Genomic DNA, 57468 nt, shown 5'->3' with positions numbered 1-57468 from the left:
GGCCTGGAGCAGATTCGGGAATCCGAGGCACGGCGTAGTGCCACTCGAGTTTCTCTGCCTGAAGTGGCCGGGGCCATTCGTCGCGAAACCGTGGTTCCGGTAGCGCATCTCGATTTTCGTGGTGGCACCGTCTTCGAACTCGAGGACCTCGCGAGTGGCTTGAGTCCCATGCTGGGGCAGAGGGTCACCGTGGGCGAACTGATCGAGGCCGTGGAGGAAATCACCCGTCGTTATCAGGAGGCCGGTTACCCGCTCTCCTACGCTTATCTCCCCGATAACAATTTCCGTAATGGCGTGGTGACCGTGGTGGTTGTCGAGGGCTATATCGCCCGTACCGAGCTCGATATCGACAAGGCCTCGGTGGCGAGTCGCGTGCGGCGCCTCGCCGCACGGATCGTCGATGAGCGCCCCCTGACTCGGGCCACTTTCGAACGCTATACCGCCCTGATGGAGCGGATACCGGGAGCACAACTGGCAATCAATGCGCCGGTGCCTCGTACCCCCAGTGGCGGTACCACCTTACGGGTAGAAGAGCGCACCATGCGCTCTCTGGATGGCGGCTTTTCCCTGCAAGGGGGCGATGAGGACGATGTCCAGCTGTTGGCCAACCTGACACTGCAGTCCAATACGCGCCATGCCGAACGCCTCTCCCTGGCGGCCCTCGTTCCCATCGATACCGACGATGAATTTTACGCCGCCGAGTACCAGCAGGAGTTGGGCGTCGAGGGGCTACGCCTCTCCCTGGCGGCTAGCCGCTTCGAGACCGATGAGTCCACCGGTACCAGCTTGCTGGGTAATCAACTGGCCCGGGAAGAGAAGGTTACCGAGCGCTATCGCGCCGGACTCGACTATCCGCTCCATCTCTCACGGCGCTTCTCCTGGTTCGTGGGTGGCCAGCTGGATCACCACCATCAACGCACACTCTTCGTCGAGCAGGGGCTGGCCCTGCTGGAGCAGCGCCTGAATTTCTCGGCCTTCGAGCTCAATACACGACTGCGCCGTGCCAGCGAGGAGCGCATCCTCGAGTGGCGGGGAGACCTGCGCCAAGGCGTCGACCTGGGCGCTAACCGCAACCGCTTGAGCAGCGCAACCGGCTCGATCAATCAGCCGGAAGACCTGCACTTCACCCGCCTGGGGAGCGAGGCGCGCTGGGTGGAGCAACTGGCATCGCGCTGGCGCCTGACCAGCCGCATCGCCGGCTTCTGGTCGGATGACACCCTGCCCTCACCGGAACAGGGCAACTATGGTGGCAGTCGCTTCGGTCGCGGCTATGGCGATAGCCAGGCGGAGGGTGACTACGGGGTGGCCGGCGAGATCGAGTTGCGCTATCTGCAGCCGGTGGAAAGCGACTGGGTCAGCTCGGTGGAGCCCTATCTGCTGGTCGATGGGGCCCGTACGCGTTTCAACGAACGCGATACCGAGCACGAGATCGCCTCGGCGGTGGCCGGCGTCGAGTTAAGCCGGGGCAGTCTCTACCGCCTGGGCGTCGAGTATGCCCAGCCTATCGGCGACCGGGACCTGGATAGCGACAGTCGTGACGGGCGCATCAATGCCCGCATCAGCTGGAACCTGGGCGGCTAGTCACCACGCGGCCTGGATCGCCCCGCGAGAGTTGACACTTCGTTACTGGCTGGATTAGCGAAGTTTCAATAAGCCAACCACCCTAAGGTGGTCGAGGCGTAGGTAATAGTCCCGATTACGAGGGACCTTGGTTAACGCAGGGAGTGATAACCATGAAAAAAGTGATCGAAAAAACCACCGCACTGTCGCAGCGTGGCGCCGTGGCCATGCGGATCAACCATCCCATATTTCGCAAGCAGCAAGGGGCCAGCGCCATCGAGTATGTGGTAATTGCGGCCGTGATCGCCTTGGCGGTATTTGTGGCTTCGGAAGCGGGAATTGCCGATGCCTTCTCTGGTTTTTTTGATAGAGTGACTGATGCCATTACCGAATCGACTGATGGTGGAACTTAATTTCCCATGAGCGTTTTATTTATTTAAACACTCAAGGAATGAGATTATGTCCCCCAATCTGCTTAAGGGGATCGCCGCCGTACTGGTGGTGATTGCCATCGGCCTGGCCTTTGCCGGTTGGCAGCTGACCCGTGATCTGCCGCCGGCCATGGAACCGGCCCCGGTGACGGAGTCGTCCTCAACCGAGGCATCTCCCCCCGGTTTTCCCGTACTGACCGCCGCCGAGCCGCTCGCTATCGGCACCCGCCTCGAGGCACGCCCCGAGGCGGGGACTCCTCTACTGCGTACCGTCGACTACCCGGTCGCGGTGGCGGAAAGCTTCGCCGAAATCGCCGAGGTGGAAGGGCGGGTGCTGACGCGTCCCCTGGCGCCCGGCGATATCCTGCGCCCCGAGCATTTTGCCTTGGGTGGCTTGCTCGCCGAGGCGGTGCCACCCGGCAAGCGTGCCCTGGCGGTCAGCATCGACGAGGTGATCGGCGGGGGCGGCTTTATCGCCCCGGGGGATCGGGTCGATGTCTTCTACTATGCCCAGGGCAACGACCCAGCGCGTACCCAACTGGCGCGGCGACTCTTCCGTGACGTGGAGGTGCTGAGCTTCGGCGCCGACCTGCGAGGGGCGCCTGCCGACGGCGAGCAGCCGGCCCAGCGCAGCGGTCGCACCGCGGTGCTGGCCCTCGACGAAGCCCAGGCGCCGCGGCTGTTGCTGGCGGAGACCACCGGGCGCCTGCGCCTTGCGGTGATCGGCGCCAGCGAGCGTGCCGAGGGCCTGGCCGCGCCCCAGGAGAACGACTTGACTGCCTTGCCCGGCCTGCGGCGTGCCGCCTTGAATGGTGGTGACGTCGCCAACGGTCATGGCACGGATGATGGCGACGGCCTGGGCCCCGCCGTGCTCTTCGAGGAGCTCACCCGGATTTCTGCCCTAGAATCTCGCCCGCCGTCGGCTGCCTCTCCGGCACCGCGGCTCACGTCGAATGCTTCCTCCTCGCGTCGGGTGGTCCAGCACGTGGGGGGGGAGGTACGTGTCGTCGAAGTGCCCGGCGACTGACCTTTCAAGATGATGGTTTCGGCATGGTTTCATGCCTAAAGGATATCAATGCATGGCTAGATCGACGGCATCTCGGTGGCTCATCCGTCTGGTTTTCCTGGTGCTGACCCTGGGGGCTGCCCCGCTCGTTCAGGCCGATATCACCCCGCCCAGCGATCGCATTATCGACGTGATAGTCGGCGATCAGCAGCGCCTGCGTTTGCCTCGAGCGGTCGAGCGTACCGCCATCGGCTCGGGCGAGATCGCCAATGCGCAGTTGGTCAGTGACAGCGAGCTACTGATTACCGGGCTTGGCGTGGGTGCCACCTCGCTGCGGGTTTGGTTCGAGGGAGCGGGGGAGCCGCGCCTCTATCGACTCGAGGTGGCGCCCAGCGGCTCCCTGGGCCTGGAGGGGGAGTATCGGCTTAGCCAGGCCTCCGGGGTGCCGCGGATGATCGGCGACACGGCGTCTCTGGAGCGCCACGACCAGGCACGACAACGCTTCGAGGATCAGCCGCTGGTGGATGCCAGTCGCCAGGTGGGCCCCTTGCAGGTGCAGGCGGATATCCGGGTGATCGAAGTTAACCGCCGCCGCCTGGAGTCCGTGGGCTTCTTCCTGGGGCGTGACAACGGGGGAAACACCCAGTTTGCCGTCGGCAACACCGGCAGTGGTGCCGCCTTCCTCAATGACGGCAGCCTGGTGCCACCGCTCTCTGAGGGATTCTCGATTATCGGCGGCAACGCCAGCCGCGGTTATCTGGGAGCCATCAGCGCCCTGCGCAACAATGGCTTCGCCTATACCCTGGCCGAACCCAGCCTGGTGACCCTCTCCGGGCAGAGCGCCACCTTCCTGGCCGGCGGTGAGTTTCCTTTCCCGGCACGCAGCAGTGACGGCGAAATTACCGTGGAGTTCAAGGAGTTCGGGATCCGCCTGCAACTGACCCCCACGGTGCTCGACGAGAACCGCATCATGCTCAAGGTGGCCCCCGAGGTCAGCGAGCTCGACTTTACCCGCAGCATCCAGTCGGGAGGTGTCCAGGTGCCGGCCCTCAACGTGCGGCGTACCGATACCACCATTCAGCTCGGCAATGGCGAGAGCTTTATCATCAGCGGCTTGGTCAGCAACAATACCCTGCAGAATGTCGACAAGATTCCCGGGCTCGGCGACCTGCCGGTACTGGGGGCCTTCTTCCGCTCGACCCGCTTCGAGCGTGACGAGAAGGAGCTGATCATGATCGTCACTCCGCACCTGGTGTCCCCCATGGCGGCGGGCACCACCTTCGACGAGCTGCCGGGGGATACCCTGCGTCGCTACGACCCGACCTTCCTCGAGCTGCTCTTCGATCCCCAGGATGCCCGTGCCATCGAGCGCCTGGGTGAGGTCGGCTTCTCACGCTAAGGAGGTGCCGCGATGCCCTTGAAACAATTCCAGCGCGGGCGCGGTGAGGCCAAGCGAACCCTGGTGGATGCGGACGATCCGGCCCTGAAGAATGACCTGCATCGGGCGGTGATCGAGCGTCTCGAGGACGAGAATGGCCTGCTGGACGATGATCCCACGGTGATGCTGATGCGGGTCGAGGGTTTGGTTCGCGAGTACCTGGATGCCCGCCACCTGGCCCTGCTGCCCCAGGCCCTGGAGCCGCTGACGCGTGAGGTGCTGCACGAGCTCACCGGCTTCGGTCCGCTGCAGCCGCTGCTTCGCGACGATAGCATCTCCGATATCCTGATCAACGGGCCGCGGCGAATCTTCGTCGAGCGCGACGGCATCCTCAGCCGGGTGCCGGAGCGCTTCCTCAACGACGCCCATATCCTGCGGGTGGTGCGGCGCATGCTGGCTCCCCTGGGGCGCCGCCTGGACGAGTCGAGCCCCATGGTGGATGCCCGCCTGCCGGATGGCTCCCGGGTCAATGTGATCATTCCGCCTCTGGCCCTCGATGGGCCCTGTGTGTCGATCCGCAAGTTCCGGTGCGAGGCCCTGACGGCGGAGGACCTGATCGAAAGCGATGCCCTGACCGCACCCCTGATGCGGCTGTTGCAACAGGCCGTGGGTGAGCGGCGAAATATCCTGATCAGCGGGGCCACCGGCTCCGGCAAGACCACCCTGCTGAATATCCTCAGTCGCGAGATTCCCCCTCAGGAGCGGGTGGTGACCATCGAGGATGCCGCCGAGCTTCAACTGGGCAATAGCCATGTGGTACGCCTCGAGACCCGGGCCCCCAATAGCGAAGGGGAGGGCGAGGTTGGCGCCCGGCAGTTGGTCAAGAATGCCCTGCGCATGCGGCCCGACCGGGTGATCCTGGGGGAGAGCCGCGGCGACGAGGCCCTGGACATGCTGCAGGCCATGAATACCGGTCACCTGGGCTCCATGAGCACGGTGCACGCCAACTCCGCCCGGGACGCCCTGGTGCGTCTGCAGATGATGGTGCGCCTGGCGGGCTTCGAGGGCACCGATGGCCTGGTCAATCAGATCATCGCTACGGCCCTGGACCTGGTGATCCATATCACCCGTGATGCCGATGGGCATCGTCATGTGGTGGAAGTGCAGCAGGTGCAGGGACTCAAGGCGGGACAGGTGCTGCTCAAGCGACTCTATCACCGCGAGGATCGCCAACTGGGCAGGGAGATCGACTGGCGCAAGCGTATCGAGGAGCCGGCATGACTCCCTGGCAGCTATGGCTGGTTACCCTGGCGCTATTGTTGGTGGCCGCCGGGCTGCTATGGAAGAGCGCCCAACACCAGAGTGAACGGGCCCTGGGTGGCGATACCCTGACCGCCCATCGTAAGCGTTTACCCCGCGACTCGCTTCAGGAGGTGGTGTTGGACTATCTGCTCGCGGCGGGTATTCATCTGGGAGGGCGGGGCTTGCTCCTGCTCGGCGGGCTGCTGCTGGTCATGATACTCGGCACCCTGCTGATGTTCGGCAACCGCCTGGGAGCGCTGTTGGTGCTGGGTGGCCTGGTGGCGATCAACGTCGGGCTCGGCCTGCGCGCCCAGCACCTGCGCCAGAAGATTCGTGATCAGTTGCCCAACTTCATGGAGCAGGTGGTGCGCGAGATCGGCGTAGGCGCCACCCTGGAGATCGCCTTTCGCCGCAATGTGGAGCGCGTGCCCTTGCCGCTGCGTGATGCCCTGAGCCGTATCGCCATACGCCGGGAGCTCGGCATGGAGCTCCACGAAGGCCTGCGGCGCGAGGCACAACTGCTGAAGATCCATGAGTTCGACCTGCTCGCCGCGGCGGTGGAGGTCAATCAGGTGCATGGCGGCAGCCTCAAGGAGATTCTCGGCAGCTTCGTGGAGCTGCTGCGTCAGCAGGAGCGCGGCCGCCGCGAGCTCAAGGCCCTGACCGGAGAGACCCGGGTAACGGCGGTGGTGCTGGCCGGGATGCCGCTGGCCCTGGCGGGCTTTATGGTTATCAATAATCCGGAGTTTCTGGCCCCCATGCTGGAGAGCCCGAGCGGCAAGCTGGCCCTCTGGGTGGCCCTGGGGCTGGAACTGGGGGGATGCTTTGCCCTCTGGCGGATGCTGCGCTCCGTTTAGGCAGGGATAACGGCGTCGTCCGGATGGCGTTCGGCGAGCCCCGAGAATTGCCAGGCATGGGCTTCGTCGTCACTTCGCAAGCAGGGATGAGAGTCAATGGCGATATTGCTGATATTAGGGGCCTTTTCGTTGCTGCTGGCGGCCTGGGCCTGCTGGCTGGCGGGTCGCCGTGAGGCGATGCAGCGCGTCCGCGTCCCGGCCGATCAGGGTAGCTGGCCGGGCCAGTCGCCAGAGCTCGAGCTGGTCCCGGGTGAGTCGGGACAAGCCGCCATGCAGCGCCATCATGCCTATCTGGAGTCGCGCCTGCTGGGCGGCGGGCGTAGCCTGTGGCGCCGTCAGGCCAGCCGTCGTCCCTGGCTGGCCGAGCTGGCATTGCTGCTGCGACAGGCGGGCTTTATCGGTACCCGGGCCCAGGTGCAGGTGGTCGGGTCGGTGCTGCTGGTGGCCCTCGGCGCGGTGGCCTGCGGGATCCTCTTCGGTTGGCAGCAGGGACAGGCCTGGCCCCGCGCCATACTGGGTGGCCTGGCCTTCGGGCTCTTGGTCGGCGTGTTGGGCTGGTGGTGGATCAAAAGATGCCGCGCCCGGCGCACCGCTCGCCTGGACGAGGAGGTGGAAATGGTGGTGCAGGTCACGCGGATGCTCTGGGATGCCGGCATGACCCTGGAGGGGGTGCTGCGCAGCTTGATCATCAACCTGGCGCCGGTGGCCCCGGAGTCGGTACGCGAGCTGCGCCTGGCACTACACCGTATCGAGGCCGGCCAGGCTCGGGAAGAGGTCCTGGAGGGGCTGGCCGAGATACAGCGCTGCGAGGGGCTTCAGGACCTGCTCAAGCTGCTGGCTCAGGTATCCGCGTCCGGGGGCGGGGCGCGACAGTCGCTGGTGACCCTGAGTGACCTGATTCGAGACCGCCGTCGTACCCGTATTCAGGAAATGGTGACCAAGATGTCCGGGAAGATGTCGCTGGTGATGATGCTGTTTCTCTTTCCGGCCCTGCTGATCGTGTTGGCCGGGCCGGCGGTGATCAATCTGGGAGGGCTCTTCGATGCCCTGGGGAACTGAGATGTTGCCGCGACGCTGGCGCACCACGCTCTCGCTCCTGGCCCTGGTGGGCCTGCTCGGCGGATGCACCACTACCACGACCCTGGTGTCCGGGGCCCTGGCGCCGGAGGAGGCGGATCGACAGGCCCGCGGGGCCTGCGGCGAGCGCTATGACGGCGAGGTGGGCGTGCAGCTGGCGATGATCGGCCAGCAGCTCGATGACGACCGTCCCCGGGCCGCCCTGGCCTACCTGGATACCTTCGGCTTCGACTATCCGCAGGCTAAGCTGCTGCGGGCCGAGGCCCTGCGGCGGATCGATCGGCGTGCCCTGGCGGACCGAGTCTACCTGGAGCTCCGCGACACCTGCCTGGCGGCCGATGCCTACCGCGGACTGGCCCTCAATGCGGCACACCGCGGCGCCCTCGACGAGGCCCTGGTGTTGATGCAGTCGGCCCGGGATCGGCGTCCCGCGGATGCCCGGATCCGCAACGACCTCGGTTATCTGCTGCTGCTGGGGCAGGATCATCGCGAGGCTCGCCAGCAGTTCCTGACGGCCCTGGAGCTCGACGAGGGGCAGCGTAACGCGGCCTCCAATCTGGTGCTTAGTCTGATGCAGGAGGGACGCCAGGGCGAGGCCGAGCGCATGGCGCGTCGCTATGGGGTAGATGACACCCTCCTGGCGCAGCTGCGTCGGCTGGAAACCAACAACTAACGGATCGATACCGGAGCCCGCAAGGGGGTAGTCATATGAAAGGATTCACTCAGATCACCGCTTCCTGCCTGCTGGTGCTTGGCACGGGCCTGAGTGGCTCGGCACTGGCCCAGGGGGTTACGGCCTCGTCGCAGGCCGGGGCCACCATCCACAACAGTGAAACGGCGCCGCGGGTCACCGCCGGGAGTCACTCCGTGCGGGAGCTGCTGGCCCTGCAGCGCCACGGTCAAGCGGCCTCGCCTCATCGTCAGCATGTCTCCGGCGAGGTGCAGGCGCGCATCTACCGGCGCTACCTGGAGAGCTTTGGCCACCCGATTCCCGAGCGCTATATCGACACCGACTTCTCCGGCGAGTAGGGAGAGCGAGCATGGCTACTGATCGCTGGGAAGCGTGCCCCCGCCGCCAGCGAGGGGCCATTGGCCTGATGGCCGCTCTGGTCATGGTGCTTCTCGTTGCCTGCATCGTGGTGGCCCTGGATACCGGGCGCCTCTATATGCAGAAGCAGAATCTGCAGCGTGTAGTGGATATGGCGGCTCTGGATACCGTGGCTGGGGCAAACCTGATGGATGGCACTGCATCGGCCGAGCTCCAGAACCTCGCCGAAGAGAGTGCCGCTCTCAATGATTTCTCTGTTGCCCCAGGGGAGCGCGAGATCGAAACTGCTCAGGGGAAGATCGAGATCCTTAATGGCGTGAATCACTTCTCGGATGATGGACGTGGCCCAGCCGTGCAGGTTTTGGCGAGGCATAGAGTGCCCGCTAGCCTGGTGGCTAATTTGGCGGCCTTAATGCCTGGTACCGAGGTCGAGTCATATGTATGGCTTGAAGCCGAGGCCGTAGCTCAGCAATCTGGCGTGGTGGCGTTCTCGGCGGGAACCTCCCTGCTAACCGCCGACCTTAGTGGTTCTCCCTTGTTAGGGCCGGTCTTGCAAGGCTTGCTGGGGAGCGACGTCGATATCTCGGCGGTCAGCTTTACCGGCCTGGCCAACCTTGGAGTTAGCCTCTTGGATCTTATCCAGGCCTCTGCGAATGTGGGGACAATGGACGAGCTTCTCGACTTGCCCATTGGGATTGGGGGGAATGATGGCTTGGCGAGCCTGGCGATTTCCGCACTGGAGGCGGGGGCTGCCGGCGGGCAGGTGTTGACGGCGAGCAGTCGCGAGGCGTTAGAGGCCTTGACCCTGGTCAGCCTGGGGGACATTCGGTTGGGTGAGATTCTCGCGGTCAACACGCCGGAGGGGGAGCGAGCCAACGCGCTGGGGGCCCTGATTTCCGTGGGCGATCTGCTCAATTCGGCCATTTTCCTCGCCAACCGAGACAGTGCGGTCTCGATTCCTGATCTCGAGGTCAGCCTTGGTAGAGTGGTCGTGGCGGACATCGCTCTGGACATTATTCAACCTCCTCAGATTGCCATCGGGCCGCCGGGCTGTATCGATGGGCATTTACCGCCATGCTCGATCGCCGATGCCGATGGCCGCTACTGGCAGACCCAGGCCACGCCGGCGCAACTGGAGCTGGATTTGGCCTTGGCGCTCGATCTGATCGGACTGGCCCGTTTGTCACTCGATCTCGACCTGAGTGGGGCCAATGGTGTCGCTGGAATAGAGCGAGTAGAACGTCTGATCGATAAAGGGTATCGCCTTGAGGTAGGCGCGATGACTTCCCCCCTGGATATCGCCGCCGCTATCGATTTAAGCTTGCTGCCTGGGTTCGAGGGGCTGCTCTCGTTGAGCGTGGAGACTGAGGAGGGAACCGCAAGCGGGGCCGTGGCGGCGGGGTATGTCAGCGACAGCGTCGAGTGGCCCGGGATGGCCGATGGCTCGGCCAGTACCACTCTCACCTCCGGCCTTGATGGCGTGGCCGATTTTCTGGAGACGTTACTCACTGGCTTGAATGTCTCGATCAGCCTAGGGCCGGACGCCGAGCAAGAACAATCCTGCAGTGGTTTCCTCGGTTGCCTGATTGGCGGGATCACCGATCTGCTGTCTCCTGTCCTCGATGCGGTCAATGATCTGCTCGATTTCGTGGTCGATGACCTGCTCGACTTGGCCAGTAGTCTGGGGACGATACTGGCGGGTCTGACATCGGAGGTATTGTCGCCTTTGATCGAACCGCTCTTGGAAGGCCTGGGTATCGGCGTGGCCGAGATCGAGGTTCATATTATCGAAGTCGAGGTCGGTGGTGCGGAGTTAGCGCTATGACAACTCTTATCCGTGAGAGAAGGCAAAGTGGTGCCGTGGCCATCGAGTTTGTGATTTTCTTCCCGCTGTTTTTGGTGATTTTCTATGGCATCGTCAGTTATTCGGTGATTTTTGCCGCGCAGCAAACCCTCCACTCGCTGAGCTCAGAAGCGACCCGGGCGGCCGTGGCCGTCTATCGTGATGATCCCGAGTCGTCATTGTCGGAGATCGAAACGGCGCTGGCTGGCGTGATCCAACAGCGGGTCGATGACTCCTGGATAAGCGGATGGTTGAGCGGCTGTGGTCGGGAAAGCTTTTTCAACTACACACGAGGCGGCGCAGGAGGGCGGGATCATCTCGAAGTCTGCTTTCGGGTGGGCGTGGGGACAGGGGAGGCATTAGCGTTGCCTAAGCTGTCATTGCTGGGATTCTCGATTCCCAGTGACGACCTGACCGAGCTGACTTCCACCTCGAGTATTCGCCTATGACATTAGGGCGCCTGCTGTTTTTGCTAGGCCTATGGTGCCTCTTGGGGTGGGGGGCGCCGGCCCTGGCCATCGATCGACCCGAGACCTTGATCATCGCTCCGGGCAGTCCCGGCCAGCCTCAGGATGCCGCCCTGGTACGGGCGCTGACCGAGGCGATAGAGGCGCGTGGGCAGCGGGCCGAGGTGGCCTATCTGCGCCACCAGCAGGGGCAGGGGTTGCCGGGACAGCAGGCCCTGGCCCTCGCGATCTCGGCATCGCGCATCGTGCTGCTGCACGAACCGGCCCTGCGTTTCTATCGCCAGCAGGCCCAGGCGCTGGGCAGCCGGGACCTGGTGGCCTATGGGATCTTCGGGCGCGATCAGCGCGACTGGCTCGCCGCGCGAGGAATCGCCTTGATCGACCTGGCGCCCGTGCTGCGCCGCAGCCTGGCATGGGTGATGCACCGCGAGGCCACGCTGCCGGTGTTGTGGAGCGTCGGCGAGGCCCAGGAGTCGCGGCTGGCACCCTACCTGGCGGAGGCCGCCGAGTTCGCCGGGCGTCGATTGCGCTGGGAGCGGTTGAGCCGCGACCCCTTGCCCCGGTCCGAGCGTCGCCTGGCGTCCGGTGAAGTCAGGCGCGACCAGGGCTTCCTGGTTGCGCCGCCGACGCCCCAGGCACGTCGCCAGGCCGAGGCGCTGCGCCGCCTGGGATGGCGGCTCTGGTGCCTGGATCCGGCCTGGCTGCCGGAGGGGTGCCTGGGGGGCATTATCGCCGACGAGACGGCGGTGGCCGCACAGCTGCTGGATGCCCTCGACGGCGTTTCGAGCCAGGACGGTGATGGGGTGGTGGCCGCGGCCGCGGCCGCCGCACCACGCCTTCACTACGCCGAGCGCTCCGGCTCGGGGGGCCAGGATGTCACTCTCTTCGGTCTCGACGAGGCGCAGGCCGAGCGTCAGCGGCGCGGCGGTTGGTTGGTAGCGGTCGCCGTCGGTGCCGGCGTGTTGGCGCTCCTCTTGCTGCTGCTGGCCGGTTGGGCGGAGGTGCGTCGACGCCAGCGTCGGCGCCTGTTGCAACTGGATGAGCGCACGCGACTTCCCGAGTGGCCGGCCCTCGAGGCGCGCATGAGCCGCTACCTGCAGCAGGCCTACCCCTTCCAGCTCTGCTGGATCGGTTTCGACCGCCTGGCGGCCCTCGAGGCCTCGGGGGAAGCCGAGCCGGCGAGTCGCCTGCTGCCCGCCATGGCGCAGCGCCTGCGAAAACTGGTGGGCAGTCAGGCCTATCTGGCGCGCCTCGATGAGGGAGCCTTCGCGGTCATGGGTTGCTTCCCCGATGAGCCCCAGGCACGGCTATTCATGGAGCGCCTGCAACGCGGCCTGGAGGACAGTATCGAGCTGGGCGGCGAGCGTCAGTGGCTGTTGCCGCGGCTGGGGGTGGCGGTGAGCGAGGGAGATAGCCCCCGCGCCCTGCTGCTGGCGGCCAGAAACGCGGCGGATCAGGTGCCCGACGACGGCGCCCGACGCCCGGCCTGGTTTCGTCCCGGGGACGTGGACCGGCCCAGCCAGCAGGCGGCGCTGCTGGAGGAGTTCCGACGCGGGGCCGTGCCGCCGGCGGAGCAGTTGCGTGTTCTGGTCAACCCGCTCTACCGGCTTTCCAGCCGCCAGCTGGCGGGCGGCACTTTCCGGCTGGAGTGGCAGCACCCCCGGTGGGGGAGGATGACTCCTACTACCTGGCGGCCCCTGGCGCGACTCAGCCAGCAGATCCTCGGCCTGGAGCGCTACCTAATCAGCGTCGGTTTGCGACAGTTGAGCCAGCAGGCCCTGCCACCGGGGCTGAGCTGGTGTTTCCCCCTCGCCGCCGAGCACCTGGAGTCGCCGATGTTCAGTGACTGGTTGGAGGCGCGCTGCGAGGAGCAGGGCGTACCGCCGGGGCGTATCGAGCTGTGCTTGGATGGCCTTGCCCTGCCGCCGGGCGAGACGGCCTGGAGGAACCTCAAGCGCCTGCGCGAGCTGGGCGTGGGGTTGTCCGTGGAAGGGGAGGCCCGGGGGCCAGAACTCCAGGCGCTGCTGCGCCTACCGCTGAGCGTGCTACGGCTGCCCGGGGAGATGATCCGGACCCTGCCCGGCGACCAGCGGGCGCTGCTGCTGCTCAAGGGCATTCGTGACACGGCGGTGATGCTGGGGGTGCGGATTCTCGTCACCGAGCTCGATGACGAGGAGCGATTGAGTTGCCTACGCGGCCTGGGCTACCAGTGGGGAAGCGGGCCCTTGCTGGGCCCGCCCGACTCCCTGGCGTCGCTGCTGCAACGCCAGGGCGCAGGTGTCAGCGATACGCCACCTCGATGACCCCATAGATCCCTTCCACCGGGGCGGGATCCGCTTGCGGTGCCCGGGGTGCCTCCTCGGCCTCGCGCAGCACCGTCACTGGCTGACCGCTGGGGGACTCCACCGCCTGACGCAGTTGCGCATAGTCGATCGGCGGCTCCTCATCGCCGAAGGCGCGGCTCAATATCTCCAGGGCATTGAGGACTGGCTCGAAGCTCGCTTCGTTCTCCTCCAGGGCCGGGTAGGCCTGCACCATCAGGGTGTCGCCGTCCCAGCCCGCCTTGAAGGGCTGATCGATGATATTGACCCGGGTACCGTTGGGCACGCGCTCGTAGAGGCTCTCGATGTCCTCCGGGAACATGCGGATGCAGCCGCGACTCACCCGCATGCCGACGCCGTCGGGACGGTTGGTGCCGTGAATCAGGTAGCTGGGCAGCCCCAGCAGGATGGCATGACGCCCCAGGGGGTTGTCGGGCCCCGGGGGCACGATGGCCGGCGGCGGCTCGCCGCGGGCCGCGGCCTCCTCGCGCATCGACTGGGGCGGTGCCCAGGCCGGGTCCTTGACCTTGACGGTGGTGCGGGTCACGCCCACCGGGGTGGCGAAACCGTCGCGCCCCACGCTGATGGGATAGGTCTCCACGCGGCTTGGATCCTCGGCGGGGAAGTAGTAGAGGCGCAGCTCCGAGAGGTTGATGATGATCCCCTCCCGCGGGGCATCCGGCAGGATGAACTGGGAAGGCAGCACCACCTCGGTGCCCTCGCCGGGATACCACAGGCTGACGTCGGGATTGGCGCGACGGATCTCCTCGAAGCCGAGGTTATGGCGCCGGGCGATATCCAGCAGGGTATCCTCCTCGGCGGCGTCGATGGTGCGCACCGCGCCGATCACGTCGCCCTCCTCGGGCAGCGCATAATGGCCGCGGGGCAATTCCTGCGCCCAAGCGAGCGCGGGTAGCAGGGCCAGGGTAAGCGGGGCCAGGCCCCGGGTTAGCACTTTCATGGTCGATTTCCTATAAGTTACCCGGGCGGCCCTCCTGGCCGCCGCGAAATCATCGTCTAGGCTGCCTGGGTCTTGCGATTCAGGGTTTCCAGCAGCCGTTCCAGCGCCGCGAAACGCGACGCCTCGTCCTCCATGGCCGCCTCGAAGCGCAGGGTGTCGGCGCCCTCCAGGCGATAGTGGCGCGGCTCCTTCTGGATCAGCCCCACCAGGGTCATGGGGTCGACCCGGGTGGTGGCGGCGAAGATCACCCGGCCACGCGCCGCGCCCGCCTCCAGGCGGCGAATACCCAGGCGCTCGGCCCGCTGACGCAATCGCGTCTGGCGCAGCAGGGTCTTGAGCGGTGCCGGCAGCAGGCCGAAGCGGTCGATCAGCTCCACCTGCAGCTCCTTGAGCTCGGCGTCGTCCGCGGCGCTGGCGATGCGTTTATACATGATCAGCCGCTGCTGCACATCCGGCATGTAATCCTCGGGGATCAAGGCGGGTAGGTTGAGGCTGACCTCCACCCCGTCGTCCAGCGGCGTCTCGATATTGGGTGTCTGGCCCGACTTGATCGCCTTCACCGCCCGGTCGAGCATCTGCATATAGAGACTATAGCCGATGGTCTCCATCTGACCGCTCTGCTCGTCGCCGAGCAGTTCGCCGGCGCCGCGGATCTCCATGTCATGGCTGGCCAGGGTGAAGCCGGCCCCCAGGTCCTCGGCGGCGCCGATCGCCTCCAGGCGCTTGAGGGCATCGCGGGTCATCGCCTTGGGCGGCGGGGTCAGCAGGTAGGCGTAGGCCTGGTGGTGGCTGCGTCCGACCCGACCGCGCAGCTGGTGCAGCTGGGCCAGGCCGAACTTGTCGGCGCGCTCGATGATGATGGTATTGGCGCTGGGTACGTCGATGCCGGTCTCGATGATGGTGGAACAGACCAGCACATTGAAGCGCTTGTGATAGAAGTCCGACATCACCCGCTCCAGGGAGCGCTCCGGCAGCTGGCCGTGGGCCACCGCCACCCGCGCCTCCGGGACCAGCTCGCGGACTTTCTCGGCGGCGGCCTCGATGGTCTTGACCTCGTTGTGCAGGAAGTAGGCCTGGCCGCCGCGCAGGATCTCCCGCAGCAGCGCCTCCTTGATCACCGGCTCGTTGCGGTTCTGTACGAAGGTCTTCACCGACAGGCGCCGCGCCGGCGGGGTGGCGATGATCGACAGGTCGCGGATCCCGCTCATCGCCATGTTCAGGGTGCGCGGAATCGGCGTGGCGGTCAGGGTGAGGATATCCACCTCGGCGCGCAGGCTCTTGAGGCGCTCCTTCTGGGCGACCCCGAAGCGGTGCTCCTCGTCGATGATCAGTAGGCCCATCTTGGGCAGTTTCATCGACTTGCCGAGCAGCTTGTGGGTGCCGATGACGATATCGGCACGGCCCTCCTGGATGCGCTCCAGGGTCTCGGCCTGTCCCTTGCCGCCGGTGAAGCGCGAGATCAACTCCACTTGCACCGCGGTATCGGCGAAACGGTCGCGGAAATTCTCGTAGTGCTGCTGGGCCAGCAGGGTGGTGGGCACCAGTACCACCACCTGGCGTTCGGAATGCACCGCCAGGAAGGCGGCGCGCATGGCCACCTCGGTCTTGCCGAAGCCCACGTCGCCGCACACCACCCGATCCATGGGCTTGGGCGAGGTCATGTCGCGGATCACCGCCTGAATCGCCTCGCGCTGGTCCGGGGTCTCCTCGAAGGGAAAGCTGGCGGCGAAGCGCTGGTACTCCTCGACGGGGAGTTCGCAGGCGAAGCCTTCCCGGGCCTCGCGGCGGGCATAGACATCGAGCAGCTCGGCGGCGGTGTCGCGGATCTTCTCGGCGGCCTTGCGCCGCGCCTTCTCCCACTGCTCGGAGCCCAGGCGGTGCAGCGGGGCGCCCTCGTCGCTGGCGCCGGCGTAGCGGGCGATCAGGTGCAGGCTATCCACCGGCACATAGAGCCGGGCGCCGTCGGCATACTCCAGGGCCAGGAACTCCGCGGCCTGGCCGCCGGCCTCCAGGGTCTCGAGCCCCAGGTAGCGCCCCACGCCATGGGTCTGATGGACCACCGGGGCGCCGGGCTTGAGCTCCGCCAGGTGGCGTACCGCCAGCTCCCCCGCATCGGTGGCCTTCTCGCGGCGCCGGCTCTGGCGTACCACCTCGCCGAACAGCTCGCTCTCGGTCAGTACGGCGATGCCCTCGTCGAGCCACAGGCCGCTGGCCAGGCCCCCCTCGGTGATCGCCAGGCGGGTCTCGGCGGCGAGGAAGGCCGGCCAGCCGTCCAGGTGGGGCAGCGTCAGGTGCAGCGGGGCGAGCAGCTCCTCCAGGGCCTCGCGGCGACCCCGGGACTCCGCCACCAGCAGCACCCGGGCCGCGGCGGCGTCGTCGAGGAAGGCCTCGAGGGCCGCCAGGGGGCGCTGGGCGCGGTTATCGATGGCCACCGTGGGCGGCGTGCGGGTGGCGGGTCGACGGGCATGGGGGTGGTCGTCGTCTTCGACCAGGGCGACCCGGGGGCGCGCCTTGATGGCGGCGAACAGCTCGGCCACCGGGATAAAGGCGCGATGCGGCGGCAGCAGGGGGCGGCTGGAGTCGACGCCGAGGTTTTCGAAGCGACTCTCGATGGCCGCCCAGTGATGCTCCGCGGCCTCATGGACCCTGGGCAGCAGGGCCACGCGGGTGCCCTCGTGCAGATGATCGAAGAGGCTCGCCGTTTCCTCGAAGAACAGCGGCAGGTACTGCTCCAGGCCGGGGGAGGGGATGCCCTTGAGGGCATCCACATAGAGCGGGCACTGGCGCGGGTCGACGTCGAAGAGGGTCTCGAAGCCCTCCCGGAAGCAGGCGATGGCGCCGCGGGTCAGGGAGTACTCGTGAGCCGGCAGCAGCTCCACGGCATCGACCTTGTCCTGGCTGCGCTGGGTATCCGGGTCGAAGTGGCGCAGGCTATCGATCTCGTCATCGAAGAGGTCGATGCGCAGCGGCAGATCGGAGCCCATGGGGAAGAGGTCGATCAGGGCGCCGCGCAGGGCATACTCGCCCGGCTCGTAGACGGTCTCCACCGCCCGGTAGCCGGCCCGCGCCAGGGTCTCCCGGAAGCCCTCGCGATCGAGGCGCTGGCCCACCGCCAGGCTCAACACTCGCCCCGCCACATAGTCGGTGGGGGGCAGGCGCTGCATTAGGGTATTGACCGGCACCACCACGATGCCTCGCTCGACCTGCTGCAGCCGGCGCAGGGTGCGCAGTCGCGCCGAGACGATGTCCTGGTGGGGCGAGAAGGCATCGTAGGGGAGGATCTCCCAGTCCGGGAAGGGCAGGACCGGCACCTCGGCGAAGAAGCGCAGCTCCTCTTCCAGGCGCTGGGCGTCGGCGGTATCGGCGGTGACCACCAGCAGGGGGGCGGCATCGGCCAGTCGCGCCAGGGCCAGGGCTTGGGCGCTGCCCTGGGGGGCGCCCCAGTAGAGGGTGTCGCGGGTGCCGTCGGGGTGCGGAGGAGCGAGGGGCGAGAAGTGGGACATGGGTCGAGTCGAATCCGGTCGGTGTAGCGCGTCATCGGCCTGGACGCAGGAGGTAGGCCCATATCGCGTTTGTAGTCAAGGGGCCGTTTCTGTAATTGACCTACAACGGGTGCGACCATCCAGCAATTGCTGCATCGCCGTTGGCCCGGGATAATAACAAAAGTTTATGGCACGTGATGCGTGCCAGGTTCGCACCGCGCCGGTATCCCGGCGACGCTGCCGACGACCCCTAGCCGTAACCAAGAGAGGCCCCCGTGACTCAGCAAAAGCTCGACACCGTCTTTGAGGAATGGCAGAGCAACGAAGCCCTTGCCGAGGAAATGATTCCCCTGCTGGGCAAGCTCTATCGCCAGTACAACATCGTCTCCTCGCTGTTCGGGCGCTCGCTGATCAACCAGAGCGTGATTCGCATCCTCAAGGATCATCGCTTCGTCAAGAAGGTCGAGGGCACCGAGCTCAGCGTCCAGGATACCTATCCGTTGGTCAAGGCCATGGTCGACCTTAACCTGGGCCCGGCCCACGTGGATGTCGGCAAGCTGGCGGTGGCCTTCAAGCACTCCGGCGAGAGCGATGTGGTGGCCTTCCTCAAGCGTGAACTCGCCGAGATCGTCGACGGCCATGGCGGCAACGGCAGCACCGGCGAGCCCAAGGACGTGGTGCTCTACGGCTTCGGGCGCATCGGTCGCCTGCTGGCGCGCATCCTGATCGAGAAGGCCGGCGGCGGCAACATGCTGCGCCTGCGTGCCATCGTGGTGCGTGGCCGCGGCGATATCGCCAAGGACCTGGAGAAGCGCGCCAGCCTGCTGCGTCGTGACTCCGTGCACGGGCCCTTCTCCGGGACCCTGAGCGTCGATGAAGAGGCTCGCACCATCACCGCCAACGGCAATGTCATCAAGGTGATCTACGCCGACTCGCCCAGCGAGATCGACTACACCGCCTATGGCATCGATAACGCCATCGTGGTCGACAACACCGGCATCTGGCGTGACGAGGATGGCCTGAGCCAGCACCTGGCCTGCAAGGGTGCCGCCAAGGCGCTGCTCACCGCCCCGGGCAAGGGCGATATCAAGAACGTGGTGTATGGGGTCAACCACGGCGATATCACCGCCGATGACCGCATCGTCTCCGCCGCTTCCTGTACCACCAATGCCATCGTGCCGGTGCTCAAGGCCCTCAACGACCACTACGGCGTCGAGCATGGTCACGTCGAGACCGTGCACGCCTACACCAACGATCAGAACCTGATCGACAACTACCACAAGGGCGATCGTCGCGGGCGCAGCGCGCCGCTCAACATGGTGCTCACCGAGACTGGCGCCGCCAAGGCGGTGGCCAAGGCGCTGCCGGAACTGGCCGGCAAGCTGACCGGTAACGCCATTCGCGTGCCGACCCCCAATGTCTCCATGGCGATTCTCAACCTGCGCCTGAACCAGGCCACCGATGCCGCGGCTCTCAACGACTACCTGCGTCGCATGGCCCTGCATTCACCGATGCAGAAGCAGATCGACTACGTCGACTCCGCCGAGGTGGTCTCCTCCGACTTCGTCGGTAACCGCCACGCCGGTATCGTCGACGCCAAGGCGACCATCGTCGACGGCAATAACGCCGTGGTCTACGCCTGGTATGACAACGAGTTCGGCTACAGCTGCCAGGTGGTGCGTATCCTGCAGCACATGTCCAACGTCAGCTTCCTGGCCTTCCCCAAGGAGCGCGACTGAACACCAGATGACCGGGTCGCGGCAGGCGTGATGCCTGCTGCGACCAAGGTCGCATGCCTCGACCGCCCCGCCCGGGGCGGTCGCTTCTCCCGCCGCACCGCCTCCATCACGCCGACCCGATGGCGCCTATTTGCGACTTAGGCCATGTGGCCTTTCGTCGCGTATCTCTTTATAATGCTCGCGTTTTTGGGACGGCCTGCCACGTTCGGGCCGAACTGCTAACCTTCTGATAAGAAAGAAAATCGTAAGCCGTGGCTAGAACCGGGTGGGGCACAATGCCAGGCTATCCGGTGTCGTGCGCGTCTGCCGAACCCCTTTCTTGAACATCAGATCCGAAACTGGGCGAGACTATGATCGAAGTCAAACGAGGCCTGGATCTCCCCATCACGGGGGCGCCCGAGCAGCGCATCGAAGATGCGCGCCCGGTACGTCACGTGGCTGTCCTGGGTACCGACTACGTTGGCATGAAGCCGACCATGGAGGTCCGGGAGGGGGACAGAGTCAAGCTGGGCCAGCTGCTCTTTACCGACAAGAAGATCGACGGCATTCGCTTTACCGCGCCGGCGGCCGGTGAGGTGGTTGCCATCAATCGCGGCGAGAAGCGGCGCCTGCTGTCGGTGGTGATCAAGGTCGACGAGGGCAGCGAAGAATCCGAAACCTTTACCGCGCACGGGGCCGATGCCCTGGAGCGGCTGGATCGCCAGGCGGTCGTGGAGCAGCTCAATGGCGCCGGCCTGTGGACGGCGCTGCGCACCCGGCCCTTCTCGCGGACGCCGGCCCTCGACGCGACCCCCGCGGATATCTTCGTCACCGCCATCGATACCCATCCGCTGAGTGCGGATCCGGCGCTGATTATCAATGAGCAGCCGGAGGCCTTCGAGCAGGGCCTCAGGGTGCTGACGCGGCTGACCGAAGGCAAGGTCTACCTGTGCACCGCCCCCGATGCCCAGGTGCCCGGCGGCGATGTCGACGGCGTGCGGGTGGAGAGCTTCCGTGGCCCCCATCCGGCGGGCCTGGTCGGGACCCATATCCATTACCTGTCGCCGGTGGGTCTGCACAAGCAGGTCTGGCATATCGGCTATCAGGACGTCATCGCCTTCGGCAAGCTGTTCGTGGAAGGCAAGCTCGACACCGCTCGGGTCGTCGCCGTGGCGGGCCCCCGCGCCGAGAATCCACGCCTGCTGCGCACCCGGGTCGGGGCCAGCACCGAGGAACTTCTCGCCGGTGAAGTTATCGATGCCGATAGCACCCGCGTGATCTCCGGTTCGGTGTTCTCCGGCTTCACCGCCGAGGGCAAGTTGCGTTATCTGGGGCGTTTCCACCACCAGGTCAGCCTCCTCGAGGAGGGCAACAAGCGCGCCTTCATGGGCTGGATGTCGCCGGGGGCCAACCGCCACTCGGTGATGGGCATCTATGTGTCCAAGATCCTGGGACTCAAGGACTATGCGCCGACCACCTCCACCAACGGTTCCGAGCGGGCCATGGTGCCGGTGGGTGCCTACGAGCAGGTGATGCCGCTGGATATCCTGCCCACGCAACTGCTGCGCACGCTGATCGTCGGCGATATCGAAGTCGGCATGCAGCTGGGTTGTCTGGAGCTGGACGAAGAGGACCTGGCCCTGTGCACCTATGTGTGCCCGGGCAAGTACGAGTACGGTCCCATCCTGCGCGATAACCTCACCACGATCGAGAAAGAGGCTTGATGATGGGTATCCGACAGACACTCGATAACCTCGAGCCGCACTTCCACAAGGGCGGCAAGTACGAGAAGTACTATCCGCTCTTCGAAGCGGTGGACACCATCTTCTACTCCCCGCCCAGCGTGGCCAAGACCACCGCTCATGTGCGCGACGGCATCGACCTCAAGCGCATCATGATCACCGTCTGGCTGTGTACCTTCCCGGCCATGTTCTTCGGCATGTGGTCGGCGGGCTGGCAGGCCAACCTGGCCATCGCCGACGGCTATGCCTCCATGGGCGGCTGGCGCGAGGCCATCCTGATGACCCTGGCCGGCGGTCACGATGCCAGCAGCTGGTGGTCCAACCTGGTGCTCGGGGCGACCTACTTCCTGCCCATCTACCTGGTGAACTTCGCGGTGGGCGGCTTCTGGGAAGTGCTCTTCGCCATCAAGCGCGGCCACGAGGTCAACGAGGGCTTCTTCGTCACCTCGGTGCTCTTCGCCCTGATCCTGCCGGCCACCATCCCGCTGTGGCAGGTGGCGCTCGGCATCACCTTCGGCGTGGTGATCGGCAAGGAGATCTTCGGTGGCACCGGCAAGAACTTCCTCAACCCGGCGCTGACCGGCCGTGCCTTCCTCTACTTCGCCTACCCGGCGCAGATCTCCGGTGACGCGGTATGGGTGGCGGCCGATGGCTTCACCGGCGCGACCGCGCTGTCCATCGCCTTCCAGGATGGCATGGCGGCCCTGTCCAGCCAGTACAGCTGGTGGGATGCCTTTATCGGCTTTATTCCCGGCTCGGTGGGTGAGGTCTCGACCCTGGCCATCCTGATCGGCGCGGCGGTGCTGCTGTGGACCAAGATCGCCTCCTGGCGGATAATGCTCGGGGTCTTCCTCGGCATGGTAGCGACCAGCGCGCTCTTCAACCTGATCGGCTCCGACACCAACCCCATGTTCGCCATGCCCTGGTACTGGCACCTGGTGGTGGGCGGCTTCGCCTTCGGCATGGTGTTCATGGCCACCGATCCGGTGTCCGCCTCCATGACCAATCAGGGGCGCCTGCTGTTCGGCGCGCTGATCGGCGTGATGACCGTGCTGATCCGCGTGGTCAACCCGGCCTTCCCCGAGGGCATCATGCTGGCGATCCTCTTCGCCAACCTGTTCGCCCCGCTGATCGACCATTTCTTTGTCCAGGCCAATATCAAGCGTCGTCTTAAGCGCACCGGCGCCACGGCCGAGGAGACTGCCTGATGGCACAAGGTAACAATTCCATCAAGAAGATCCTGGGCGTGGCCTTCGCCCTCTGCATCGTCTGCTCGGTGATCGTCTCCACCGCGGCGGTGGCCCTGCGTCCTCAGCAGCAGCTCAACCAGGAGCTGGATCGCAAGACCAACATCCTCAACGTGGCCAATCTCTACGAGCCCGGCATGGATGTGGAGGCGGCCTTCGGCGAGGTCACCCCGCGGGTCGTCGACCTGCGCAGCGGCGATTACTCGCCGACCCACGACCCGGCGACCTACGACGGCTTCGAAGCGCGTCGCGATCCGGCGGCCTCGCGGACCCTCTCCGGCGAGCGGGACCCGGCCGGCCTGACTCGGGTCGAGAACTTCGCCACCGTCTATCTGGTCGGTGACCCGGAGAACCCGGAGCAGATCATCCTGCCGATTCGCGGCCAGGGGCTGTGGGGCCTGATGCGCGGCTTCCTCTCCGTGGAGGGTGACGGCAACACCATCGTCGGCATCACCTACTACGAGCATGCCGAGACCCCGGGGCTGGGTGCCGAGGTGAACAATCCGCGCTGGCAGGCCCAGTGGGAAGGCAAGGAGGTCTTCGCCGATGGCGATAGCCTGGAGCCGGCCATCCACCTGACCAAGGGCGGGGCCAGCGGCGAGAACGAGATCGATGCGCTCTCCGGTGCCACCCTGACCAGCAATGGCGTGACCAACATGCTGCAGTTCTGGCTGAGCCCGGAAGGCTTCGGCAACTACCTGGCGCGGTTCCGTAGCGGCGTGGCCCAGGACGACGCCGAGCGCGCCGACGTCGAACCCGAAGCGGAAGGAGTCTGATCATGGCGGATGCAACTCCCAAGGGCGTCATCACGACGCCGGTATTCAAGAACAATCCCATCGCCCTGCAGGTGCTGGGGATCTGTTCGGCCCTGGCGGTGACCACCAGCATGAGCGTATCGCTGGTGATGACCTGTGCGGTGATGTTCGTTACCGCCTTCTCCAACCTCTTCGTATCACTGATCCGCAACCATATCCCGTCCGCCATCCGCATCATCGTGCAGATGACCATCATCGCCTCCCTGGTGATCGTGGTGGATCAGATCCTCAAGGCGTACGCCTACGAGATGTCCAAGCAGCTCTCGGTGTTCGTCGGCCTGATCATCACCAACTGCATCGTGATGGGCCGGGCGGAAGGCTTCGCCATGCAGAACAGCCCGGGACTCTCCTTCCTCGACGGCCTCGGCAACGGCCTCGGTTACGGCTTTATCCTGATGACCGTGGGCTTCTTCCGCGAGCTGTTCGGCTCCGGTAGCGTGTTCGGTTTCACCGTGCTCGAGACCGTGCAGAACGGCGGCTGGTACGTGCCCAATGGCCTGCTGCTGCTGCCGCCCTCGGCGTTCTTTATCATCGGCCTGATCATCTGGGTGTTGCGCTCGATCAACCCGGAGCAGGTGGAGGAGAACGAGTACAAGATGAAGCACAACACCGAACCGAAGGAGGCCGTGTAACATGGAACATTATCTGAGCCTGTTCGTCGCCTCGGTCTTCGTCGAGAACCTGGCCCTGGCGTTCTTCCTGGGCATGTGTACCTTCCTGGCGGTCTCCAAGAAGGTCTCGGCGGCCTTCGGCCTGGGCATCGCGGTGATCGTGGTGCTGACCATCTCCGTGCCGGTGAACAACGTCATCTACAACGGCCTGCTGGCCGAGGGGGCGCTGGCCTGGACCGGGATCAGCGGCGCCGAGAATATCGACCTGTCGTTCCTGGGACTGCTCAGCTATATCGGCGTAATCGCCGCCCTGGTGCAGATCCTCGAGATGTTCCTCGACAAGTACGTGCCGGCCCTCTACAACGCCCTGGGCGTGTTCCTGCCGCTGATCACCGTGAACTGCGCCATCCTCGGTGGCGTGCTGTTCATGGTCGAGCGTAACTACAACTTCGGCGAGTCCGTGGTCTATGGCCTCGGTTCCGGAGTGGGCTGGGCCCTGGCCATTACCGCCCTGGCCGGGATCCGCGAGAAGCTCAAGTACAGCGACGTGCCTGGTGGCCTGCAGGGTCTGGGCATCACCTTCATCACCGTGGGATTGATGTCGCTGGGCTTTATGTCCTTCTCCGGCATCTCCCTGTAACCGGGATGGTCGTGTACCGATCAGGCAACGAAACCCAATAGGAACCCGACATGGTTGATACATCCGTCATCTTGCTCGGCGTCGTCATGTTCACGGTGATCGTTATCGCCCTCACCGTGATCATTCTGGCGGCCCGCAGCAAGCTCGTCAGCACCGGGGACGTGACCATCGAGGTCAACGGTGACCCCGAGCACACCCTGACTACCCAGGCCGGGGGCAAGCTGCTCAATACCCTGGCCGCCAACGGCATCTTCCTCTCTTCCGCCTGTGGCGGCGGCGGCTCCTGCGCCCAGTGTAAGTGTCGCGTGGAGGAGGGCGGTGGCGCCATCCTGCCCACCGAAGAGTCCCACTTCACCATGCGCGAGAAGAAGGAGGGGTGGCGCCTCTCCTGCCAGGTGCCGGTGAAGCAGGACATGAAGATCGAGGTGCCCGAGGAGGTCTTCGGCGTCAAGAAGTGGGAATGCGAGGTCATCGAGAACCCCAACGTGGCCACCTTTATCAAGGAGCTCAACCTCAAGCTCCCCGAAGGCGAAAACGTCGACTTCCGCGCCGGTGGCTATGTGCAGCTGGTCTGCCCCCCCTACGATATCAAGTTCTCCGACTTCGATATCGAGGAGGAGTACCGCGGGGACTGGGAGAAGTTCGATCTGTTCAAGATCTCCCACAAGAACCCGGAAGAGACCATCCGCGCCTACTCCATGGCCAACTATCCGGAAGAGAAGGGCATCCTCAAGTTCAATATCCGGATCGCCACGCCGCCTCCCGGTACCAACCATCCGCCGGGCATCATGTCCACCTATGTCTTCAGCATGAAGCCGGGTGACAAGGTGACCGTGATGGGGCCCTTCGGCGAGTTCTTCGCCAAGGATACCGATGCCGAGATGGTCTTCGTCGGCGGCGGGGCCGGTATGGCGCCGATGCGCAGCCATATCTTCGACCAGCTCAAGCGCCTCAAGTCCAAGCGCAAGATCTCGTTCTGGTACGGTGCGCGCTCCTGGCGTGAGACCTTCTACAACGACGAGTACGATCAGTTGGCCGAGGAGTTCGACAACTTCGACTGGCACCTGGCGCTCTCCGATCCGCTCCCCGAGGACAACTGGGAGGGCCCCACCGGCTTTATCCATAACGTCCTCTACGAGAACTACCTCAAGGATCATCCGGCGCCGGAGGACTGCGAGTACTACATGTGCGGTCCGCCCATGATGAATGCCTCGGTGATCAAGATGCTGCTGGATCTGGGCGTCGAGCCCGAGAACATCCTGCTCGACGACTTCGGCGGTTAAGCGGGGGCCTGGCCCTCGACGCGGGGCCGGTCCACGAGGGCCGGCCCCGTTGTCATTGCGGGCTATCGTCGATGCGCCACCCGCTCTCCATGGCGATCGCCTCGGTCGCCATCGATAGCGAGTGGTCTCCCGCGGCACGGGGAATGACCGTTCGCCATGGGAGTCTCAGGGACAGGGCCTTGGGCCCTGGCCGCATTATCAACGAAGGAGAGTCCCGATGATGATCTGGGTACTGGTATTCGCCTTTATGCTGCTGCTGGTGGCCGCCATGGCCATCGGCGTGATCCTGGGGCGCAAGCCCATCGCCGGCTCCTGTGGCGGGCTCAATCAGCTGGGCCTGAAGCAGGGCTGCGATATCTGCGGCGGCAAGGACGAGGTGTGCGAGGAAGAGAACCGCAAGCGTCGGGCCGGTGCCCGCCGCCGCAGCGACGAAAGTCGCGGCGCCGATCTGGGCTATGACGCCACCAAGCGTTAAGCGGGCGTTGCCCGAGCGGTAAGCGACAAGGAAGCCTTTTGTGGGCCACCGCGTTGGGCAAGGTCCTGCCTTGCAGCGAAACAGAGATCAGGGAATTAGGAGAGTCAACGACCCATGGCAGTTCATAGCTACGACGTGGTGGTGATTGGTACCGGCCCGGCGGGGGAGAGCGCCGCCATCAATGCCGCCAAGCATGGCAAGCGGGTGGCGGTGGTGGAGAAGCAGTCGGCGGTGGGGGGCAACTGCACCCATCGCGGCACCATCCCCTCCAAGGCGCTGCGCCACCAGGTCCGTCAGATCATGGCGTTCAACACTAACCGCATGTTCCGCGATATCGGCGAGCCGCGCTGGTTCTCCTTTCCCAAGGTACTGGCCCGCTCCCAGCGCACCATCGATCAGCAGGTGGCGATGCGCACCAACTTCTATGCCCGCAACCGGGTCGACCTCTACTTCGGGGTGGCGCGTTTCAAGGATGAGCACACCCTGATGGTGCGTGACGACCACGAGGGCATCGAGGAGCTTCACGCCCAGAAGGTCGTGATCGCCACCGGCTCGCGGCCCTATCGGCCGGCGGATATCGACTTCCGCCATCCGCGTATCTACTGCTCCGATACCATCCTCAGTCTCAACCATACGCCGCGAACCCTGATCATCTTCGGCGCCGGGGTGATCGGCAGCGAATACGCCTCCATCTTTTCCGGCCTAGGCGTCAAGGTGGACCTGATCGACACCCGCGATCGCCTGCTCTCCTTCCTCGACGACGAGATCTCCGATGCCCTCTCCTATCACCTGCGCCATCACGGCGTCCTGGTGCGCCATAACGAGGATTATGCCAGCGTCGAAGGGGACGAAGCCGGGGTCACGGTGGAGCTGCAGTCCGGCAAGCGGCTGCGCGCCGATGCTTTCCTGTGGGCCAACGGTCGGACCGGTAACACCGACGAGCTGGGTCTGGAGAGCATCGGCCTGCAGGCCAATGGACGCGGTCAGTTGACCGTGGACGAGCACTATCGCACCGAGATTCCGCATATCTATGCGGTGGGCGACGTGATCGGCTGGCCGAGCCTGGCCAGCGCCGCCTACGATCAGGGCAAGAATGCCAGCGATGACCTGCTCGACGAGCCCTTCCGCATGGTGGAGGACGTGCCCACCGGCATCTACACCATTCCCGAGATCAGCTCGGTGGGCAAGACCGAACGCGAGCTGACCCAGGCCAGGGTGCCCTATGAAGTGGCCCAGGCCTTCTTCAAGGATACCGCCCGCGCCCAGATCACCGGCGATACCGTGGGCATGCTGAAGATCCTCTTCCACCGCGAGACGCTGGAGATCCTCGGCATCCACTGCTTCGGCGATCAGGCCTCGGAGATCGTGCATATCGGCCAGGCCATCATGCAGCAGAAGGGCGAGGCCAATAGCCTCAAGTACTTCGTCAGTACCACCTTCAACTACCCGACCATGGCCGAGGCCTATCGAGTGGCGGCCATGAATGGCCTGAATCGGCTCTTTTAAGCGTATCGAGGCCAACTTTTTGTGGGAGCGCGGATTCCGCGCGATATCGCCCGAAGGGCGATCCTGGCCCCTCCCAGGGGCGACTTCGTCACCCAATCGTTCGGGGAACCGGTACGCCGGGCAGCCGAACTCCCACAATATTTATATCACCGCGCCTCAAACCAGCCCTTCATGGCGGCGGTGATGCGGCGCATCTCCTCGGGGGTGGTGATATAGGCCGGCATGGTATAGAGCCAGCGACCGAAGGGGCGCAGCCAGACGCCGCGTTCCCGGGCGAAGGCCTGGACGCCGTCGAGGCTCGCCGCCTCCTCGACCTCGATCACCGCCGTGGCCCCCAGCACGCGTACCTCATTGACCGCCGGATGCGCGTTGAGCGCCGCGTCGTCGAGCAGTTCTCGGCGCAGGATGGCGTTGAGCTCGGCGATCTTGCCCAGGTAATCCTCCTCCTCGAAGACCGCCAGGCTCTCCAGGGCGACCCGGCAGGCGAGCGGATTGCCCATGAAGGTGGGGCCATGCATAAAGGCGTGGTTCGGGTCGTCGCCGAGGAAGGCGTCATAGACGCGGCCGGTGGCCAGGGTCGCCGCGTGGCCCAGGTAGCCGCCGGTCAGCCCCTTGGAGAGCACCATGATATCCGGGGTGACCCCGGCATGGTCGGCGGCGAACATCCGCCCGGTACGCCCGAAGCCGGTGGCCACCTCGTCGAAGACCAGCAGCACGTCGAACTCGTCGCACAGCTCCCGGGCGGCCCGCAGATAGTGGGGCGAGGTCATGTTCAGGCCGCCGGCGGCCTGCAACAGCGGCTCCATCAGCAGCGCCGCCACCTCGTGATGGTGCGCCTCCAGGGTCGCCCTCAGCGCCTGGATATCCGCATCTACCGCCTCCCGGGGGGCATCGTAGGGGGCACTGGGCGCCGGCGCGAAGGGGTGCCTGGGCAGGAAGCCGGCGAACAGCGAATGCATGCCTTCTTCCGGGTCGCAGACCGCCATGCAGCCGCTGGTATCGCCGTGATAGGCACGCATCAGCGACAGCATGCGATGTTTCTCGGGGCGGCCACGCAGGACCTGGTACTGCACCGCCATCTTCATGGCCACTTCCATGCCCACCGAGCCGCTGTCGGAGAAGAACACATGGTCGAGGCCCGGCGGGGTGATACGCACCAGCGCCTCGGCCAGCCGCTGGGCCGGCTCGTGGGTCAGGCCGCCGAGCATCACGTGGCAGAGGGTGTTGGCCTGTTGCTGGATGGCGGCCACCAGGCGTGGATGACCATAGCCGTGGATCATGCACCACCAGGAGCAGGTGGCATCCAGCAGGCGCTCGCCGCCGGCCAGGGTGAAATGGGCGCCGCTGCCGCCGGTGACCATCGGCGGCGTGGGCTGGGTCTGCATCTGGGCATAGGGGTGCCAGAGAGGCGAGGCAGGCATAAGGACCTCTTTGTTAACCTTGAAAAAATGACAGGTTAACACTGTCCGCTGTCGAGCGTCACGATGCCCCCGAGGTGGCGGACCGCGGGGGGCCGTCGACTCGCCACTCGCGGCGCGGCCCGTGTCGGCGGCCACTCGGAGTACCGGAATAAGTAATACTTTGACTCTGCCGCTGAGAAGTTGGCTATTTGTGTGGAGAAGTTTAATGTCAGGGCGAGGTTATTTGGCCAAGTTGCCGAGGGTTATGCTATAAAAAATAGAGCAAGCCTTGGCAAGGCGAGATATTTACGGTATTAATGTCCGCACATCCCGTCACCGACTCCTATAAAGGAACTACCATGTCCCTGATTAACGAATACCTCCAGCAGGAGCAGCAACTCAAGGCACTCCAGGAGCAGCTCGACAAACTGCAGAATGATCCGCGTCTCAAGGCGGAACTCGAGTTCAAGGAGAAGCTCGAGGCCCTGATGCAGGAGTTCAACAAGAGCGCCAAGGAAGTGATCGAACTGCTCGATCCCAAGCCGGCCGCCAAGGCCGCCGCCGCTCCGGCCAGCGCCCCGGCCGCCGGTGGGCGTCGCAAGCGTAAGCTGAAGATTTACAAGAACCCCACCACCGGGGAAGTCGTGGAAACTCGTGGCGGCAACCACAAGACTCTCAAGGCCTGGAAAGAGGCCCACGGTGCCGATATCGTGGAGTCCTGGCTGGTGCGCGTCGAAGGCTAAGTCTTCCGCGACCACTGCCGTCAGGTATCGCCCCGCCTCGTGCGGGGCGATTTCGTTATGGCGCGCCCGCGTTCCCGGAATAAAAAAGAGACCGCCGTGGCGGTCTCAAAGGCAGACACGTCAGGCAACCTAACGTGCATCGCAACGCTCTTCAGGCCGGTATCAGGCAGTGTTTGACTTCCAGGTAGGCGGCGAGTCCCCAGGGCCCCAGTTCGCGGCCAATACCGCTACGCTTGAAACCGCCCCAACTGGTCTGCGGTAATACCAGCTGTTCGCTATTGATCCAGGTAGTCCCGGACTGCAGGCGCCGGGCGATGGCCGAGGCGCGCGCCTTGTCGCGACAGATCACCGTCGCGGCCAGGCCGAAGTCGCTGGCATTGGCGAGTGTGATGGCCTCCTCGTCGTCGGCCACGCTGCGCCCGCAGAGCACCGGGCCGAAGATCTCCTCCTGCCAGAGGCGACTCGTCACCGGCACGTCCCGGTAGAGGCTCGGCGCCAGGAAGAAGCCCGGCGTGGGCATCTCTCGGCGACGACCGTCGCGCACCGCGGTCAGCCCCTCCTGGTCGGCGATGGCCAGGTAGCCGAGCACGGCGTCGCGCTGGCGGGCGCTGGTCAGGGGCCCCATGTCGCTGCCGTCGACCAGGGGATCGCCAAGCGCCAGGGCATCGATGCGCTTCGCCAGGGCCGCATAGAGTGGCTCGGCGATGTCCCGGTGGACCAGCAGCCGCGAGGTGGCCGAGCAGATCTGGCCGGCATTGAAGTAGATGCCCGCCATCACCCAGTCGGCGGCCTGTTCCGGGTCGGCGTCCTCCATCACCAGGATCGGCGACTTGCCGCCCAGCTCCAGGGAGACCCCCCTGGTACCGGCGGCGGCCGCGCGCATCACCGCCTCGCCGACCCGGTTGCTGCCGGTGAAGGAGACCTTGTCGATGCCGGGGTGGGAGGCGAGGGGGGCCCCGATGCCCTCCCCGTCGCCATGCAGCAGATTGAGCACTCCCGCAGGCAGCTTCACCTCGAGGGCGATCTCCGCCAGTACCCGCTCGGGAAGCGGGGTCACCTCCGAGGGCTTGAGCACGGCGGTGCAGCCGGCGGCCAGTGCCGGGGCGAGCTTCCAGGCGCTGGTCACCAGGGGGAAGTTCCAGGGGGTGATCAGTCCCACCACCCCCACCGGATCGTGGTAGCAGCGCGCCTCGACGCCCTCCATCTCCAACGGCACCACCTGGCCCTGACGCGCGTCCAGGCGCCGCGCCTCCCCGGCGTAGTAGCGGTAGCAGGCGATGGCATCGTCCAGATCGATGCCGGCCTCCGCCAGCACCTTACCGTTATTGGTGGAGGAGAGGCGCACCAGCGCGTCGCGGCGTCGGCTCAAGGCCTCGGCAAAGCCCTCCAGGTAAGCGGCTCGCTCGGCCCCGGACAAGGCCTGCCAGGCGGGCAGGGCGCGGTGCGCCGCGGCCACGGCGGCGTCCACGTCGTCCGGGTGGCCGGCGGTGACCTCGGCGAGCGTCTCCTCCGTGGTGGGATTGACCACCGGTAGCCGCCGCTCGCCCCGGGAGGCCACCCAGTGGTTATCGATAAATTGCTGGTTGAGGACTTGCATTGCGACTCCTTAGGCGTCCAGGGCCCGCTGCCAGGCATGAGCATCCACTTCGATCAAGAGAGGCGCGTCCAGGGGGCGCTCGGCCAGCGCCCGGGCCAGGGCCTGGGGCTCGCCGACCCGGGTGGCGGCGCAGCCGAAGCCCTGGGCCAGGGTTTGGAAGTCCGGGGCCTGGATATCCACGCCGAGTCGCGCCACGCCATGGGCGTCCATATAGCGGCGGATCTCCTCGTAGCCGGCGTTGTGCCATAGCAGGATCACCACCGGCAGGCGCTCCTCCACGGCGGTGGCCAGTTCCGAGAGGGTGAACATCACCCCGCCGTCGCCGACCAGGGCGATCACCGGCTGCTCGGGGCGGCCCAGTTGGGCGCCGAGCGCCGCCGGCAGGCCGTAGCCGAGGGTGCCGTAGCCGGTGGAGGCGTTGAAGTAGCGCCGCGGCTGCGGCAGCGACAGCAGGTGGTTGGCGGCATACACCGGGGCGGTGGAGTCGCCGACCCATAGTGCCTCGGGCAGGGCCGCCTCGAGGGTGGCGCAGAGCGGCACGAAGGGCGCTAGGGCCGGGTCCTGGTCCAGCGCCAGGGCCTCGCGCACGGCGGTGGCGCGGGCCGCGCCATCCTTGCACAGCGGCGCCTCGACATGAGCCAGCAGGCCCTCCAGGGCGCGCCCGGCATCGCCCACCAGGCCGAGGGCGAGCGACTGGTTGCGCACCAGCTGCTGGGCATCCAAGTCGATGCGAATCAGCCGGCCGGTGAGTGCGAAGCCATCGTCGAAGACCACGTCGTAGTCGGTCTCGCCGAGCTCGGTGCCGATGGCCAGGATCACGTCGGCGTGGCGGGCCAGCTCGCGCACCGCGGGCAGGGCGGTATTGGCGCCCAGGTCCAAGGGGTGGGCGCAGCCCAAGAGTCCCTTGGCATTGATGGTGGTGGCGGTGGGGGCATCCAGGCGGCTCACCAGCTCGCGGGCCGCCTCGGGGGCGGCCACGCAACCGCCGCCCAGCAGCACCAAGGGGCGTTCGGCCTCCCTCAGCCAGCCGGCCGCGGTGGCCAGGCCCTCGGCGTCCGGGGCCGCCGGGTAGAGCCGCGGCCGACTAAAGGAGGCGGGCTCGGCCACCTCGGCGGCGAACAGGTCGATGGGAATCTCGAGATGTACCGGACCGGGGCGCTCGCCATCGAAGACCGCGAAGGCCCGGGCCAGCACCTCGGGCAGGGCCTTCGGGTCGAGTAGGGTATGGCTAAAGCGCGAGACCCCCGCCATCAACTGCTGCTGGCTGGGCAGTTCATGCAGCCGGCCCTGGCCGCGGCCCAGGGTGTCGCGGCGGTTGACGCTGGAGATCACCAGCATGGGGATGGAGTCGGCCAGCGCCTGGCCCATGGCGGTGGCGATATTGGTCATGCCGGGGCCGGTGATGATCAGGCAGACCCCGGGCTTGCCGGTGGCGCGGGCATAGCCGTCGGCCATGAAGCCGGCGCCCTGCTCGTGGCGCGGGGTGACATGGCGGATATCGCGGCCTTCCAGGCCGCGGTAGAGCTCGACGGTATGCACCCCGGGGATACCGAAGAGGGTATCGACGCCGTAGCGCTCGCCGAGCAGGCGAATCAGGAGTTCGGCACAGGTCATGGAAAAGTCCTCGTATCACGGGGCCCGGCCGGATAAGGCCGGGCCGGGACGCGATCTCAGAAGAAGAAGGTGTGCGCCATAAAGGCGATGATCGGCAGGGTGATGGCGGTGCGCAGCAGGAAGATCGCGAACAGCTCCCACAGCGACAGGGGGATCTTCGACTTGAGCAGCAGGGCACCGATCTCCGACATATAGATCAGCTGGGTCAGCGACAGGCAGGCCACCACGAAGCGGGTCAGCTCGCTGTCGATGCTGGTGGCCAGCACCGCCGGCAGGAACATGTCGGCGAAGCCCACCAGGGTCGCCGGGGCGGCGGCCTCGGCCTCGGGAATGCGCAGCAGCTCGAGCACCGGCACCATGGGATAGGAGAGCCAGGTGAAGATCGGCGTGAACTCGGCGAGGATCAGTGCCAGGGTGCCGATGGCCACCACCAGGGGCAGCAGGGCCAGGAAGATGTCCGCCACATTGAACAGGGCGTTGCGGATCAGCTCGCGGGCGCCGGGGGCCTTCTCGGCGCGCTCCACGGCGCGGGTCAGGCTGTAGCGGAAGACGCCCATGCCGGCGCTGTGCTTCTCGGCCAGTTGGCAACCCACCGGCTCGTAGTAGGTGTCCGGCTTGCGCGACAGCGGCGGCAGGCGCGGCACCACGATGGCGGCGATCAGCCCGGATACCACCACCGTCAGGTAGAAGGGCACGAACATATGGTCGAGGTCGACGAAGCTGGTGATCAGCAGGCTGAAGGCGATGGAGACGATGGAGAAGTTGGTGGCAATCACCGCCGCCTCGCGACGGTTGTAGAAGCCCTTCTCGTACTGCTGGGCGGTGATCAGCACCCCCACGGTGCCGGAGCCCATCCAGGAGGCGGTGGCATCGATGGCACTGCGTCCGGGCAGGCGGAAGATCGCCCGGAAGGGCTTGCGCACCAGGCTACCGATAAATTCCATGAAGCCGAAATCGACCAGGAAGGGCAGCAGCAGGGCGGCGAAGAAGAAGAAGGTCAGCAGTACCGGAGCCAGGTCATTGAGCATTACGCCGCCGGTATGGCCGGCGATCACGAACTCGGGGCCCACCTGGAAGTAGGTCATGGTGGCGAAGGCCGCCCCCAGGAGGCGCATCGCGAACCACAGGGGCCCCACGTCGAACATCTCCTGCCAGATACCCTGGCTGGCCCAGGCGGGGCGGGTCAGCTTGACCAGGCCGGTGATCACCACCGAGAGGCAGAGCACGGCGGTGGCGATGGCCGGTAGCCAGTCGCCGAGCAGGTCCTGGAGCCCCTTGGCCATCAGGCCCATGCCGATATTGACGGTATCGCCCGCCGAGAAGGGGATCAGGAAGAGGCCGACCCCGAACAGCGAGGGGAGCAGGAACTTGAGCAGGCCGCGCCGGCCAAGGCCGGGTCGGGCGGTGGCGGTGGTGTCGAGGGTGGAGGACATCGTTGGTTACCCCATGGATTGTTTTAGTGGATGGTGTGGATCACCGGGGGGATGGCCTGCCGTCCTCTGGCAGGCCACTCGGGCCGGGAGATCTCCCCGGTGACCGGAATCAGTCGCGACGCATCACGCCGGGCAGCACGCAGAGCATCTCGTAGAGCAGGGTGGCGCCCATCAGGGCGGTGTTGCCGCTCGGGTCATAGGGCGGCGCCACTTCCATCAGGTCGCCGCCCACCACGTTCAGGCCCCAGGCGCCGCGTACGATCTCCAGGCCCTGGGCCGCGGTCAGGCCGGCCATCTCCACGGTGCCGGTGCCCGGGGCCACCGAGGGGTCGAGGCCATCGATATCGAAGCTGATATAGACGGGGCCGTCGCCCATCTGCTCGCGGACCTCGGCCATCAGCGGCTCCAGGGACTTGTGCCAGCACTGCTCGGCGGTGACCACCCGGAAGCCCTGGCGGCGACACCAGTCGAAGTCGTCGGCGGCGTAGCCGGTGCCGCGCAGGCCGATCTGCACCACGCGCTGGCTGTCCAGCAGGCCCTCCTCCTGGGCGCGACGGATCGGCGTGCCGTGAGCGATGGATTCGCCGAACATATGGTCGTTGACGTCGGCGTGGGCATCGATATGGATCAGCCCCACCGGGCCGTGCCGGCGGGCGATGGCGCGCAGGATCGGCAGGGTGAAGGTGTGATCGCCGCCCATGGTCAGGGGCGTGGCGCCGTGGCTCAGCACCTCCTGGTAGAAGGCGTCGATGATGTCCAGGTTCTTCGGCAGGTTGAAGGTGTTGACCGGCACGTCGCCGATATCCGCCACCTGCAGGCTGTCGAAGGGGGCGGCGCGAGTGGCCATGTTATAGGGGCGCAGCATGCGCGACTCGTCGCGGATCTGGCGGGGCCCCAGGCGGGCCCCGGGGCGATTGGAGGTGCCGATATCCAGGGGCACGCCGATAAAGGCCGCATCCAGGCCGCGGGCGTCGGCCTGGGTCGGCAGGCGCATCATGGTGGCCGGGCCGCCGAAGCGGGGCATCTCGTTGCCGCCCAGGGGCTGGTTGAACTCGCTCATGGAAACTCCTCGATGGGTCGCAAACAGTGGCTTCCCTGGCTCTAATGCACAAAGCGTGCCAGATTTTACGCCCATGATTTCGCGAAGGTTTCCAGCCAAGTGATGCATTTTTACATTGCTGAGACGCGATCGGTGATGCAAAAATGCATGGTCGATACAGTAATGAATCGGGAGGGCGGATGAGCGAGATCGATGCCCGGGTGCTGACGACCCTGGTAGAGAATGCCAATGACCATGTCTTTATCGTCGACGGCGAGGGGCGGGTACTGGACGTCAGTCCCGGCGCCGCGGCGGTCTATGGCATGTCCCGGGAGGCGCTGTGCGCCACCACCGTCCAGCGGCTCGAGGCGGAGGGCGTCCTGACGCCGTCGGTGAGCCTCGAGGTGATGCGCAGCGGCCAGCCGGCCCAGGTGATGCAGACCACCAGCACCGGACGCCGGGTGATTGCCCAGGCCTACCCGGTCTTCGTCGGGGGACGCCTCGAGCGCATTATCAGTCGCTCCATGGACCTCACCGATCTGCAGTGGCTGCAGCAGGAGTACCAGCTGCTGCAGCGCCGCTTCAGCGAGCACCTCAAGCGCAGCGCCGCGGCCTCCCTCGGCGATGACCTGGCGCTGGATGAGTCCCAGGGAGAGCTGCGTATCCGCAGCGAGCTGATGCGCGAGATCGCCCTGCTGCTCAAGCGGGTCGCTCCCACCGATGCCAGCGTGCTGATGCTGGGCGAATCCGGCGTCGGCAAGACCGCCTTCGCCCGCCAGCTGCACCGCTGGAGTCGCCGCCGCGAGGGGCCCTTTATCGACGTCAATTGCGGGGCCATTCCCGAGAGCCTCTTCGAGTCGGAGATGTTCGGCTATCAGCCGGGGGCCTTCAGCGGCGCCGCCCGCCAGGGCAAGGCGGGGCTGATGGAGCAGGCCCAGGGTGGCACCCTCTTCCTCGACGAGATCGGCGAGCTGCCCCTGGCCATGCAGACCAAGCTGCTCAAGGTGATCCAGGACGGCAGCCTGACTCGCCTCGGCGATACCCGAGCGCGGCGGGTCGACTTTCGCCTGGTGGTGGCCACCAACCAGGACCTGGCACGGCGGGTCGAAGAGGGACGGTTTCGTCTCGACCTCTATTACCGGCTCAACGTGATTCCGGTGACCCTGCCGCCGCTGCGCGAGCGTCCCGAGGACATTCCCGGGCTGGTGGAGCTGCAGCTGGCGCGCCTCAATCGCCGCTATGGCCATGACAAGCTGCTGGCGCCGCATGTCTGGCAGGAATTGATGGGCCACGACTGGCCGGGTAACGTACGCGAGCTGGAGAACTGGCTGGAGCGGGCCTGGCTCTCCGCGCCGGGGGAGATGATCGAGGCCCGGGGCCTGGCGCCGCGCCATTCCAGCCGGGCCCCGGAAGGCGCTATACTAGGCGCCGACGCTTCTTCCCCGGTTCCCGGGGCGGTCTGGCTCGCCGACGACGAAGGCCTCAAGGCAGGCCTCGCCCGCATCGAGCGCGAGATCCTGGCCGAACTCTGTGCACAGTTGCCCAGTACCTATGCCATGGCCAAGCGCCTGGGGATCAGCCAACCCAGTGTGGTGCGCAAACTGCAGCGCCATGGACTCCGAATTTCCGACGGTCACCGATAGACGCGAATGAAACAGCAAAAGAAAGCCAACGCCATGGACGAGCGCGAGAAGCTGCGCAAGTTTCGTGAGCTCGACGACGCCTTCGCCGAGGCCTTGAAACAACTCGATGACCCCGACCACCGCCTGGATATTCCCACCGGGCCGCCGGTTGCCTCGGCGCAGTCCCAGCGCAAGCAGGAAGCCGAGGCGCGCTTCGAAGAGCGTCTCGAGGCCTTGATGCACGAGTATCGGTTGCCCCCCGAGGCGGTAGTGGCCCTGCTCGAGTCATTGACTACCGAGGCGCCCTCGGCCTGAGCGAGTGGCGACATTTTCCTCAGAAGATTTGCCTCGCGGCGCTTTTTTATCAATCATGTAAAGGCCATTGTCGGCACAGGCGCCGGTCAGGAGCCGGCGCGATAATAACGCATCAAGCAATAGCATGGAGCGTCTCGCAAGTCAGGGCGCTAAAGGGAGAATGGAATGGTAGCGATTCAAGGGAAACAAGGCCGTCATGCCTGGATGGGCGCCCTGGTCGGGGCGGGTCTGATGCTGGTCGGCGTGAGCGGCGCCCAGGCCAATGATCTGAACTGGCAGGCGACCCCGACCTATGGCTCGGTCAGCCTGAGCTCCGGCTTTATGCCGGACCCGCATCAGGTCAGCCTCTCCGCCGGGGGCAGCACCCAGGTCACCTCCAGCCTGGGCAGCGGCTGCGCCGGTTACGTGCATGGCGGCGCCCCGGACGTCGACCTCTACTACGACGCGGGCAGCCTGCCGCTGCATATCTATGTCGAGTCGCAGACCGATACCACCCTGGTGATCAATGCCCCGGACGGTCGCTGGTACTGCAACGACGACGCCATCGGGCTCGACCCCATGGTCAGCTTCCCCAAGGCGCAGAGCGGCATGTACAACATCTGGGTCGGGGTCTGGGGTAGCAGCGACCTGCGCAGCGCCACCCTGAACTTCACCGAGATCACGCCCCGCTAAGCGCCGGCGCACGACGCGCCAAGCCGCCCAAGGCTGGCAATAAAATCGCCCCCATGGCCGTGCCATGGGGGCGATGTCATTTAGGCTAGCCAGCTTGTCGCTTTAGTGGCGGAAGTGGCGCATGCCGGTAAAGACCATGGCGATGCCGGCCTCGTTGGCGGCGTCGATCACCTCCTGGTCGCGCATGGAGCCGCCAGGCTGGATCACCGCGGTGATGCCCGCCGCCGCGGCGGCATCGATGCCGTCCCGGAACGGGAAGAAGGCATCACTGGCCATCACCGAGCCGGGCACCGAGAGGCCCTCGTCGGCGGCCTTGATGCCGGCGATCTTGGCGGAATAGACGCGACTCATCTGGCCGGCGCCGACGCCGATGGTCTGGCCCTCCTTGACGTAGACGATGGCGTTGGACTTGACGAACTTGGCCACCTTCCAGGCGAACATCAGGTCGCGCAGCTCCTGCTCGCTGGGGGCGCGCTGGGTCACCACCTGGAGGTCGTCGCGGCCGACCATGCCCTGATCGCGATCCTGCACCAGCAAGCCGCCGTTGACGCGCTTGAAGTCATGGGCGGGGAGGGCGGCGGCGCCCCACTGGGCGGCCACGTCGAGCAGGCGCACGTTCTGCTTCTCGGCGACGATCTCGCGGGCGGCGTCGGCCACTCCGGGGGCGATGATCACCTCGACGAACTGGCGGTCGATGATGGCCCGGGCGGTATCGGCGTCCAGCGGCCGGTTGAAGGCGATGATGCCGCCGAAGGCGCTGGTGGGGTCGGTGGCGAAGGCCTTCTCGTAGGCCGCCAGCGGCGTCTCGCCGAGGGCCACGCCACAGGGGTTGGCGTGCTTGACAATCACGCAGGCCGGCTCCTCGAAGGCCTTGACGCACTCGAAGGCGGCGTCGGTGTCGGCCACGTTATTGAAGGAGAGGGCCTTGCCCTGCAGGCTCTCGGCGGTGGCCACGCTGGGTTCGCTGGCATCGTCCTCGACATAGAAGGCGGCCTGCTGGTGGGGGTTCTCGCCGTAGCGCATTTCCTGCTTCTTGCGGTACTGCACGCTGTAGGTGCGCGGGAAGCCTTCCTCGCCGCCCTCCACGCGCTGGCCCAGGTAGTTGGCGATGGCGGCGTCGTAGCCGGCGGTGTGTTCGAAGGCCTTCACCGCCAGGTCGAAGCGGGTCGCGAGGCTCACCGCGCCGTCATTGGCGTCCATATCGCCCAGCACCCGGGCGTAGTCGCCGGCATCCACCAGGATGCTGGTGTGGGCGTGGTTCTTGGCGCAGGCGCGGACCATGGTGGGGCCGCCGATATCGATGTTCTCGATGGCGTCCTCCAGGGTGCAGTCGGGCTTGGCCACGGTCTGGGCGAAGGGGTAGAGGTTGACCACCACCATGTCGATGGGATCGATCTCATGCTCCGCCATCACCGCGTCGTCCTGGCCGCGGCGACCCAGGATGCCGCCGTGGATCTTGGGGTGCAGGGTCTTGACCCGGCCGTCCATGATCTCGGGGAAGCCGGTGTGGGCCGACACCTCGGTCACCGGAATCTGGTTATCGCGCAGCAGCTTGAAGGTGCCGCCGGTGGAGAGCAACGCCACACCGCGATCGGCCAGGCCGCGGGCGAAGTCGACGATGCCGGTCTTGTCGGAGACGCTGAGCAGGGCGCGGCGCACCGGCAGGGTGGAGGGAGCGGAGGGGGAGGCGGATTGGGCCATGAACTTGCACTCTCGGAGTTGGCTGGAAAACGAGCGAAGGGAGCCGCATTGGGCTCCCTTCGCAGGAAAAAGGGTCAGATCAGGGCGTGCTGCTTGAGCTTCTTGCGCAGGGTGCCGCGATTGAGGCCGAGCAGTTCGGCGGCGCGGGTCTGGTTGCCGCCCACGTGCTCCATCACCGCGGCCAGCAGCGGCGCCTCTACCTCGTCGATCACCATGGCGTAGAGGCCGGTGACCGACTCGCCATCCAGGTGGGCGAAGTAGCGGCGCATCGCCAGGTCCACCGCCTCGCGCAGGGGGCGCTCGGGGGCCTGCGCCTGCGGCGTTGTCGTGGCAGGGCGGCCGTCGATGGCGGAGAAGCTCATGGGTTCCTGATCCACTCGTGTCGCATTGTCGGGCGTGGTTGCTTGCCTGCTGGTCATGCTGCACTGGTTCCATTGGCGGCCGGCGAGGGGAAGTCTCGACGGCCGAAGAGTTCATTCACGAAATGGTGCTGGGCGCCCGGTGTCTCCAGGCGGTTGAAGACCGCCTTCAGGGCCTTGGCGTCTTCGGACTCGTGGCGCTCCAGGTACCAACCCAGATGCTTGCGGGCGATACGCACGCCCATCACCTCACCATAGAAGTCATGCAAGGCATCGAGGTGCTCGCCGAGCAGTCGCTGGCGCTCGGTGGCGCTGGGTGGGCTCGCCTCCTGGCCGTGCGCCAGGTAGTGCTCGATCTCGCGGAAGATCCAGGGGTTGCCCTGGGCGCCGCGGCCCACCATCACCGCATCCGCCCCAGTATAGTCGAGAACCTCGGCGGCCTTGGCGGCGGAGTCGATATCGCCGTTGGCGAACACCGGAATCGTTACGCGAGACTTGATCTCGGCGATGGTGTCGTACTCGGCATGGCCCTGGTAGCGCTGCTGGCGGTGGCGGCCGTGGACCGCCAGGGCCCGGATGCCGGCGGCCTCGGCGAGCCGCGCGACCCGTACCCCGTTATTGCTCTCGGCGCACCAGCCGGTGCGGATCTTCAGGGTCACCGGGACGTCCACCGCGGCGACCACCGCCTCGAGGATCTCCGCGACCAGGGCCTCGTCGCGCAGCAGCGCCGACCCGGCGGCCTTATTGCACACCTTCTTGGCCGGGCAGCCCATGTTGATATCGATGATCTCGGCGCCCCGCTCGGCATTGAGTCGCGCCGCCTCGGCGAGCATGGCGGCGTCGCCGCCGGCGATCTGCACGCTGCGCGGCCCCGGCTCGCCGCGATGGTCCATGCGCAGCCGTGACTTGCGGGTATGCCACAGGCTGGGATCCGAGGTGACCATCTCGCCCACCACCAGGCCCGCCCCCAGGCGCCGGCACAGCGCGCGGAAGGGGCGGTCGGTGACCCCGGCCATGGGCGCCAGGATCGCCCGGCCGGTCAACCGGTGGGGGCCGATGGCGGGCAGGGGCGGGAGTGGGGGCATGGGCATGAAAACCGGGGGCTCGATTCAAGGGGGGCCTATGATACCCAGCCGGCGCCCCCGGGTGAAGGTGGCAAAAGGGATTTGCCTAGGTCGGCCGGCGTCCTTCCAGGCGTACCCAGCCTTCCCGCTCCACCGGCGGCTCCATTGCCAGTCCCTGGGCGGCGTAGGCGTCGAGCACCTCGTCGGCCTGCTGGGCGAGGATCCCGGAGAGCACCAGGCGTCCGCCGGGGGCCACCTGGCCGGCGATGGTCGGCGACAGCTCCACCAGGGGGCCGGCGAGGATATTGGCCACCACCACTGGGAAGGGCCCCTCGGCGAGCTGCTCCGGATAGCAGAGCGTCAGGCGCGCCTCGGCGATGGCATTGCGCTCGGCATTGTCGCGGCTGGCCTGCAGGGCCTGGGGGTCGATATCGGTGCCCACGGCGCGGTTGGCCCCCAGCCTGAGGGCGGCGATGGCCAGGATGCCGGAGCCGCAGCCCACGTCGAGTATCGCCTTCGCCTCCAGCTCGCCGGCCACCGCCAGGCCATCCAACCACTCCAGGCACAGCGCCGTGGTGGGGTGAGTGCCGGTACCGAAGGCCAGGCCGGGATCGAGCAGCAGGTTGACCGCCTCGGGCTCCGGGGCCTCGTGCCAGCTGGGCACGATCCACAGCCGCTGGCCCATCTTCAGCGGCGTGAAGCCATCCATCCACTCCCGTTCCCAGTCGCGGTCGGCGAGCAGCTCGAACTCGATCTCGGGGCAGGGCTCGTCGGGTACCTCCAGGCTCCAGGCCTGGCGCACCCGCTCGAGCATCGCCTCGATGCCTTCCAGGTCGTCATACAGGCCGGTCAATACCGTCTCGTTCCATAGCGGGGTGGTGCCGCGCTCCGGTTCGAAGACCGGGTCGTCATGGGCATCCTGCAGGGTGATGGCCGAGGCGCCCTCGGCGAGCAGCAGCTCCTCCAGGGTCTCGGCCTGCTCCGGGGCGATTCGCGCCTTGAGTTGTAGCCAGGGCATGGTGGCGTCTCCTGCGAAAAAGGCGTGTCAGGGTGTCCAAACGCGCGACGGGATGGCCCTGGGCCATCCCGTCGCTGATAACCGGGTCGCGGCTTACAGACCCAGTTTCTTCTCCAGGTAGTGGATATTGACTCCACCCTGCTGGAAATAGGTATCGCGGACCAGGTCCTTGTGCAGGTCGGTATTGGTCTTGATACCTTCCACCAGCAGCTCGTCCAGGGCATTACGCATGCGCGTCAGGGCCGCGGTGCGGTCCTCACCCCAGGTGATCAGCTTGCCGATCAGCGAGTCGTAGTGGGGCGGCACCGTATAGCCGGTATAGAGGTGGGAATCCATGCGCACCCCCAGGCCGCCCGGCGGGTGATAGAGGCTCACCTTGCCCGGCGAGGGCATGAAGGTGCGGGAGTCCTCGGCATTGATCCGGCACTCGAAGGCGTGGCCGTTGAGCTTGACGTCTTCCTGGCGGATCGACAGCGGCAGCCCGGAGGCGATGCGCAGCTGCTCTTTGACGATATCCACCCCGGTGACCTGCTCAGTGACCGGATGCTCCACCTGGACCCGGGTGTTCATCTCGATAAAGAAGAACTGGCCCTTCTCGTAGAGGAACTCGAAGGTGCCGGCGCCCCGGTAGTTGATGGTCAGGCACGCCTGGCGGCAGGCCTCCAGCACCTGGGCCCGGGCCTCGGGGTCGAGCCCCGGCGCCGGGGCTTCCTCCAGCACCTTCTGGTGGCGACGCTGCAGGGAGCAGTCGCGATCATAGAGGTGGATGGCATTGCCCTGGCCGTCGGCCAGCACCTGCACCTCGACGTGGCGCGGCTCTTGGAGGAACTTCTCCATATAGACGGTGCCGTCGCCGAAGGCCGCGGCGGCCTCGGTCTGGGTGATGCTCACCGAGGAGAGCAGGTGCGCCTCGGTATGCACCACGCGCATGCCGCGACCGCCGCCGCCGGCGGCGGCCTTGATGATCACCGGGTAGCCGATGCGCTTGGCGATGGCCAGCACCTCCGCCTCGTCCTCCGGCAGCGGGCCGTCGGAGCCGGGTACCGTGGGCACGCCGGCCTTCTTCATCGCCTCGATGGCGCTGACCTTGTCGCCCATCAGGCGAATGGTATCGGCCCGCGGCCCGATAAAGGTGAAGCCGGAGCGCTCCACCTGCTCGGCGAAGTTGGCATTCTCGGAGAGGAAGCCATAGCCGGGATGAATGGCGCTGGCGTCGGTGACCTCGGCGGCGCTGATCAGCGCCGGAATATTGAGGTAAGACTGGGCCGAGGACGCCGGGCCGATGCATACCGCTTCATCGGCCAGACGCACATGCATTAGCTCCTGGTCCGCCTTGGAGTGCACCGCCACGGTCCTGATGCCCAGCTCCTTGCAGGCACGCAGGACGCGCAGGGCGATCTCGCCGCGATTGGCGATGAGTACCTTGTCCAACATCTGTTATCCGCCCGTAATGAGGTGTCAGTTGAGAGCGTCGAGGCGAGGGCCTCAGGCGATGACCAGCATCGGCTGGTCGAACTCGACCGGCTCGCCGTCTTCCACCAGGATGGCCTCGATGACGCCGTCCTTGTCGGCCTCGATCTGGTTCATCATCTTCATCGCCTCGACGATGCACACCGCCTCGCCCTTGCGCACCGTCTGGCCCACTTCGGCGAAGGGCTTGGCGCCCGGGGCCGGGGCCCGATAGAAGGTGCCGACCATCGGCGAGTTGACGGTATGGCCGGTGGGTGCGGCCGGTGCCGCCGGTTCGCTGGCCGCCGGTGCCGCCGGAGCAGGCGCCGCGGCCGGCTGGGGCGCATAGGCGGCGGGCTGCGGGGCCGCCTGGTAGGCCACGCCATTGGGGTGGCGGCTGATGCGGACGGATTCCTCGCCTTCCTGGATCTCGATCTCGCTGATATTGGACTCTTCCAGCAGCTCGATCAGCTTCTTGACCTTACGGATATCCATGCGGTTGTCTCGCTCGTAACGGAGTATGAGGGGGCGCGAGCAGGCTGCGCAGCGGCGCTGTCAACCTGCGTAAAAACGTGTCGAATCGGGGCAAAGTTTAGCAAATTGCCGATGATTGTCCCGCCAAAAGGCGTGTCGGCGGAGTTTGCCGAAAAACGACTGGGTTGTCTAGGTTATCCGCAGAAGCGTGAATATAAACGCTCGTTTCGCGATGATGGCAGTTAACCAGTAGGTATTTTTACAGTTAACCAATCGCCGCCGCTTCGGGGCTGCCATTCACCCCTGTCGGCTCTCCAGCCAGCTCAGCAGTTGGTTCAGGTGGCCGGCGAATTCGTCGCGCTCCACCTCGCCTTGAATACGCGCCTCGCGGATCTCCTCGCCGCCGGCGAAGAACAGCAGGCTGGGCGGGCCGAACAGCTGGAAGCGCTCCAGCAGCTCGCGGCTGGCGCCGTTGCTCTCGGTGACGTCCACCTGGACACGATGGAAGGCCGACAGCGGCTCGGCCACCTGCGGTGTCGGGTAGACGCTGCGTTCCAGTTGCTTGCAGGAGATGCACCAGTCGGCGGTGACATCGACGAACACCGGCGTGTCGCCGGCGCCGGCCAGGGCCCGCTCCAGAGCGGCCAGATCGCGCACCACCACATCGGGCTCGCTGGCGATGGCGTTGCCGCGCTCCCCCGGCGCCATGGCCACCAGCGGGCGCAGCGGGTCGCTACCGCCTTGGGCGGCGCCCAGCACCAGGGCCAGGCCCCAGGCCAGTACCAGCAGGCCCGCGCCCTGGCGCAGTCGCGCCCAGCCGTGAGTCTCCAGGCGCAGGGCGCCCAGCGCCAGGGCCGTGGCCACCGCCAGGGCCGCCCACAGCAGCAGGGCCAGCGGCCCCGGCAGCAGCCGCTCGACCAGCCAGATGGCCACCCCCAACAGCAGCAGGCCGAAGGCGGTCTTGACGCCCTCCATCCAGGCGCCGGTGTGAGGCATCAGGGTGGTGCCGAAGGTGCCTACCAGCAGCAGCGGCACCCCCATGCCCAGGGCCAGGGCCAGCAGGGCGGCCCCGCCCATCGCGGCGTCGCCGGTGGTGGAGATAAACACCAGGGCGCCGGCCAGGGGCGCCGAGACACAGGGCGAGACCACCAGCACCGAGAGGGCGCCGGCCAGGGCTAGGCCGACGGGACCGCTGCGCTGGGCACGGGTCTGCCAGGCCTGGATGCGTGCAGTCAGCCGGGGTGCCGTGCGCAGGTTGATGACGCCGAACATGGCCAGGGCGAAGCCCACGAAGAGCAGGGCGAAGCCGATCAGTACCGGTGCCGACTGCAGCCGGGCCTGGAGGTTGAGGCCGGCGCCGAACAGCCCCATCAATACCCCTACCAGGGCGTAAGTGGCGGCCATGCCGGCCACATAGCTGGCGGAGAGCACGAAGGCGCGCCCGCGCCCGGGGTTCTGGCCGACGATGATCGACGACAGGATGGGGATCATCGGCAGCACGCAGGGGGTAAAGGTCAGCCCCAGGCCGGCCAGGAAGAACAGCCCCAGGGCCAGCGGCAGGCTGGCGCGGCTCATCAGCTCGCTGAAGCGGCCATCGGCGCTCTGCACGCCGCTGGGCGCGCCCGCCTCGGAGGGGGCGGCGTCCGGCGTCCAGTCGGCGAAGGCGGGAGGCGCCGAGCCGGGCAGGGCGGTCATCTCCAGGCGCTCCGGCGGATAGCAGAGGCCGGCCAGGGCGCAGCCCTGGAAACTCAGGGTAAAGGGCACCTCCCCCGCCACCGGGGCCGCCTCGAGGGGCACCGTGAAGACCACCCGGTCGAAGAAGACGTTGACGTCGCCCAGGAACTCGTCGCTCATGGGCTCGCCCGGCGGCAGCGCCGGCTCGCCCAGGGCCAGGGTGTCGCTCTCCACGGCGAAGCGATGGCGATAGAGGTAATAGTCCTCGGCGGCGACGAAGCCCACATGCAGGGACTGGCCATCGTGCCAGGCGCTCGCCTGGAAGGCCTCGTGGACCGGCAGGAAGTCGCTTTGGCGGTCGGAGGAGAACCACTGGGCCTGGGCGTTGCCGGCGACCAGCGCCAGGAGCAGTAATAGAGAGGGCAATAAACGGCGAATCATGACTCGGAAAGATCCTTGCAGACGGGAGGCGGAGCCCCCTTGCGACCCGGCGACGAGGGGAGAGTTCCCACCGCCCGGCGGGCGCGTTGGCATGGCGGACAGGACGCCGCTCTCGTCATCGTGGCGTCGCCTGCTACTATAACTCAGCATTCGGTGCCGTCGCAGCGGCGCCGGCCCATTTCGCGAGTCAAGGAAGTCGACACATGCCCCTGTTCGGTAAGCGTAAGCCGGTTGCCGGGCGCACCACCTCACTGGAGCGTCCCGAATATGGTTGGATCTGGAAGCCACTGCTGGTGCTGGTGGTGCTCTATCTGCTGGCGACCCTGGCCCTGGGCATCTGGTGGAGCCGCGAACCCGCCGCCTTCGATGTCGAGCAGGTCACTGCCAACCAGCGGGTACGAGTCGCCGCCGACCAGCCCGAGGCGGCGACCAGCCCGGCGGCGCGGGGAGCGGTAACCACCGCCGCCCTGATCGGCGTGGTGGATACCCTGCAGCGGAAACCGGGGGGCTACCTACGCAACGATATCTTCCCCCCGGGGCTATGGCTCGACAATATGCCCAACTGGGAGTACGGCGTGCTGCGTCAGGCCCGGGAGCTGGCCCAGCGGCTGCCGGCCCTCGAGCAGGGCGAGAGCGCCGCCCTGGAAGAAGCGCGTGAGGCACTGATGGGCGAGAGTCGCGACTGGCTCTACCCCTCCACCGAGACCCGGCTGGCGCAGGCCGGCGAGCACCTGGGCGAGCACCTGCTGGCGCTCGGCAAGGGCGAGGCCGGCTTCGCCGACGACGGCGAGGCCTTGGCCCGGTGGCTGGAGCGGGTAGCGCTGCGCCTGGATGACCTGAGCCAGCGTCTCTCCGCCAGCGTCGGTGAACGCGAGGCGCTGCGCGACCTGGCCATTGATACCGACGCGCTGCCCGAGCCGACCCCCTGGTATCGCCTCGACGACGACTTCTTCGAGGCCCGTGGCCAGGCCTGGGCGCTATTGCATCTGCTGCGTGGCGTGGAGCGCGACTATGCCGACCTGCTGGCCGCCGCCGAGGCCGGAGGGACCCTGACCCGGCTGATCGCCGAGCTGGAGATGACCCAGCGTCGGTTGTGGAGCCCGCTGGTGCTCAACGGCTCCGGCTTCGGCATCTTCGCCAACCACTCCCTGGTCATGGCCAACTACACGGTGCGCGCCCGCGACCTGGCCAGCCGGCTAGCGGCACGTGTCGAAGGCGTGGAAGTCGCCGCCTGGGAGCCCGTTGAGCCGGCGGTGACGGCACCCGAGGCCGCGGTGGAGCAGGGCGTGCCGGAAGACGCGCCCCAGCAAGAGGCTATCCCGCCGGCGTCGGAAGCAGCGCTCGCACCCGAAGCCGTCCAGGAAGCGCCGGAAGACGCCGCGCCCCAGGCAGAGGCCGTGCAGGAAGCGGAGGCCGTGCAAGAGGATGCCACTGAGGAGGAACCCATGCCTCAGGAAGACCAGATGGCCCCGCCGGAGGACATGCCGCTGCCCGAGGAGGCGCCCGCCGAGCAAGACCCAGGCCAGTAGGAGCCTGCTTCAGCAGCGATCCGACGTATCGGCGATTAAAGCCAGCTCCCACAAGGAGGGAGAGCCAGAGTTCCCCCTTGGATCAATAAAACACAAGGGCCGCCCCAGTGGGGCGGCCCTTGTGAATCTGCCAACGGCTTGGCTTACGCCTTCTCGTGGGCGGCGGCGGCCTTCTCGATGGCCTTGCGGGCGGCGTCGGCGCCTTCCCAGGACTCCACCTTCACCCACTTGCCCTTCTCGAGATCCTTGTAGTTCTCGAAGAAGTGGGCAATCTGCTGGCGCAGCAGCTCCGGCAGGTCGGTCACTTCCTGGACGTCATCATACAGGGTGGTCAGCTTGCCGTGGGGCACGCAGACCAGCTTGGCGTCCTCGCCCGCCTCGTCGGTCATATTGAGGATGCCCACCGGACGCGCGCGGATCACGCTGCCCGGCTGCACCGGATGCGGGGTCACCACCAGGGCGTCCAGGGGGTCGCCGTCATCGGCCAGGGTGTTGGGAATGTAGCCGTAGTTGGCCGGGTAGAACATCGGGGTGGCCATGAAGCGATCCACGACCAGGGCGTCCAGGTCCTTGTCGATCTCGTACTTGATCGGCGCATGCTGGGCCGGAATCTCGATGGCCACGTAGACGTCGTTGGGGAGGTCCTTACCGGCGGGGATCTTGCTGAAGCTCATTCTCGAATCCTTGCGTGGGCGGATTGTAGGGGCCAGAGAAAACCGCCGAATTATACGAAGCCGAAGCGCCGATTACCAATCCGACCATGGCAGGACCTACCCCTATGGTTGATAGGCCGAGGGGCGGGTCAAACGTGTATCATGGGGCCGCCTGCCCGGCGTGGGGTAGGGTGCTGCATCGAGGTGAATAAGGAGAGCCCCTTGGATCGTCAATTATCGCTGAGCGTGGGACAGGCCTTCGTGGCACCGGAGCGTCGCCATCATCGCAGCTCCATGTCGCTGCGCGTCCCCGAGGCCGGCCTGCTGGAAGCCAAGGGCGCGCTGGCGGTGATCAGTGATTCCAGCTCCCGCAACGCCATCGCCAAGCAGGCCGGTGACCTCAGCGTTCGCGGCCTGGTGGCCGATTACTTCTCCACCCCCGATCACTGGGGCGTCAAGTACTCCGCCATTCGCGTGCTGCGCTCCTTGAACGCCTGGTGCTACGCCCAGAGCCAGCACGTCAAGGACGGCAGCTATGTCTCGGCGCTCTCGGCGATGGTCTATCAGGGCCGCGAGGCGCACCTCTTCCATATGGGCGATACCCTGGTCTTCCTGCTGCGCGGCGCCGAGTTCGAGCAGCTCTCCCGCGACCATATCACCGACCTGGGCGGCTATCGTTACGCCTCCCGGGCGCTGGGCATGGACCCCAGCATCGAGATCGACTACCTACAGGTGCCCCTCAAGCAGGGCGATATCTTTCTCTTCACCACCCAGGCGGTGCGCGGCACCCTGATGCCCTCGGACTATGTGCGCCTGATCCGCGCCGACGTCAGCGACCTGGACGCCGCCTGCGAACGCCTCGCCCAGGCCGCCAGCGAGCGGGCCCAGGAGCGCGGCTACGGCGGCGATCAGTTCTGCTTCCAGCTGGTGAGGGTCGACGCCTTGCCCGAGGCCACCGAGGATCGCCCCGGCAAGGTCTATGGCGACCTGCCGGTGCCGCCGGAGCTCTCGCCCGGCGACCGCCTCGATGGCCTGGAGGTCGAGGCGGTGCTGTCGCGGACCGCTCAATCGCGGGTCTATCGGGTGCGCGACCTGGCCAGCCAGCGCCAGATGGTGCTCAAGGCGCCGAGTCCCGAGCTCTCCAGCCGCAACGCCTACCTGGAGCACTTCCTGCTGCAGCAATGGGTGGTGGAGCGGGTCAAGTCGCCCTTCGTGGCGCGGGTCGTCGAGCCTTCGCGGCCGCGACGCCACCTCTATTATCTGATGGCCTTGGTCAACGGCGAGACCCTTACCGAGTGGGCCCGGCGCCACCCCCAGGCTAGCCTCTCCCAGCGCCTGGATATCGCTCGCCAGCTAGGCAAGGCGGTGCAGGCCCTGCACCATCGCGACCTGCTGCATCAGCGCATCCACCCGGACAATATCCTGATCGATTCCCATGGGCAGGTGGTGTTGGCCGACTTCAGCGCCTGCCGGCTACGCGAGGGGGACGGTCACCGCCACTCCCGGGAGCTGGCGCGCCAGGTGGGGCTCACCGAACACAGCGCCCCGGAGTATGCCCTGGACACCGACGTGGGGCGGCGCAGCGACCAGTACGCCCTGGCCTCCACCATCTACTGGCTGCTCACCGGCGGTCTGCCCTATGCCCTGGCCCCCCACCAACTGCGTACCCATACCGACCTGGAGAAGCTCAGCTACCGCAGCGCCCGCACCGCCAATCCCGAGGTGGATGCCGCCCTCGACGACGCCCTGCGTCGCGCCCTGGACCCCCAACGCGCGCTACGCTACCGGCGCCTCTCCGAATTCCTGGTGACGCTGCGCGAACCGCGCCGCGATGGCGACGACGGCGATGACGGCGGCCCGCTCGGCGAGCCCGCCCGCTTCTGGCAGGGCGTCGCCGGCATCCTGCTGCTGCTGCTGGTGCTCTCCTGGCTGTTGCGGTAATGCTGGGAGCGGCCTTCCTCGGGTTAATTGGGGTAATGGCCACCCAGCCTGTTATGGGAATAGCCAGCCAACCTACTGTGGGAGCTCGGCTGTGCCGAGCGATATCGCCCGAAGGGCGATTCTGGCCGGTACCCAAGGGCGCCTGACAGCGCCAATCCTACGGCAGAGCCGGACTCCCACAACCTCGGAGCCTTCCCCGGCACCGGTGGCCATCTCAGGTGATGCAGTTCATAGCCAGATGGCATCCCAATAGGGATAGTCGCCGGTATGCTCGACCAGGCCCGCGCGAATGGGGTTGGCCACCAGGTAGCGTGCGGCAGGCTTGAGATCTTCTTCATGGCGCAGCGCCCGATCATGAAAGCCGGGTTGCCAGATCTTCTGCCCCAGTCCGGTGGAGATCCTGGCCTTGTAGATTCGCACCGCGTCGGATAGCTGGCCGTCGAGGCGCAGCAGCCAGTGCACATGATCGGGCATCACCACGAAGCTCAGCGTGCTGGCCTGATGGCGGACGCTCTCGGCATAGAAGGATCGGCAGGCCAGCCGTGCGGTGAGGTGATTCAGGAAGATCGGGCGGCGCTCCTGAGTGGCAAAGGTCACCAGGTACCAGTGGCCGGGAAGAGAGTGGCGACCCTTGCGCAGGGAATGGCTATGGGGCAGGTGCCGATCCATGTCGCCTCCTACTGTATTAACAAGGGCGACTGCGTCGCCCAATCGTCCGGCGGAGCCGGACTCCCACAACCCCGGAGCCTTTTCCGGCAACAGTGCCAGTGGCCAGCCAACCTATTGTGGGAGCTCGGATTCCGCCGGTCCGACGCCTCGGCGATATCGCCCGAAGGGCGATCTTGACCGGTACCCGAGGGCGACTGCGTCGCCCAATCGTTCGGGGAACCCGGATTCCAACAACCCCAGCGCCTTCTCCGGCACCAGTGGCCACCAGTCCTAGATCACGCTGCCCAGCTCGAAGATGGGCAGGTACATGGAGATCACCAGGCCGCCGACCAGCACGCCCAGCACCACGATGATAAAGGGCTCCAGCAGGGAGGTGAGGGCGTCCACCTTGTTGTCCACCTCCTCCTCGTAGTAGTCCGCGACTCGGTTGAGCATGGCATCCAGGGCCCCGGACTCCTCGCCGATGCCGACCATCTGCACCGCCAGCGGCGGGAACTGCTCGGTCAGGCGCATGGCGAAGTGCAGCTGCTGGCCGGTGGCCACGTCCTCGCGCACCTGGCGCACCGCCCGCTCGTAGACCTTGTTGCCGGTGGCCCCCGAGGTCACGTCCAGCGATTCCACCATGGGTACCCCGGCGCCGTAGGTGGTGGCCAGGGTCCGCGAATAGCGGGCCACCGCCGACTTGTCGAGGATATCGCCGATCACCGGAATCCTCAGCGACCAGGCATGCATGCGGTAGGCGAAGGCCTCCGATCGCTTGATTCCCTGGCGGATCAGGAAGACGAAGACGATGAAGCCCCCCAGCACCCATAGCCAGTAGGCCTGGGCCAGCTCCGAGAGGTAGATGGTCATGCGGGTCATGGCCGGCAGCTCCGCCCCGAAGCCATGGAACAGCGCCTCGAACTGGGGCACCACCATGATCAGCAGCAGGGCGGTGACGGCGATGCCCACGGCGATCACCGCCGCCGGATACCACAGCGCCTTCTTGACCCGCCCCTTGAGGGACTCCAGCTTCTCCTTGTAAGCCGCCACCCGGTCGAGCATATGGTCCAGGGAGCCGGACTGCTCGCCGGCTTCCACTAGGTTGACGAACAGCGAGTCGAAGTGGTTGGGGTGCTTGCGCATCGCCGTCGAGAGGTTGGTGCCGGCGGTGACGTCATTCATCAGCTGCTGCACCAGGGCACTCATGGCGGGCTTCTTGAGGCTCTCCGCCACCACCGAGAGGGCCTGCAGCATGGGCACCCCGGCGCGGATCATGGTGGCCATCTGGCGGGCGAAGAGCATGATGTCGCGGGGCTTGATGCGCCCCATGCCGCCCATGCCCCCCTTGCGGCGGATGGTGCGCACGATGATGTTCTGGCCGCCCAGGGTCTTCTCCACCTCGGCGCGGTTGGCGGCGATCAGGGTGCCCTTCACCTTGCGCCCGCTGGGGGCCTTGCCGCTCCACTGCCAGCGGTAGAGTTTCAGCTGCTGCCTGGCCCTTGCCTTGGCTTGGCGTGTCATGGTCGCCATCGCGGCCCCTCCTGTTTAGTCCTTGGTGACCCGGTTGACCTCTTCCAGACTGGTGATGCCCTGCATTACCTTGAGCAGGCCGCTGCGGCGCAGGTCCGGGTGACCCTCGCGTCGGGCCTGCTCGGCGAGCTCCATGGCATTGCCCTGGCGCATGATTAATTGGCTGATCGCCTCCGATACCGGTACCACCTCGTAGATGCCCTCGCGCCCCTTGTAGCCCAGGGTGCAGTGGCGACAGCCCACCGGATGGAAGATGGTGGCCGAGGCGACCTCTTCCTCGCCGAAGCCCTCCGCCAGCAGCGCCTCCCGGGGGATCTCCGCCGGCTGCTTGCAGCGCGGGCAGAGCTTGCGGGCCAGGCGCTGGGCGATGATCAGACTGACGGAACTGGCGATATTGAAGGGCGCCACCCCCATGTTGGCCAGGCGGGTCAGGGTCTCCGCCGCCGAATTGGTATGCACCGTGGAGAGCACCAGGTGGCCGGTCTGGGCCGCCTTGACGGCGATCTCGGCGGTCTCCAGGTCGCGGATCTCACCGACCATCACCACGTCCGGGTCCTGGCGCAGGAAGGCGCGCAGGGCGCTGGCGAAGTCCAGGCCGATCTTGGGCAGCACATTGACCTGGTTGACCCCCGGCACCTTGAGCTCCACCGGGTCCTCGGCGGTGGAGATATTGCGCTCCAGGGTGTTGAGGATATTGATGCCGGTATAGAGGGTCACCGTCTTGCCGCTGCCGGTGGGGCCGGTGACCAGGATCATGCCCTGGGGCTCGTCCAGCACCCGCTGGTACATCTCTCGCTGCTCCGGGGTAAAGCCCAGGGCGTCGATGCCTAGCTGCGCCGAACTGGGGTCGAGGATACGCAGCACGATCTTCTCGCCATAGACGGTGGGCAGGGTGCTGACCCGGAAATCGATGGAGCGGTTGCGCGACAGGCGCATCTTGATAGCGCCGTCCTGGGGCAGGCGCCGCTCGGAGATATCCAGCTTGGACATCACCTTGAGGCGGGCGGCGATGCGCTGGCGCATATTGAAGGGCGGCCGCGCCGCCTCAAGCAGGATGCCGTCGATGCGCAGGCGAATGCGGTACTGGGTCTCGTAGGGCTCGAAGTGGATATCCGAGGCGCCGCGGCGGATGGCGTCGAGCAAGATCTTGTTGACGAAGCGCACCACCGGGGCGTCCTCGCTGCCGGCGGTGACCGCCGGGCCCTCTTGCTCCGGGTCGTACTCCTCGTAGTCGAGGTTGTCCAGCGCCTGGTCGGCGCCCTCCAGCCCCTTCATCATCTCCTGGCTGTCGGCGTGGGAGAGGTAGTTCTCCAGCGCCGGGCCGAGCTGATCCACTGGCGCCAGCACCCCCTCCACGTTGAGGCCGGTGGCGAACTGCAGCTCGTCGAGTTGGGCCAGGGTGGCGGGGTAGGGCACCGCCACCGTCAGGCGGTGGTCGTGGCGCAGCAGCGGCAACACTGAGAGCTTGCGCAGCACCTTCTCCGGCATGCTCTCCGCCGGCGGCAGGCTGTCGGGGCGCACCGCGTCCAGGTCGATCAGCGACAGCCCATACTCCCAGGCCGCCGCCAGCGCCGCCTGGCGCGGCGTCACCAGGCCGCTATCGATCACATGGGCCATCAGCGAGACGTCCTCTTCCCGGGCCTCCTCCTCGGCGCGCCGCGCCGCCGCCTCGGAGAGCACGCCGTCGCGCACCAGGCGCCGGCTCAGGCCGCGCAGGTCCGCCGCCACCGGCACACCGCCTCCGCCCGTCGGCCCAGAGGCGGTGCTCTGGGCGATCAGGCTATGATAGTCCACCGACGGTGGATGCGAATCATGCATAACGGCTCCTCGATCTGATGCCCTTGTGGGAGCGCGGCGGTCCGGCGCTTTCCCCTGTGGGAGCTCGGATTCTCCGAGCGATTGGCGCCGTAGGCGCCTTTATCTATCGCGCGGAATCCGCGCTCCCACACTAAGCTGGGTGGAATTCCCACAGCAGCCTGGGTGGCCATTGGGGTTGTGGGAGCTCGTGGTTCGGCGCTCCGGCTCCGCCGGACGATTGGGCGCCGTAGGCGCCCCGAATCTTCCTGCCGCATCAGCGAATCCTCCTTAACACTCCCTCACGCTCCTAGCCTAGGTCAGTCTAGCGGCTTCGCCCCGTTGAGGGCGGCGTTGAGAGCCGCCCGCAAGCCACGCCATGCCCTGTCTACATAGCCCGGCTAACCAACGGTTTGCTTCGCTTTTTGCGTCTTTAGGGAAATCCTTGCGCGCCTTCGCTGTGTAAACTAATGTAAACCTGTGCAACGGCGATGGCCACCTTCTTGTCAATGTTGCCGACGCCGACAGCGGCAAGCCCGCGTGGCAACAGCGTTGAAGGGTGGTTCATTCCGACCCCCAGGGGCTGGCTAGACTCCTGGCGTGGCTCCGCAGGGAAGGCGAGGGGTGATAAAGGTGTGATAAGGGTGTGATAGGCAGGTGAGCAAGCAGCGAGGTTAGGCCGATGTGGCCAAAGCGGCCAATGCGGAAACTGGCAAGGGGTCGACTCGCTAACAACCGAGGGGTGATCGTGATGAAAAAGCAACAAGGCATCAAGCGCTACGTAAAGGCAGGGCAGGGCGGCTTTACCCTAATCGAGCTAATGATCGTGGTGGCGATTATCGGCATCTTGGCGGCGGTAGCTTTACCAAGATATCTTGATTATACAAACCGTGCCAAGGCATCTGAGATAATCGCTGCTGCCAGCGGGGCGAGAACTTGTGTAACCGAAGCTGCACAGTTGGGTGAGGATCCATCTACTTGTGCAGGTGCATTTCAAACAACCCAGTATGCAGGTGGTTTAACAGTTGGAACTGATGGTGTTATTACTGTCCAGGGACAAAGCGATCTTGCTGGCTTGGATGTGGTTCTATCACCAACTGTCGTAGTCGATGGAAGTGGTACCGCCTGGCAAGACCCTGGCCATGTAGAGTCCTGGGATTGTGCTGCTGCTAGCGGGGCTTCAAATCCTGAATGGCTCCCATCTAACTGTCGATAACCATGTTTAACAATGGCCGGGTTTCCGGCCATTGTTCTTTAGTTGTCTTGTTTTTTTGAGAAAAAGCTAGGAAACAATCTGGGTCCCATTGTGTTTGAAGGCTCTCCAAGAAAATTCTGGGCGATAGATTTGTTAAGGTAAATGTTTTCCCTGGGGGAGGTTTTTAAATAATTATCTGCCCAGGATATGTATCTTTCTATGAAATCATTTGCCCCGTTTTCCAGAGAGAGTGATAGTTGATCTGCCATGATCAACCTCTCTGCCTCTAAAGGGGAGCCCATGGGGTTTATGATTTTCAATAAAGTGGTGGTTTCCTCTGTTTCTGAGTATACCTTAAATAGCCATAGAGTGTGTAGATGGGTCACCATAAAGACCCAAAGTACAGGTACCGCCAACCAGCCGCCTACACGAATTCCAAAGGTATAGCGATTGGCCCTTTCCCGGCCGGGCCAGCAGCGCTCGGTGACTAGCCCCAGCAATAGCAGAAAGGCCAGCCAGTGGGCGATGGAGTGGTAGAAGGGGTACTCCGTCATGGTATGCAGGGCCAGCGGCAGCAGCAGGGCACAAAACAGTAGCCTTTCGCCTTTCGGCCCATGGGCTAGAATCCGCCAGAAGACCCAGCCACCGTAGGCGAGGATCGCCGCCATCGGCAGTAGTCCCCCCTCCACGCCCCAGAGCAGCAGCTCGTTATGCGGGTGGTTATAGTTCCGGGTAATAATTGGCTCGACGATCTCCGGCTGGTTGATCGGCAGGCTGGCCCGCCAGTCGGCGAAACTATGCAGGAAGTCGTGCTGGAAGCGCCCATAGCCCCAGCCGGTAAGTGGCTCCTCGAGAATCATCCTTAGGCTATGCAGATAGATCGGTAGCCGCTCGCCGGCCCGGGCGAGGTCCCGCTCGACGCGTACCTCCGACCAGGGCGCCCACCAGAGCAGCCCCCCCAGGGCGATGCCCAGACCCAGGACGCCGGCCCATTGGCCGAATCGGCGGCGATCCAAGTACCACAGGTGAGCCATTACCAGAGGCAGGGCGATCAGCGCCGCCAGCCAGCCGGTGCGCGACTGTGTCATTAATACCAAAGCCGGCATTACCAGCGGTGCCAGCAGGACCAGGCCTTTTTCCCAGCGCCGCCCTGCCTCGCCATAGAGCCAGGCGGAGACCACCAGGGCGGTGACCAGGAAGCTGCTCATCACATTGACCTGCTGGAAGACGCCAAAGGGACGGTCATTGGAGGGGATGTAGCTTACCCAGTTGCCCTCGACCAGCCAGTAGCGCTGCAGATAGCCGAAGGTGCTAGCCACCAGGGCGCCGAGAAGGATCGCTAGGCCCAGCCACCACCAGTCGCGTCGAGTGAGCCTTAGTTGGGCCAGGCCCAGCAGCAATATGGCCCCCGCCGTGGCCCCCAGCAGGCGGGGAAAGGCGATCATCGAGGCCGGGTTCCAGCTCCAGGCGAAGGGCGCCCATAGCGCCAGCAGCAGCAGGCCCACGCCCAGGTGGAAATGGCTGTAGCGGATCACCCCTCGGGTGGCAGGCCACATGGCCAGCGCCATCAGCAGCGCGAAGCCCATCCATACCGTGGCGTTGAAGGGGAGACGCAGTCCCGCCCCGCCCATATTGGGAAAGGTGAAGTGCAGCAGCAGGGTAAAGGTCACGACGGCGGTGGCGATCACTCCGACCGTCAGGCGTGGATTGGGCGAGCTCGTGGCAGTCATGGCGTCCCCTGCGGCGGCATTGTTATCACTAGGCTATGTTCGAAAACTTGCTGCGCTCGG

General features: G+C 66.0%; 47 protein-coding genes (1 of these 47 only partly in view). 28 read left to right on the top strand and 19 right to left on the bottom strand.

Features of this window, described 5'->3' with window-relative positions:
- The 12 genes from HPA02_RS10730 to HPA02_RS10675 form a co-directional block, all read left to right on the top strand.
- Window positions 1-1581: the 3' portion of a ShlB/FhaC/HecB family hemolysin secretion/activation protein gene (locus HPA02_RS10730; protein ID WP_244945908.1), read on the top strand. 93 nt of this gene lie to the left of the window's left edge; the window shows 1581 of its 1674 coding nt (coding positions 94-1674); its start codon lies beyond the left edge, outside the window; the stop codon is at window positions 1579-1581.
- Between the two features lie 152 nt (window positions 1582-1733).
- The gene (locus HPA02_RS10725) at window positions 1734-1973 is read left to right on the top strand and encodes a Flp family type IVb pilin (protein ID WP_146803188.1); all 240 of its coding nucleotides are present in this window, start codon (window positions 1734-1736) and stop codon (window positions 1971-1973) included.
- 46 nt (window positions 1974-2019) lie between these two features.
- Window positions 2020-3018: a Flp pilus assembly protein CpaB gene (gene cpaB, locus HPA02_RS10720; RefSeq protein WP_146803187.1), complete on the top strand. Its 999-nt coding sequence runs from the start codon at window positions 2020-2022 to the stop codon at window positions 3016-3018.
- 52 nt (window positions 3019-3070) lie between these two features.
- Window positions 3071-4396, top strand: a complete 1326-nt coding sequence (locus HPA02_RS10715) for a type II and III secretion system protein family protein (RefSeq protein WP_146803186.1) — start codon at window positions 3071-3073, stop codon at window positions 4394-4396.
- 12 nt (window positions 4397-4408) lie between these two features.
- A complete protein-coding gene (locus HPA02_RS10710; protein WP_146803185.1) occupies window positions 4409-5656 on the top strand; it encodes a TadA family conjugal transfer-associated ATPase in 1248 nt (415 codons plus the stop codon).
- On the top strand, window positions 5653-6534 hold the full coding sequence (locus tag HPA02_RS10705; protein ID WP_146803184.1) for a type II secretion system F family protein: 882 nt from the start codon (window positions 5653-5655) through the stop codon (window positions 6532-6534). The genes HPA02_RS10710 and HPA02_RS10705 overlap by 4 nt, the downstream gene beginning before the upstream one ends.
- Before the next feature lie 96 nt (window positions 6535-6630).
- On the top strand, window positions 6631-7593 hold the full coding sequence (locus tag HPA02_RS10700) for a type II secretion system F family protein (RefSeq protein WP_146803183.1): 963 nt from the start codon (window positions 6631-6633) through the stop codon (window positions 7591-7593).
- Window positions 7577-8284, top strand: coding sequence for a tetratricopeptide repeat protein (locus tag HPA02_RS10695; protein ID WP_146803182.1), 708 nt, complete (start codon window positions 7577-7579; stop codon window positions 8282-8284). Before HPA02_RS10700 ends, HPA02_RS10695 begins: the two co-directional genes overlap by 17 nt.
- 35 nt (window positions 8285-8319) lie before the next feature.
- Entirely contained in the window at window positions 8320-8640 is a 321-nt protein-coding gene (locus HPA02_RS10690) for a DUF3613 domain-containing protein (RefSeq protein ID WP_146803181.1), read from the top strand.
- A gap of 11 nt (window positions 8641-8651) precedes the next feature.
- Entirely contained in the window at window positions 8652-10484 is a 1833-nt protein-coding gene (locus tag HPA02_RS10685; RefSeq protein WP_146803180.1) for a pilus assembly protein TadG-related protein, read from the top strand.
- Window positions 10481-10951: a TadE/TadG family type IV pilus assembly protein gene (locus HPA02_RS10680; protein ID WP_146803179.1), complete on the top strand. Its 471-nt coding sequence runs from the start codon at window positions 10481-10483 to the stop codon at window positions 10949-10951. Before HPA02_RS10685 ends, HPA02_RS10680 begins: the two co-directional genes overlap by 4 nt.
- Entirely contained in the window at window positions 10948-13272 is a 2325-nt protein-coding gene (locus HPA02_RS10675) for an EAL domain-containing protein (RefSeq protein WP_146803178.1), read from the top strand. Before HPA02_RS10680 ends, HPA02_RS10675 begins: the two co-directional genes overlap by 4 nt.
- Here HPA02_RS10675 and HPA02_RS10670 read toward each other — a convergent pair.
- Both HPA02_RS10670 and mfd read right to left on the bottom strand, forming a co-directional pair.
- A complete protein-coding gene (locus HPA02_RS10670; protein WP_146803177.1) occupies window positions 13250-14251 on the bottom strand; it encodes a L,D-transpeptidase family protein in 1002 nt (333 codons plus the stop codon). The two genes, HPA02_RS10675 and HPA02_RS10670, sit on opposite strands and share 23 nt — an antisense overlap.
- Window positions 14252-14307: 56 nt before the next feature.
- Window positions 14308-17754, bottom strand: coding sequence for a transcription-repair coupling factor (gene mfd / locus HPA02_RS10665; RefSeq protein WP_146803176.1), 3447 nt, complete (start codon window positions 17752-17754; stop codon window positions 14308-14310).
- Window positions 17755-18008: 254 nt separating this feature from the next.
- On the opposite strand from mfd, the gene HPA02_RS10660 reads away from it, so the two are divergent.
- The 9 genes from HPA02_RS10660 to sthA all read left to right on the top strand — a co-directional run bounded on the left by HPA02_RS10660 (window position 18009) and on the right by sthA (window position 27770).
- Complete coding sequence (locus tag HPA02_RS10660) at window positions 18009-19472, top strand: glyceraldehyde-3-phosphate dehydrogenase (protein WP_146803175.1); 1464 nt, start codon at window positions 18009-18011, stop codon at window positions 19470-19472.
- 350 nt (window positions 19473-19822) lie between these two features.
- On the top strand, window positions 19823-21175 hold the full coding sequence (locus HPA02_RS10655) for a Na(+)-translocating NADH-quinone reductase subunit A (protein WP_146803174.1): 1353 nt from the start codon (window positions 19823-19825) through the stop codon (window positions 21173-21175).
- Complete coding sequence (locus HPA02_RS10650) at window positions 21175-22401, top strand: NADH:ubiquinone reductase (Na(+)-transporting) subunit B (RefSeq protein ID WP_146803173.1); 1227 nt, start codon at window positions 21175-21177, stop codon at window positions 22399-22401. Before HPA02_RS10655 ends, HPA02_RS10650 begins: the two co-directional genes overlap by 1 nt.
- Entirely contained in the window at window positions 22401-23216 is an 816-nt protein-coding gene (locus HPA02_RS10645; RefSeq protein WP_146803172.1) for a Na(+)-translocating NADH-quinone reductase subunit C, read from the top strand. The genes HPA02_RS10650 and HPA02_RS10645 overlap by 1 nt, the downstream gene beginning before the upstream one ends.
- Before the next feature lie 2 nt (window positions 23217-23218).
- Window positions 23219-23887, top strand: coding sequence for an NADH:ubiquinone reductase (Na(+)-transporting) subunit D (locus HPA02_RS10640; RefSeq protein ID WP_146803171.1), 669 nt, complete (start codon window positions 23219-23221; stop codon window positions 23885-23887).
- A 1-nt stretch (window position 23888) separates the two neighbouring features.
- Window positions 23889-24506: an NADH:ubiquinone reductase (Na(+)-transporting) subunit E gene (nqrE, locus tag HPA02_RS10635; RefSeq protein ID WP_146803170.1), complete on the top strand. Its 618-nt coding sequence runs from the start codon at window positions 23889-23891 to the stop codon at window positions 24504-24506.
- A 50-nt stretch (window positions 24507-24556) separates the two neighbouring features.
- On the top strand, window positions 24557-25789 hold the full coding sequence (nqrF, locus tag HPA02_RS10630; RefSeq protein WP_146803169.1) for an NADH:ubiquinone reductase (Na(+)-transporting) subunit F: 1233 nt from the start codon (window positions 24557-24559) through the stop codon (window positions 25787-25789).
- A 217-nt stretch (window positions 25790-26006) separates the two neighbouring features.
- The gene (nqrM, locus tag HPA02_RS10625; RefSeq protein WP_146803168.1) at window positions 26007-26264 is read left to right on the top strand and encodes a (Na+)-NQR maturation NqrM; all 258 of its coding nucleotides are present in this window, start codon (window positions 26007-26009) and stop codon (window positions 26262-26264) included.
- A 114-nt stretch (window positions 26265-26378) separates the two neighbouring features.
- Window positions 26379-27770 carry a Si-specific NAD(P)(+) transhydrogenase gene (gene sthA, locus HPA02_RS10620; protein WP_146803167.1) on the top strand — a complete coding sequence of 464 codons (1392 nt, stop codon included), beginning with the start codon at window positions 26379-26381 and terminating at the stop codon, window positions 27768-27770.
- Window positions 27771-27916: 146 nt separating this feature from the next.
- Here the strand turns inward: sthA and bioA are convergent, their stop codons facing one another.
- On the bottom strand, window positions 27917-29191 hold the full coding sequence (bioA, locus tag HPA02_RS10615; RefSeq protein WP_146803166.1) for an adenosylmethionine--8-amino-7-oxononanoate transaminase: 1275 nt from the start codon (window positions 29189-29191) through the stop codon (window positions 27917-27919).
- Between the two features lie 338 nt (window positions 29192-29529).
- Here bioA and HPA02_RS10610 point away from each other — a divergent pair, with 338 nt between their 5' ends.
- The gene (locus HPA02_RS10610; protein ID WP_146803165.1) at window positions 29530-29913 is read left to right on the top strand and encodes a histone-like nucleoid-structuring protein, MvaT/MvaU family; all 384 of its coding nucleotides are present in this window, start codon (window positions 29530-29532) and stop codon (window positions 29911-29913) included.
- A gap of 151 nt (window positions 29914-30064) precedes the next feature.
- Here HPA02_RS10610 and HPA02_RS10605 read toward each other — a convergent pair whose 3' ends face one another.
- The 4 genes from HPA02_RS10605 to speB form a co-directional block, all read right to left on the bottom strand.
- Window positions 30065-31510 (bottom strand): aldehyde dehydrogenase family protein, encoded by a 1446-nt coding sequence (locus tag HPA02_RS10605; RefSeq protein WP_146803164.1) that lies wholly within the window; start codon window positions 31508-31510, stop codon window positions 30065-30067.
- Between the two features lie 9 nt (window positions 31511-31519).
- Window positions 31520-33124, bottom strand: a complete 1605-nt coding sequence (locus HPA02_RS10600) for a 5-guanidino-2-oxopentanoate decarboxylase (protein WP_146803163.1) — start codon at window positions 33122-33124, stop codon at window positions 31520-31522.
- A 56-nt stretch (window positions 33125-33180) separates the two neighbouring features.
- Window positions 33181-34557 carry a YjiH family protein gene (locus HPA02_RS10595; protein ID WP_146803162.1) on the bottom strand — a complete coding sequence of 459 codons (1377 nt, stop codon included), beginning with the start codon at window positions 34555-34557 and terminating at the stop codon, window positions 33181-33183.
- A gap of 109 nt (window positions 34558-34666) precedes the next feature.
- Entirely contained in the window at window positions 34667-35617 is a 951-nt protein-coding gene (gene speB / locus HPA02_RS10590) for an agmatinase (protein WP_146803161.1), read from the bottom strand.
- A gap of 179 nt (window positions 35618-35796) precedes the next feature.
- Here speB and HPA02_RS10585 point away from each other — a divergent pair, with 179 nt between their 5' ends.
- From HPA02_RS10585 to HPA02_RS10575, 3 genes are all read left to right on the top strand, one after another.
- The gene (locus HPA02_RS10585) at window positions 35797-37239 is read left to right on the top strand and encodes a sigma-54 interaction domain-containing protein (protein ID WP_146803160.1); all 1443 of its coding nucleotides are present in this window, start codon (window positions 35797-35799) and stop codon (window positions 37237-37239) included.
- A gap of 6 nt (window positions 37240-37245) precedes the next feature.
- Window positions 37246-37533: a hypothetical protein gene (locus tag HPA02_RS10580; protein ID WP_244945907.1), complete on the top strand. Its 288-nt coding sequence runs from the start codon at window positions 37246-37248 to the stop codon at window positions 37531-37533.
- Between the two features lie 165 nt (window positions 37534-37698).
- Window positions 37699-38205 (top strand): hypothetical protein, encoded by a 507-nt coding sequence (locus HPA02_RS10575; protein ID WP_222593992.1) that lies wholly within the window; start codon window positions 37699-37701, stop codon window positions 38203-38205.
- A 102-nt stretch (window positions 38206-38307) separates the two neighbouring features.
- On the opposite strand, the gene purH is transcribed toward HPA02_RS10575, so the two are convergent.
- The 7 genes from purH to dsbD all read right to left on the bottom strand — a co-directional run bounded on the left by purH (window position 38308) and on the right by dsbD (window position 46385).
- Window positions 38308-39906 (bottom strand): bifunctional phosphoribosylaminoimidazolecarboxamide formyltransferase/IMP cyclohydrolase, encoded by a 1599-nt coding sequence (purH, locus tag HPA02_RS10570; protein ID WP_146803159.1) that lies wholly within the window; start codon window positions 39904-39906, stop codon window positions 38308-38310.
- A 74-nt stretch (window positions 39907-39980) separates the two neighbouring features.
- Window positions 39981-40325: a DNA-binding transcriptional regulator Fis gene (gene fis / locus HPA02_RS10565; protein ID WP_146803158.1), complete on the bottom strand. Its 345-nt coding sequence runs from the start codon at window positions 40323-40325 to the stop codon at window positions 39981-39983.
- Window positions 40322-41350 (bottom strand): tRNA dihydrouridine synthase DusB, encoded by a 1029-nt coding sequence (gene dusB, locus HPA02_RS10560; protein WP_146803157.1) that lies wholly within the window; start codon window positions 41348-41350, stop codon window positions 40322-40324. Before dusB ends, fis begins: the two co-directional genes overlap by 4 nt.
- Window positions 41351-41435: 85 nt before the next feature.
- A complete protein-coding gene (gene prmA, locus HPA02_RS10555) occupies window positions 41436-42347 on the bottom strand; it encodes a 50S ribosomal protein L11 methyltransferase (RefSeq protein WP_146803156.1) in 912 nt (303 codons plus the stop codon).
- 93 nt (window positions 42348-42440) lie between these two features.
- The gene (gene accC / locus HPA02_RS10550) at window positions 42441-43781 is read right to left on the bottom strand and encodes an acetyl-CoA carboxylase biotin carboxylase subunit (RefSeq protein WP_146803155.1); all 1341 of its coding nucleotides are present in this window, start codon (window positions 43779-43781) and stop codon (window positions 42441-42443) included.
- A 51-nt stretch (window positions 43782-43832) separates the two neighbouring features.
- Window positions 43833-44291, bottom strand: a complete 459-nt coding sequence (accB, locus tag HPA02_RS10545) for an acetyl-CoA carboxylase biotin carboxyl carrier protein (protein ID WP_146803154.1) — start codon at window positions 44289-44291, stop codon at window positions 43833-43835.
- Between the two features lie 276 nt (window positions 44292-44567).
- Window positions 44568-46385 (bottom strand): protein-disulfide reductase DsbD, encoded by a 1818-nt coding sequence (gene dsbD / locus HPA02_RS10540; protein ID WP_146803153.1) that lies wholly within the window; start codon window positions 46383-46385, stop codon window positions 44568-44570.
- A 203-nt stretch (window positions 46386-46588) separates the two neighbouring features.
- On the opposite strand from dsbD, the gene HPA02_RS10535 reads away from it, so the two are divergent.
- On the top strand, window positions 46589-47914 hold the full coding sequence (locus HPA02_RS10535) for a DUF2333 family protein (RefSeq protein WP_146803152.1): 1326 nt from the start codon (window positions 46589-46591) through the stop codon (window positions 47912-47914).
- A gap of 143 nt (window positions 47915-48057) precedes the next feature.
- Here the strand turns inward: HPA02_RS10535 and ppa are convergent, their stop codons facing one another.
- Entirely contained in the window at window positions 48058-48588 is a 531-nt protein-coding gene (gene ppa / locus HPA02_RS10530; RefSeq protein ID WP_146803151.1) for an inorganic diphosphatase, read from the bottom strand.
- A 273-nt stretch (window positions 48589-48861) separates the two neighbouring features.
- On the opposite strand from ppa, the gene HPA02_RS10525 reads away from it, so the two are divergent.
- Window positions 48862-50508, top strand: a complete 1647-nt coding sequence (locus HPA02_RS10525) for a bifunctional protein-serine/threonine kinase/phosphatase (protein WP_146803197.1) — start codon at window positions 48862-48864, stop codon at window positions 50506-50508.
- Between the two features lie 228 nt (window positions 50509-50736).
- Here the strand turns inward: HPA02_RS10525 and HPA02_RS10520 are convergent, their stop codons facing one another.
- From HPA02_RS10520 to pilB, 3 genes are all read right to left on the bottom strand, one after another.
- Complete coding sequence (locus HPA02_RS10520) at window positions 50737-51177, bottom strand: REP-associated tyrosine transposase (protein ID WP_146803150.1); 441 nt, start codon at window positions 51175-51177, stop codon at window positions 50737-50739.
- Window positions 51178-51447: 270 nt separating this feature from the next.
- The gene (locus HPA02_RS10515; RefSeq protein ID WP_146803149.1) at window positions 51448-52689 is read right to left on the bottom strand and encodes a type II secretion system F family protein; all 1242 of its coding nucleotides are present in this window, start codon (window positions 52687-52689) and stop codon (window positions 51448-51450) included.
- 15 nt (window positions 52690-52704) lie between these two features.
- Window positions 52705-54507: a type IV-A pilus assembly ATPase PilB gene (gene pilB, locus HPA02_RS10510; protein ID WP_146803148.1), complete on the bottom strand. Its 1803-nt coding sequence runs from the start codon at window positions 54505-54507 to the stop codon at window positions 52705-52707.
- Window positions 54508-55234: 727 nt separating this feature from the next.
- Here pilB and HPA02_RS10505 point away from each other — a divergent pair.
- Window positions 55235-55699, top strand: a complete 465-nt coding sequence (locus HPA02_RS10505; protein WP_146803147.1) for a pilin — start codon at window positions 55235-55237, stop codon at window positions 55697-55699.
- A 38-nt stretch (window positions 55700-55737) separates the two neighbouring features.
- Here the strand turns inward: HPA02_RS10505 and HPA02_RS10500 are convergent, their stop codons facing one another.
- Entirely contained in the window at window positions 55738-57408 is a 1671-nt protein-coding gene (locus HPA02_RS10500; protein WP_146803146.1) for a PglL family O-oligosaccharyltransferase, read from the bottom strand.
- Window positions 57409-57468 lie beyond the last annotated feature (60 nt).

The sequence above is a fragment of the Bisbaumannia pacifica genome (assembly GCF_007989625.1).
Lineage (GTDB): Bacteria > Pseudomonadota > Gammaproteobacteria > Pseudomonadales > Halomonadaceae > Bisbaumannia > Bisbaumannia pacifica.
Note: the sequence above shows the minus strand (reverse complement) of the source record. Positions and strands in the feature narration are given on the sequence as shown.

Excerpts from the sequence above, each read along its gene's own strand:
- HPA02_RS10675 (WP_146803178.1), top strand. The coding sequence starts at position 10,948 with ATGACATTAGGGCGCCTGCTGTTTTTGCTAGGCCTATGGTGCCTCTTG.
- HPA02_RS10640 (WP_146803171.1), top strand. The coding sequence starts at position 23,219 with ATGGCGGATGCAACTCCCAAGGGCGTCATCACGACGCCGGTATTCAAG.
- HPA02_RS10610 (WP_146803165.1), top strand. The coding sequence starts at position 29,530 with ATGTCCCTGATTAACGAATACCTCCAGCAGGAGCAGCAACTCAAGGCA.
- nqrF (WP_146803169.1), top strand. The coding sequence starts at position 24,557 with ATGGTTGATACATCCGTCATCTTGCTCGGCGTCGTCATGTTCACGGTG.
- HPA02_RS10600 (WP_146803163.1), bottom strand. The coding sequence starts at position 33,124 with ATGACCTGTGCCGAACTCCTGATTCGCCTGCTCGGCGAGCGCTACGGC.
- HPA02_RS10710 (WP_146803185.1), top strand. The coding sequence starts at position 4,409 with ATGCCCTTGAAACAATTCCAGCGCGGGCGCGGTGAGGCCAAGCGAACC.
- sthA (WP_146803167.1), top strand. The coding sequence starts at position 26,379 with ATGGCAGTTCATAGCTACGACGTGGTGGTGATTGGTACCGGCCCGGCG.
- HPA02_RS10655 (WP_146803174.1), top strand. The coding sequence starts at position 19,823 with ATGATCGAAGTCAAACGAGGCCTGGATCTCCCCATCACGGGGGCGCCC.
- HPA02_RS10725 (WP_146803188.1), top strand. The coding sequence starts at position 1,734 with ATGAAAAAAGTGATCGAAAAAACCACCGCACTGTCGCAGCGTGGCGCC.
- pilB (WP_146803148.1), bottom strand. The coding sequence starts at position 54,507 with ATGCATGATTCGCATCCACCGTCGGTGGACTATCATAGCCTGATCGCC.
- dsbD (WP_146803153.1), bottom strand. The coding sequence starts at position 46,385 with ATGATTCGCCGTTTATTGCCCTCTCTATTACTGCTCCTGGCGCTGGTC.
- fis (WP_146803158.1), bottom strand. The coding sequence starts at position 40,325 with ATGACCAGCAGGCAAGCAACCACGCCCGACAATGCGACACGAGTGGAT.
- HPA02_RS10515 (WP_146803149.1), bottom strand. The coding sequence starts at position 52,689 with ATGGCGACCATGACACGCCAAGCCAAGGCAAGGGCCAGGCAGCAGCTG.
- HPA02_RS10500 (WP_146803146.1), bottom strand. The coding sequence starts at position 57,408 with ATGACTGCCACGAGCTCGCCCAATCCACGCCTGACGGTCGGAGTGATC.
- dusB (WP_146803157.1), bottom strand. The coding sequence starts at position 41,350 with ATGCCCCCACTCCCGCCCCTGCCCGCCATCGGCCCCCACCGGTTGACC.
- speB (WP_146803161.1), bottom strand. The coding sequence starts at position 35,617 with ATGAGCGAGTTCAACCAGCCCCTGGGCGGCAACGAGATGCCCCGCTTC.
- HPA02_RS10685 (WP_146803180.1), top strand. The coding sequence starts at position 8,652 with ATGGCTACTGATCGCTGGGAAGCGTGCCCCCGCCGCCAGCGAGGGGCC.
- HPA02_RS10695 (WP_146803182.1), top strand. The coding sequence starts at position 7,577 with ATGCCCTGGGGAACTGAGATGTTGCCGCGACGCTGGCGCACCACGCTC.
- HPA02_RS10700 (WP_146803183.1), top strand. The coding sequence starts at position 6,631 with ATGGCGATATTGCTGATATTAGGGGCCTTTTCGTTGCTGCTGGCGGCC.
- prmA (WP_146803156.1), bottom strand. The coding sequence starts at position 42,347 with ATGCCCTGGCTACAACTCAAGGCGCGAATCGCCCCGGAGCAGGCCGAG.
- cpaB (WP_146803187.1), top strand. The coding sequence starts at position 2,020 with ATGTCCCCCAATCTGCTTAAGGGGATCGCCGCCGTACTGGTGGTGATT.
- HPA02_RS10650 (WP_146803173.1), top strand. The coding sequence starts at position 21,175 with ATGATGGGTATCCGACAGACACTCGATAACCTCGAGCCGCACTTCCAC.
- HPA02_RS10605 (WP_146803164.1), bottom strand. The coding sequence starts at position 31,510 with ATGCAAGTCCTCAACCAGCAATTTATCGATAACCACTGGGTGGCCTCC.
- HPA02_RS10505 (WP_146803147.1), top strand. The coding sequence starts at position 55,235 with ATGAAAAAGCAACAAGGCATCAAGCGCTACGTAAAGGCAGGGCAGGGC.
- ppa (WP_146803151.1), bottom strand. The coding sequence starts at position 48,588 with ATGAGCTTCAGCAAGATCCCCGCCGGTAAGGACCTCCCCAACGACGTC.
- bioA (WP_146803166.1), bottom strand. The coding sequence starts at position 29,191 with ATGCCTGCCTCGCCTCTCTGGCACCCCTATGCCCAGATGCAGACCCAG.
- HPA02_RS10705 (WP_146803184.1), top strand. The coding sequence starts at position 5,653 with ATGACTCCCTGGCAGCTATGGCTGGTTACCCTGGCGCTATTGTTGGTG.
- HPA02_RS10670 (WP_146803177.1), bottom strand. The coding sequence starts at position 14,251 with ATGAAAGTGCTAACCCGGGGCCTGGCCCCGCTTACCCTGGCCCTGCTA.
- HPA02_RS10645 (WP_146803172.1), top strand. The coding sequence starts at position 22,401 with ATGGCACAAGGTAACAATTCCATCAAGAAGATCCTGGGCGTGGCCTTC.
- HPA02_RS10595 (WP_146803162.1), bottom strand. The coding sequence starts at position 34,557 with ATGTCCTCCACCCTCGACACCACCGCCACCGCCCGACCCGGCCTTGGC.
- HPA02_RS10680 (WP_146803179.1), top strand. The coding sequence starts at position 10,481 with ATGACAACTCTTATCCGTGAGAGAAGGCAAAGTGGTGCCGTGGCCATC.
- nqrE (WP_146803170.1), top strand. The coding sequence starts at position 23,889 with ATGGAACATTATCTGAGCCTGTTCGTCGCCTCGGTCTTCGTCGAGAAC.
- HPA02_RS10715 (WP_146803186.1), top strand. The coding sequence starts at position 3,071 with ATGGCTAGATCGACGGCATCTCGGTGGCTCATCCGTCTGGTTTTCCTG.
- nqrM (WP_146803168.1), top strand. The coding sequence starts at position 26,007 with ATGATGATCTGGGTACTGGTATTCGCCTTTATGCTGCTGCTGGTGGCC.
- HPA02_RS10520 (WP_146803150.1), bottom strand. The coding sequence starts at position 51,177 with ATGGATCGGCACCTGCCCCATAGCCATTCCCTGCGCAAGGGTCGCCAC.
- accC (WP_146803155.1), bottom strand. The coding sequence starts at position 43,781 with ATGTTGGACAAGGTACTCATCGCCAATCGCGGCGAGATCGCCCTGCGC.
- HPA02_RS10580 (WP_244945907.1), top strand. The coding sequence starts at position 37,246 with ATGAAACAGCAAAAGAAAGCCAACGCCATGGACGAGCGCGAGAAGCTG.
- HPA02_RS10690 (WP_146803181.1), top strand. The coding sequence starts at position 8,320 with ATGAAAGGATTCACTCAGATCACCGCTTCCTGCCTGCTGGTGCTTGGC.
- accB (WP_146803154.1), bottom strand. The coding sequence starts at position 44,291 with ATGGATATCCGTAAGGTCAAGAAGCTGATCGAGCTGCTGGAAGAGTCC.
- HPA02_RS10575 (WP_222593992.1), top strand. The coding sequence starts at position 37,699 with ATGGTAGCGATTCAAGGGAAACAAGGCCGTCATGCCTGGATGGGCGCC.
- HPA02_RS10535 (WP_146803152.1), top strand. The coding sequence starts at position 46,589 with ATGCCCCTGTTCGGTAAGCGTAAGCCGGTTGCCGGGCGCACCACCTCA.
- HPA02_RS10525 (WP_146803197.1), top strand. The coding sequence starts at position 48,862 with ATGTCGCTGCGCGTCCCCGAGGCCGGCCTGCTGGAAGCCAAGGGCGCG.
- HPA02_RS10585 (WP_146803160.1), top strand. The coding sequence starts at position 35,797 with ATGAGCGAGATCGATGCCCGGGTGCTGACGACCCTGGTAGAGAATGCC.
- mfd (WP_146803176.1), bottom strand. The coding sequence starts at position 17,754 with ATGTCCCACTTCTCGCCCCTCGCTCCTCCGCACCCCGACGGCACCCGC.
- purH (WP_146803159.1), bottom strand. The coding sequence starts at position 39,906 with ATGGCCCAATCCGCCTCCCCCTCCGCTCCCTCCACCCTGCCGGTGCGC.